Source organism: Streptomyces antibioticus (assembly GCF_002019855.1).
Classification (GTDB): domain Bacteria; phylum Actinomycetota; class Actinomycetes; order Streptomycetales; family Streptomycetaceae; genus Streptomyces; species Streptomyces antibioticus_B.
The window spans coordinates 2105198-2160859 of record NZ_CM007717.1 but is presented as its reverse complement, the minus strand read 5'-3'; the positions used below and the strand labels follow the sequence as shown (position 1 = coordinate 2160859).

57 protein-coding genes and 1 rRNA gene are annotated in these 55662 nt (G+C 71.9%); 34 read left to right on the top strand and 24 right to left on the bottom strand.

The features are described from left to right. Positions 1-70: 70 nt before the first annotated feature. From AFM16_RS09635 to AFM16_RS09625, 3 genes are all read left to right on the top strand, one after another. The gene (locus tag AFM16_RS09635; protein ID WP_107419053.1) at positions 71-754 is read left to right on the top strand and encodes a class II aldolase/adducin family protein; all 684 of its coding nucleotides are present in this window, start codon (positions 71-73) and stop codon (positions 752-754) included. 59 nt (positions 755-813) lie between these two features. After that, positions 814-1962 carry an alpha/beta hydrolase gene (locus AFM16_RS09630; RefSeq protein ID WP_030791055.1) on the top strand — a complete coding sequence of 383 codons (1149 nt, stop codon included), beginning with the start codon at positions 814-816 and terminating at the stop codon, positions 1960-1962. 159 nt (positions 1963-2121) lie between these two features. Further along, positions 2122-3555, top strand: a complete 1434-nt coding sequence (locus AFM16_RS09625; RefSeq protein ID WP_167797170.1) for a hypothetical protein — start codon at positions 2122-2124, stop codon at positions 3553-3555. Between the two features lie 28 nt (positions 3556-3583). Here AFM16_RS09625 and AFM16_RS09620 read toward each other — a convergent pair whose 3' ends face one another. After that, positions 3584-3997, bottom strand: coding sequence for a VOC family protein (locus AFM16_RS09620; RefSeq protein ID WP_030791049.1), 414 nt, complete (start codon positions 3995-3997; stop codon positions 3584-3586). 257 nt (positions 3998-4254) lie between these two features. Between AFM16_RS09620 and AFM16_RS09615 the strand changes: the two genes are divergently transcribed. From AFM16_RS09615 to AFM16_RS09605, 3 genes are all read left to right on the top strand, one after another. Next, a complete protein-coding gene (locus AFM16_RS09615) occupies positions 4255-5853 on the top strand; it encodes an ABC-F family ATP-binding cassette domain-containing protein (RefSeq protein ID WP_030791046.1) in 1599 nt (532 codons plus the stop codon). Positions 5854-6188: 335 nt separating this feature from the next. Further along, on the top strand, positions 6189-6410 hold the full coding sequence (locus tag AFM16_RS09610) for a helix-turn-helix domain-containing protein (protein WP_004002281.1): 222 nt from the start codon (positions 6189-6191) through the stop codon (positions 6408-6410). Positions 6411-6544: 134 nt separating this feature from the next. Continuing rightward, a complete protein-coding gene (locus AFM16_RS09605; RefSeq protein ID WP_030791043.1) occupies positions 6545-7348 on the top strand; it encodes an enoyl-CoA hydratase/isomerase family protein in 804 nt (267 codons plus the stop codon). 21 nt (positions 7349-7369) lie between these two features. On the opposite strand, the gene AFM16_RS09600 is transcribed toward AFM16_RS09605, so the two are convergent. Continuing rightward, positions 7370-8086, bottom strand: a complete 717-nt coding sequence (locus AFM16_RS09600) for a hypothetical protein (protein ID WP_030791040.1) — start codon at positions 8084-8086, stop codon at positions 7370-7372. Between the two features lie 90 nt (positions 8087-8176). Here AFM16_RS09600 and AFM16_RS09595 point away from each other — a divergent pair, with 90 nt between their 5' ends. Genes AFM16_RS09595 through amaP form a run of 5 tightly spaced genes read left to right on the top strand, consistent with a single transcriptional unit; the run spans position 8177 to position 10534 of the window. After that, positions 8177-8662: an Asp23/Gls24 family envelope stress response protein gene (locus tag AFM16_RS09595; protein ID WP_030791038.1), complete on the top strand. Its 486-nt coding sequence runs from the start codon at positions 8177-8179 to the stop codon at positions 8660-8662. Between the two features lie 30 nt (positions 8663-8692). Then, positions 8693-8875, top strand: coding sequence for a hypothetical protein (locus AFM16_RS09590; RefSeq protein WP_030791036.1), 183 nt, complete (start codon positions 8693-8695; stop codon positions 8873-8875). Next, positions 8872-9288 (top strand): Asp23/Gls24 family envelope stress response protein, encoded by a 417-nt coding sequence (locus AFM16_RS09585; protein WP_030791034.1) that lies wholly within the window; start codon positions 8872-8874, stop codon positions 9286-9288. The genes AFM16_RS09590 and AFM16_RS09585 overlap by 4 nt, the downstream gene beginning before the upstream one ends. Then, positions 9285-9950: a DUF6286 domain-containing protein gene (locus tag AFM16_RS09580; protein WP_078633040.1), complete on the top strand. Its 666-nt coding sequence runs from the start codon at positions 9285-9287 to the stop codon at positions 9948-9950. Before AFM16_RS09585 ends, AFM16_RS09580 begins: the two co-directional genes overlap by 4 nt. Next, the gene (amaP, locus tag AFM16_RS09575) at positions 9947-10534 is read left to right on the top strand and encodes an alkaline shock response membrane anchor protein AmaP (RefSeq protein WP_179123261.1); all 588 of its coding nucleotides are present in this window, start codon (positions 9947-9949) and stop codon (positions 10532-10534) included. Before AFM16_RS09580 ends, amaP begins: the two co-directional genes overlap by 4 nt. Before the next feature lie 30 nt (positions 10535-10564). On the opposite strand, the gene AFM16_RS09570 is transcribed toward amaP, so the two are convergent. The 5 genes from AFM16_RS09570 to AFM16_RS09550 all read right to left on the bottom strand — a co-directional run bounded on the left by AFM16_RS09570 (position 10565) and on the right by AFM16_RS09550 (position 15447). Then, a complete protein-coding gene (locus AFM16_RS09570; RefSeq protein WP_030791028.1) occupies positions 10565-11320 on the bottom strand; it encodes an SDR family oxidoreductase in 756 nt (251 codons plus the stop codon). A gap of 4 nt (positions 11321-11324) precedes the next feature. Continuing rightward, complete coding sequence (locus tag AFM16_RS09565; RefSeq protein WP_030791026.1) at positions 11325-13112, bottom strand: glycoside hydrolase family 15 protein; 1788 nt, start codon at positions 13110-13112, stop codon at positions 11325-11327. An 81-nt stretch (positions 13113-13193) separates the two neighbouring features. Further along, positions 13194-13988: an SURF1 family cytochrome oxidase biogenesis protein gene (locus AFM16_RS09560; RefSeq protein WP_030791024.1), complete on the bottom strand. Its 795-nt coding sequence runs from the start codon at positions 13986-13988 to the stop codon at positions 13194-13196. Positions 13989-14059: 71 nt separating this feature from the next. Further along, entirely contained in the window at positions 14060-14293 is a 234-nt protein-coding gene (locus AFM16_RS09555) for a metallothionein (RefSeq protein WP_078633039.1), read from the bottom strand. A gap of 80 nt (positions 14294-14373) precedes the next feature. Further along, on the bottom strand, positions 14374-15447 hold the full coding sequence (locus tag AFM16_RS09550) for a DEDDh family exonuclease (protein WP_107419052.1): 1074 nt from the start codon (positions 15445-15447) through the stop codon (positions 14374-14376). Positions 15448-15599: 152 nt separating this feature from the next. On the opposite strand from AFM16_RS09550, the gene AFM16_RS09545 reads away from it, so the two are divergent. Beyond that, positions 15600-16337 carry a VIT1/CCC1 transporter family protein gene (locus tag AFM16_RS09545; protein ID WP_030791017.1) on the top strand — a complete coding sequence of 246 codons (738 nt, stop codon included), beginning with the start codon at positions 15600-15602 and terminating at the stop codon, positions 16335-16337. A 106-nt stretch (positions 16338-16443) separates the two neighbouring features. Then, positions 16444-17487, top strand: a complete 1044-nt coding sequence (locus tag AFM16_RS09540; RefSeq protein WP_078633038.1) for a zinc-dependent alcohol dehydrogenase family protein — start codon at positions 16444-16446, stop codon at positions 17485-17487. On the opposite strand, the gene AFM16_RS09535 is transcribed toward AFM16_RS09540, so the two are convergent. Together AFM16_RS09535 and AFM16_RS09530 are read right to left on the bottom strand one after the other, a co-directional pair. Beyond that, positions 17477-18871, bottom strand: a complete 1395-nt coding sequence (locus tag AFM16_RS09535; RefSeq protein ID WP_078633037.1) for a CoA transferase — start codon at positions 18869-18871, stop codon at positions 17477-17479. The genes AFM16_RS09540 and AFM16_RS09535 overlap by 11 nt on opposite strands. Positions 18872-18991: 120 nt before the next feature. Continuing rightward, positions 18992-20536 carry a S8 family serine peptidase gene (locus AFM16_RS09530; protein ID WP_030791008.1) on the bottom strand — a complete coding sequence of 515 codons (1545 nt, stop codon included), beginning with the start codon at positions 20534-20536 and terminating at the stop codon, positions 18992-18994. Between the two features lie 331 nt (positions 20537-20867). Between AFM16_RS09530 and AFM16_RS09525 the strand changes: the two genes are divergently transcribed. The 3 genes from AFM16_RS09525 to moaA all read left to right on the top strand — a co-directional run bounded on the left by AFM16_RS09525 (position 20868) and on the right by moaA (position 24001). Further along, entirely contained in the window at positions 20868-21224 is a 357-nt protein-coding gene (locus tag AFM16_RS09525; RefSeq protein ID WP_030791006.1) for a DUF485 domain-containing protein, read from the top strand. Next, a complete protein-coding gene (locus AFM16_RS09520) occupies positions 21221-22849 on the top strand; it encodes a monocarboxylic acid transporter (protein WP_030791002.1) in 1629 nt (542 codons plus the stop codon). The genes AFM16_RS09525 and AFM16_RS09520 overlap by 4 nt, the downstream gene beginning before the upstream one ends. Before the next feature lie 162 nt (positions 22850-23011). Further along, positions 23012-24001, top strand: a complete 990-nt coding sequence (gene moaA, locus AFM16_RS09515) for a GTP 3',8-cyclase MoaA (RefSeq protein ID WP_078633036.1) — start codon at positions 23012-23014, stop codon at positions 23999-24001. 35 nt (positions 24002-24036) lie between these two features. Here the strand turns inward: moaA and AFM16_RS09510 are convergent, their stop codons facing one another. Next, positions 24037-24252 carry a hypothetical protein gene (locus tag AFM16_RS09510; protein ID WP_030790989.1) on the bottom strand — a complete coding sequence of 72 codons (216 nt, stop codon included), beginning with the start codon at positions 24250-24252 and terminating at the stop codon, positions 24037-24039. Positions 24253-24439: 187 nt separating this feature from the next. Next, positions 24440-24793: a DUF3099 domain-containing protein gene (locus tag AFM16_RS09505; RefSeq protein WP_030790986.1), complete on the bottom strand. Its 354-nt coding sequence runs from the start codon at positions 24791-24793 to the stop codon at positions 24440-24442. Positions 24794-24995: 202 nt separating this feature from the next. Here AFM16_RS09505 and AFM16_RS09500 point away from each other — a divergent pair, with 202 nt between their 5' ends. Then, entirely contained in the window at positions 24996-25274 is a 279-nt protein-coding gene (locus tag AFM16_RS09500; RefSeq protein ID WP_030790984.1) for a GlsB/YeaQ/YmgE family stress response membrane protein, read from the top strand. A 48-nt stretch (positions 25275-25322) separates the two neighbouring features. On the opposite strand, the gene tyrS is transcribed toward AFM16_RS09500, so the two are convergent. The 3 genes from tyrS to AFM16_RS09485 all read right to left on the bottom strand — a co-directional run bounded on the left by tyrS (position 25323) and on the right by AFM16_RS09485 (position 29568). Beyond that, a complete protein-coding gene (gene tyrS, locus AFM16_RS09495) occupies positions 25323-26591 on the bottom strand; it encodes a tyrosine--tRNA ligase (RefSeq protein WP_078633035.1) in 1269 nt (422 codons plus the stop codon). 62 nt (positions 26592-26653) lie between these two features. Beyond that, a complete protein-coding gene (locus AFM16_RS09490; protein WP_030790980.1) occupies positions 26654-28048 on the bottom strand; it encodes a metallopeptidase TldD-related protein in 1395 nt (464 codons plus the stop codon). Further along, the gene (locus AFM16_RS09485) at positions 28045-29568 is read right to left on the bottom strand and encodes a TldD/PmbA family protein (RefSeq protein WP_030790978.1); all 1524 of its coding nucleotides are present in this window, start codon (positions 29566-29568) and stop codon (positions 28045-28047) included. The genes AFM16_RS09490 and AFM16_RS09485 overlap by 4 nt, the downstream gene beginning before the upstream one ends. A 269-nt stretch (positions 29569-29837) precedes the next feature. On the opposite strand from AFM16_RS09485, the gene fabG reads away from it, so the two are divergent. The 3 genes from fabG to AFM16_RS09470 all read left to right on the top strand — a co-directional run bounded on the left by fabG (position 29838) and on the right by AFM16_RS09470 (position 31795). Next, entirely contained in the window at positions 29838-30542 is a 705-nt protein-coding gene (gene fabG / locus AFM16_RS09480) for a 3-oxoacyl-[acyl-carrier-protein] reductase (RefSeq protein ID WP_030790975.1), read from the top strand. Positions 30543-30547: 5 nt separating this feature from the next. Continuing rightward, positions 30548-31315 carry an enoyl-ACP reductase FabI gene (gene fabI / locus AFM16_RS09475; protein ID WP_030790972.1) on the top strand — a complete coding sequence of 256 codons (768 nt, stop codon included), beginning with the start codon at positions 30548-30550 and terminating at the stop codon, positions 31313-31315. 126 nt (positions 31316-31441) lie between these two features. Further along, positions 31442-31795 (top strand): hypothetical protein, encoded by a 354-nt coding sequence (locus AFM16_RS09470; protein ID WP_078633034.1) that lies wholly within the window; start codon positions 31442-31444, stop codon positions 31793-31795. Here the strand turns inward: AFM16_RS09470 and AFM16_RS09465 are convergent. Beyond that, on the bottom strand, positions 31776-32465 hold the full coding sequence (locus tag AFM16_RS09465) for a FadR/GntR family transcriptional regulator (protein ID WP_030790966.1): 690 nt from the start codon (positions 32463-32465) through the stop codon (positions 31776-31778). The genes AFM16_RS09470 and AFM16_RS09465 overlap by 20 nt on opposite strands. Positions 32466-32535: 70 nt before the next feature. Between AFM16_RS09465 and AFM16_RS09460 the strand changes: the two genes are divergently transcribed. The 4 genes from AFM16_RS09460 to AFM16_RS09450 all read left to right on the top strand — a co-directional run bounded on the left by AFM16_RS09460 (position 32536) and on the right by AFM16_RS09450 (position 35076). After that, the gene (locus AFM16_RS09460; protein ID WP_078633033.1) at positions 32536-33894 is read left to right on the top strand and encodes a CynX/NimT family MFS transporter; all 1359 of its coding nucleotides are present in this window, start codon (positions 32536-32538) and stop codon (positions 33892-33894) included. Positions 33895-33941: 47 nt separating this feature from the next. Continuing rightward, positions 33942-34052 carry an SGM_5486 family transporter-associated protein gene (locus tag AFM16_RS39920; RefSeq protein WP_254876575.1) on the top strand — a complete coding sequence of 37 codons (111 nt, stop codon included), beginning with the start codon at positions 33942-33944 and terminating at the stop codon, positions 34050-34052. A 180-nt stretch (positions 34053-34232) separates the two neighbouring features. Next, positions 34233-34442, top strand: coding sequence for a hypothetical protein (locus tag AFM16_RS09455; protein ID WP_078633032.1), 210 nt, complete (start codon positions 34233-34235; stop codon positions 34440-34442). 115 nt (positions 34443-34557) lie between these two features. Beyond that, positions 34558-35076 carry a SixA phosphatase family protein gene (locus tag AFM16_RS09450; RefSeq protein WP_030790957.1) on the top strand — a complete coding sequence of 173 codons (519 nt, stop codon included), beginning with the start codon at positions 34558-34560 and terminating at the stop codon, positions 35074-35076. A gap of 71 nt (positions 35077-35147) precedes the next feature. Here AFM16_RS09450 and serB read toward each other — a convergent pair whose 3' ends face one another. Further along, on the bottom strand, positions 35148-36359 hold the full coding sequence (serB, locus tag AFM16_RS09445; RefSeq protein WP_078633031.1) for a phosphoserine phosphatase SerB: 1212 nt from the start codon (positions 36357-36359) through the stop codon (positions 35148-35150). 94 nt (positions 36360-36453) lie between these two features. Then, the gene (locus AFM16_RS09440; protein WP_078636892.1) at positions 36454-38685 is read right to left on the bottom strand and encodes a streptophobe family protein; all 2232 of its coding nucleotides are present in this window, start codon (positions 38683-38685) and stop codon (positions 36454-36456) included. A 232-nt stretch (positions 38686-38917) separates the two neighbouring features. Here AFM16_RS09440 and AFM16_RS09435 point away from each other — a divergent pair, with 232 nt between their 5' ends. Then, a complete protein-coding gene (locus tag AFM16_RS09435; protein WP_078633030.1) occupies positions 38918-41428 on the top strand; it encodes an ABC transporter ATP-binding protein/permease in 2511 nt (836 codons plus the stop codon). 77 nt (positions 41429-41505) lie between these two features. Here AFM16_RS09435 and AFM16_RS09430 read toward each other — a convergent pair whose 3' ends face one another. From AFM16_RS09430 to AFM16_RS09420, 3 genes are all read right to left on the bottom strand, one after another. Continuing rightward, the gene (locus AFM16_RS09430) at positions 41506-42252 is read right to left on the bottom strand and encodes a transglycosylase SLT domain-containing protein (protein WP_078633029.1); all 747 of its coding nucleotides are present in this window, start codon (positions 42250-42252) and stop codon (positions 41506-41508) included. Positions 42253-42580: 328 nt separating this feature from the next. Further along, positions 42581-43666, bottom strand: a complete 1086-nt coding sequence (locus tag AFM16_RS09425; protein ID WP_078636891.1) for an S-adenosylmethionine:tRNA ribosyltransferase-isomerase — start codon at positions 43664-43666, stop codon at positions 42581-42583. A gap of 8 nt (positions 43667-43674) precedes the next feature. Continuing rightward, positions 43675-44373, bottom strand: coding sequence for an SDR family NAD(P)-dependent oxidoreductase (locus AFM16_RS09420; protein ID WP_078633028.1), 699 nt, complete (start codon positions 44371-44373; stop codon positions 43675-43677). A 238-nt stretch (positions 44374-44611) separates the two neighbouring features. Between AFM16_RS09420 and AFM16_RS09415 the strand changes: the two genes are divergently transcribed. The 4 genes from AFM16_RS09415 (at position 44612) to AFM16_RS09400 (ending at position 47225) form a co-directional block, all read left to right on the top strand. After that, positions 44612-45757, top strand: coding sequence for a GAF domain-containing sensor histidine kinase (locus tag AFM16_RS09415; RefSeq protein WP_030790936.1), 1146 nt, complete (start codon positions 44612-44614; stop codon positions 45755-45757). Then, on the top strand, positions 45750-46391 hold the full coding sequence (locus AFM16_RS09410) for a response regulator (protein WP_030790933.1): 642 nt from the start codon (positions 45750-45752) through the stop codon (positions 46389-46391). The genes AFM16_RS09415 and AFM16_RS09410 overlap by 8 nt, the downstream gene beginning before the upstream one ends. A 171-nt stretch (positions 46392-46562) precedes the next feature. Next, entirely contained in the window at positions 46563-46808 is a 246-nt protein-coding gene (chpE, locus tag AFM16_RS09405; protein ID WP_030790930.1) for a chaplin ChpE, read from the top strand. 177 nt (positions 46809-46985) lie between these two features. Further along, on the top strand, positions 46986-47225 hold the full coding sequence (locus tag AFM16_RS09400; protein ID WP_030790928.1) for a chaplin: 240 nt from the start codon (positions 46986-46988) through the stop codon (positions 47223-47225). An 82-nt stretch (positions 47226-47307) separates the two neighbouring features. Here AFM16_RS09400 and AFM16_RS09395 read toward each other — a convergent pair whose 3' ends face one another. Then, positions 47308-48096 carry an Rv1486c family protein gene (locus tag AFM16_RS09395; RefSeq protein WP_078633027.1) on the bottom strand — a complete coding sequence of 263 codons (789 nt, stop codon included), beginning with the start codon at positions 48094-48096 and terminating at the stop codon, positions 47308-47310. A gap of 153 nt (positions 48097-48249) precedes the next feature. Between AFM16_RS09395 and AFM16_RS09390 the strand changes: the two genes are divergently transcribed. From AFM16_RS09390 to AFM16_RS09380, 3 genes are all read left to right on the top strand, one after another. Next, complete coding sequence (locus AFM16_RS09390) at positions 48250-49047, top strand: ABC transporter ATP-binding protein (protein WP_078633026.1); 798 nt, start codon at positions 48250-48252, stop codon at positions 49045-49047. A 73-nt stretch (positions 49048-49120) separates the two neighbouring features. Further along, positions 49121-49552: an NfeD family protein gene (locus tag AFM16_RS09385; protein ID WP_078633025.1), complete on the top strand. Its 432-nt coding sequence runs from the start codon at positions 49121-49123 to the stop codon at positions 49550-49552. 127 nt (positions 49553-49679) lie between these two features. Beyond that, positions 49680-50636: an SPFH domain-containing protein gene (locus tag AFM16_RS09380; protein WP_078633024.1), complete on the top strand. Its 957-nt coding sequence runs from the start codon at positions 49680-49682 to the stop codon at positions 50634-50636. Between the two features lie 65 nt (positions 50637-50701). Here the strand turns inward: AFM16_RS09380 and AFM16_RS09375 are convergent, their stop codons facing one another. From AFM16_RS09375 to AFM16_RS09365, 3 genes are all read right to left on the bottom strand, one after another. Continuing rightward, positions 50702-51208, bottom strand: coding sequence for an HNH endonuclease (locus tag AFM16_RS09375; protein ID WP_030790917.1), 507 nt, complete (start codon positions 51206-51208; stop codon positions 50702-50704). Between the two features lie 154 nt (positions 51209-51362). After that, on the bottom strand, positions 51363-51902 hold the full coding sequence (locus AFM16_RS09370) for a YbhB/YbcL family Raf kinase inhibitor-like protein (RefSeq protein ID WP_030790912.1): 540 nt from the start codon (positions 51900-51902) through the stop codon (positions 51363-51365). A gap of 44 nt (positions 51903-51946) precedes the next feature. After that, on the bottom strand, positions 51947-52729 hold the full coding sequence (locus AFM16_RS09365; RefSeq protein ID WP_030790909.1) for a sporulation protein: 783 nt from the start codon (positions 52727-52729) through the stop codon (positions 51947-51949). Between the two features lie 150 nt (positions 52730-52879). Here AFM16_RS09365 and AFM16_RS09360 point away from each other — a divergent pair, with 150 nt between their 5' ends. Beyond that, on the top strand, positions 52880-53521 hold the full coding sequence (locus tag AFM16_RS09360; protein ID WP_030790906.1) for a DNA-3-methyladenine glycosylase: 642 nt from the start codon (positions 52880-52882) through the stop codon (positions 53519-53521). A 541-nt stretch (positions 53522-54062) separates the two neighbouring features. Further along, a 16S ribosomal RNA gene (locus AFM16_RS09350) occupies positions 54063-55588 on the top strand. Positions 55589-55662 lie beyond the last annotated feature (74 nt).

Here is a 55662-nt window from a genome sequence, read left to right as displayed (position 1 = left end):
GGTGGTCCACGATGCGTGATCCGGCCGCCGTTGTATGCGATGGGAGGCCGTGCGCTGGCAGGATCGGGGCATGGCTGAGCAGCGGTACGAACAGCGTCGGCGGGACCCGCTCCCCGAGGAGACGGACGCCTGGGAGGCCCTGGTGGCGGCGGCCCGCCGCACGGTCGCGGACGGCCTCGTCGTCGGCACCTCGGGCAACGTCTCCGTCCGAGTCGGCGACACCGTACTCGTCACCCCGTCGGGCGTGCCCTACGACCGGCTCACCCCGGACGACGTCACCGGCGTCGACCTCACCGGCCGGCAGGTGCTCGGCACCCTCGTCCCGACCAGCGAACTGCCCATGCACCTCGCCGTGTACGCCACCACCGACGCCCGCGCCGTCGTCCACACGCACGCCGTCCACGCCACCGCCGTCTCCACGCTCGTCCTCGAACTCCCGCCCGTCCACTACATGACGGGCGCCCTCGGCGGCCCGGTCCGCGTCGCCCCCTACGCGCCCTACGGCACCCCGGAGCTGGCCGAGAACGTCCTGCGCGCCCTCGAAGGACGCACCGGCTGCCTCCTCCGCAACCACGGCACCCTCACCCACGGCACCACCCTCGACCAGGCCTACGACCGCACCGCCCAGCTCGAATGGATGTGCAGCCTCTGGCTCAAGGCGTCCTCGGTCCCCCACCACACCCCGTCCCTCCTGACGGAGTCCCAGATCACGGAAGCGGGCACCCGCCTCCGCAACTACGGCCAGCCGGGCTGACCCGACCCCCTGGGGCCCCTCCACTGGCCGCCAAGAGGATTGGCCAGGACACTGGACGGGTGCGCACTGTCACCGCGACGGCCGCTGCCGTCACCGCAGCCCTGGCCGCCGGCGCCGTCAGTGTCGCCGCCGGGCGGCTCGCCAGCGACGCCGCGCTGAAGGCGCCGCCCGGGCGGCCCCTGCCCACCGAACCCCGGCTCACCGTGCACGGCACCGCCGCCGGCCAGATCGCCCTCACCCGCCATCTGGCCAGCCTGCGCCCCGGCACCTACGGGCTCGCGGGCGACGGCTCCCACGCGGTCGTCGGCCCCGTGCTGCCGCAGGCTGCCGGCTCCGCCGACACCGTCGTACGGCGGCTCGAAAGCGTCACGCACGGCAGCCTGAGCCCCGGGGACGCCGTGTGGCTCACCCCCAACCTGTACGTCGGCAACCCGAGCGCCGCCCTCGGCCTCGACCACGCCGACGTCGACGTGCCCGGCGAGCTGGGCCCGCTGCCCGCCTGGTTCGTGCCCGGCGACCGGCGCACCTGGGTGATCGCCGTGCACGGCCTCGCCGCCACCCGCGAGCACGCCCTGAACCTCATGGGCTTCCTGCACAGCCGCCGCTTCCCGGTCCTCGCCCTCTCCTACCGGGGCGACCTCGGCGCGCCCCGCCCGCCGGACGGCCTGAACCACCTCGGCCAGACCGAGTGGCGCGACCTGGACGCCGCGATGCGCTACGCCGTCCGCTACGGCGCCGAACGCGTCGTCCTGCTCGGCTGGTCCACCGGCGCCACCATGGCCCTGCGCGCGGCCGCCCACTCCGGACTGCGCGACCGGGTCTCCGGGCTCGTCCTGGACTCCCCGGTGCTGGACTGGCAGGCCACCCTGCGCGCCCTGGCCGCCGCCAGACACACCCCCGGCGTCCTGCTGCCGCTCGCCGTCCGCGCCGCCCAGGGCCGCACCGGACTGCACGACGGCCCCGGCGGATCCGGCGACCCGGGCGACGGCGCCGCCGACCCGGCCGCCGGACTGCGGGTGCCGACCCTCGTCTTCCACGGCCCCGACGACACCGTGGCCCCCTGGGAGGCGTCCCGCCGTCTCGCCGCCCGCCGCCCCGGCCTGGTCTCCCTGCACACCGTCGCCCGGGCCCCGCACGCCGCGATGTGGAACGTCGGCCCGAAGGACTACGAGGAGACCCTCCGCCGCTTCCTCATCCCCCTGAGCTGAGCCGCGGCGAGGACCGCCCCCGAAGGTTCCGTTTAAGGCCGTACCACTGGCCTGAACCGGTCCCGGCGGGCCCCCGCGCACGCCGTGCGTTGGCCAGTCCCGTCGCCCGCCGTGACATTCCGTTTGGGTTTTCGGACCGTCAACCGGAAGACTGCACCCGTGACGTCCCGTATCCCGCGCGACTCCAGGCTTCGACTCGTCCGCCCGCGACCCCTGGCCGCCGCCCCCACCGCTGTGAACGAGCGGCGCCCGCGCCGCCCCGCGCCCCGCCCCCCGGAAGGCACTCCGGCCCCGGCGGAGCTGGCCAGAATGGCACGCTCAGGTCTGGCCGCCGCGGCCCGTGTCGCCCGCTGGGCCGACAACGCCCTCGGCCCCGGCCGTGACGCCGCGACCGCCGACGGCAAGGCCACCCTGTCCGACCCGTCCGCCGAACGCGCGGCCCGCGATCTGGGCCTGACCCGGGACCAGGTCCGCCACGACTGGGACATCGCCCGCCTCGCCGGACTCATCGAGGTGCACGGCGACAGCGCCCGCCCCGGCTGGCGGCTGCGCGCCTGGAACCGCGACGACGGCGCCGTGCTCCGCGGCTGGGTCGCCCTCTTCGACGCCTGGTCGCTCGCCACCCCGGAACCCGCGGGGGAGGAGCCCGCCGCCGTCGCCGAGGTCGTCTCGGCCATGCCGCAGGTGCTCTCCTTCCTCCAGCTCTCCGCCGGCCCCGTGCCCGTGGAGCAGCTCCTCGACCTGCTGCGCCAGCGCGTCACCGAACTGCGCACCGAGCGCTGCGAGGTCCCCTACGCCGCCGACGCCGTCAGCCCGGCGGCGGCCGCCGCGCCCGCCGTCGACACCGACCCGGCGGAGCCCGCCCGCGACGCCGAACTCGCCCCCCTCCTCGACTGGGCCCTGCACGCCCTCGCCTCGGTGGGCGCGCTCACCTGCGGCGCCGGCCAGGCCACCCTCACCCCGCTCGGCAACTGGGCGGTCTGGGTCAAGCTGGAGCAGATCTGCGTCGCCGCGCAGAGCCCCGCGGGCAACATCGAGCAGGCGGCCGAGGACATGCTGCGCGGCTGCGCCCAGCTCCGCCCCAACGCCGCCCGCGCCGAGTACCGCGCCTGGCTCGCCGCCCGGACCGTCGGCGGCGCCGTCACCGAACTGCTGGCCGCCGCCCGCGGCGAGGACGCCCTGCTGCGCGGCCTGGCCTTCGAGGCGCTCCGCGTCGTCGGCGCCCCCGCCGAGGCCGAGGTCCGCGCCGCCGTCGACGAGCCCGCCCTGCGCCCCTACGCCCTGCTGTGGCTGGCGGAGCACGACGGCGTGGACGCCGAGGACGCGCACGAGGTGCTCACCCGCCAGGAGGCCACCTGGCTGTGGGTGGACACCGCCGCGGCCGTCGCCGACCACGGCGAGGCCCCGATGCTGGTACGGCATCTGGAGTCCGCGCTCCAGCCGACCGTGCCCGCGCTCCTGGACGAGGTGCGGGCCGTGGGACACCCGCGCACCGTGCAGGTCCTGGTCGCCCTCGCCGCCGCGCACCCCGACCCGGCGCTGGCCAAGGCCGTCCGCCGGGCCGCCTTCCAGGTGCACACCGGCGGAAGCTGAGCCGGGCCGCCCGGCCCCGCCCGGCGGCTCAGCCCTGGAGATCCGGCGCGTACGTGCCGAAGCTCCAGATGTTGCCCTCGGCGTCCCGCGCCATGTAGTCGCGGGAGCCGTAGTCCTGGTCCGTCGGGGGCATCAGGATCTCCGCGCCCTGCTCCACGGCCCGGCGGTGGTGCGCGTCCACGTCGTCCACCACCACGTACACCCCGGCGGGGCCCGCGTCCTTCATCGCCGCGTCGAAGACCCCGCCGCGGCCCTTCGAGCCCAGCATCACCACGCCGTTGCCCTGGGCCAGCTCGGCGTGCAGCACCGCGCCGTCCTCGCCCTCGTACACCGACAGCTCGGTGAAGCCGAGGGCCTCCGTGAGCTGCCGGATCGCCGCCTTCGCGTCGGCGTACAGCAGTGTCGGACAGATGCCCGGTCGTACTCCCTGCGTCCCTGTCATGCCGATCACTCCCCATGTGTGACCACCGAGGTCACCGCCGGAAATGTCATCCGCCGCCCAGTGTGACAGCCGCCACTGACAACGCCCCGGCATGACGGGCCCACGGCCCCGACCGGCCCTTGATCGAACACGCGAACGCAGAAAACTGCTTGCACGGTCCCGTTAGACTGGCCTCATGGCCATTCTCCTCGCGCATTAGACGGCGGGAACGTCCTCAGCCGCCCATCCCGCCACCGACCCCGCACAGGAGTCTGACCGTGATCTCCGCCTCCGGCATCGAGCTGCGCGCCGGTGCCCGCATCCTCATCGAAAGCGCCTCCTTCCGTGTCGCCAAGGGCGACCGCATCGGCCTGGTCGGCCGCAACGGCGCGGGCAAGACGACCCTGACCAAGGTCCTGGCCGGCGAGGGCATGCCCGCCGCGGGCCAGGTCACCCGCTCCGGCGAGGTCGGCTACCTCCCGCAGGACCCCCGCACCGGCGACCTCGACGTCCTCGCCCGCGACCGCATCCTGTCCGCGCGCGGCCTCGACCTCCTCATCCGCAAGATGCGCGAGAACGAACAGCGGATCGCCGTCGGCCAGGGCGCCACCCGCGAGAAGGCCCTGCGGCAGTACGAGCGCCAGGAGACCGAGTTCCTCACCAAGGGCGGGTACGCCGCCGAGGCCGAGGCCGCCACCATCGCCGCCGCGCTCAACCTGCCCGACCGTGTGCTCGGCCAGCCCCTGCACACGCTCTCCGGCGGTCAGCGCCGCCGCGTGGAACTGGCCCGCATCCTGTTCTCCGACGCGGACACGCTCCTGCTCGACGAGCCGACCAACCACCTGGACGCCGACTCGATCGTCTGGCTGCGCGACTACCTCAAGACCTACCGCGGCGGCTTCATCGTCATCAGCCACGACGTCGACCTGGTCGAGACGGTCGTCAACAAGGTGTTCTACCTGGACGCCAACCGCTCCCAGATCGACGTCTACAACATGGGCTGGAAGCTCTACCAGCAGCAGCGCGAGGCCGACGAGAAGCGCCGCAAGCGCGAGCGGCAGAACGCCGAGAAGAAGGCCGCCGCCCTGCACTCGCAGGCCGACAAGATGCGCGCCAAGGCCACCAAGACCGTCGCCGCGCAGAACATGGCCAAGCGCGCCGACCGGCTGCTCGCGGGGCTGGAGGCGGTCCGCGCCTCCGACAAGGTCGCCAAGCTGCGCTTCCCCGAGCCCGCGCCCTGCGGCAAGACCCCGCTGATGGCCGAGGGCCTGTCGAAGTCGTACGGCTCGCTGGAGATCTTCACCGACGTCGACCTGGCCATCGACAAGGGCTCCCGGGTCGTCATCCTGGGCCTCAACGGCGCCGGCAAGACCACCCTGCTGCGCCTGCTCGGCGGGGTGGAGCAGCCGGACACCGGCGAGGTGCGCCCCGGCCACGGCCTCAAGCTCGGCTACTACGCCCAGGAGCACGAGACGCTCGACCCGGAGCGCACCGTCCTGGAGAACATGCGCTCCGCCGCCCCCGACCTGGACCTCGTCGAGGTCCGCAAGGTGCTCGGCTCGTTCCTGTTCTCCGGCGACGACGTCGACAAGCCGGCCGGGGTCCTCTCCGGCGGTGAGAAGACCCGGCTCGCCCTGGCCACCCTGGTGGTCTCCTCCGCCAACGTCCTGCTGCTCGACGAGCCCACCAACAACCTCGACCCCGCCAGCCGCGAGGAGATCCTCGGCGCACTGCGCACCTACAAGGGCGCGGTGGTCCTCGTCACCCACGACGAGGGCGCCGTGGAGGCGCTCCAGCCCGAGCGGATCATCCTGCTCCCCGACGGCGTCGAGGACCTGTGGGGCTCCGACTACGCGGATCTCGTCGCCCTGGCGTGACCGAACGAGTGATCCACGGCGTATGGATCATTCGGCCTACCGGTGATCCACCATCTGTGTGAGATCTCCTCGTATCGAGGTGTGTCCTACATCGATTTCACGGCCGATCCCTTTGTCGACAAGGGGTCGGCCGTCGCGCGTCTCTGACCTGCTGTTTCGCGGAACAACCCGTTCGGCCGTACGAACGCCACCCGATGGAATCGGGGATTCCGCTTGTGGGGACGCGCTCCTGTCGTCAAAAGCCTGTCGCACGGACCTTGCCGAATGGGTGGCCATCACGCCCCGGAGGGGTGATCATGAGGAGACCAGAGCGCACTTCCCATGAGGAGGCACGGGTGGCCGAGACTCTGAAGAAGGGCAGCCGGGTGACCGGCGCCGCGCGCGACAAGCTCGCGGCAGACCTGAAGAAGAAGTACGACTCCGGTGCGAGCATCCGGGCGCTGGCCGAGGAGACCGGCCGCTCGTATGGCTTCGTACACCGGATGCTCAGCGAATCGGGCGTCACGCTCCGTGGGCGTGGCGGAGCGACCCGGGGCAAGAAGGCCGCCTCGTCCTGATCCGGGCGGCCCCTCGCCTTCGACGGTGGCCACCCGGTCGGTCGATCGACCGACCGACCGGGTGGTTACTGTGCAGTCACTTAGCTGTTCATCTGGCATGACCGCTGACTGACCGCACCCATCGGAGGCTTCCCATGGCCACGCCCGCCCAGGAACTCGTTCCCCTGCTCGACAAGGACGGCGTACGGCTCACCGTCGACGACGCGCTCGCCACGGTGACGCTGACCAACCCGGCCAAGCGCAACGCGCAGAGCCCCGCGATGTGGCGGGCGCTGGCCGAGGCCGGGCAGTTGCTGCCGGGCTCCGTCCGGGTGGTCGTGCTGCGCGGTGAGGGCGTGTCCTTCTCCGCGGGCCTCGACCGGCAGATGTTCACGCCCGAGGGGATCGAGGGCGAACCGTCCTTCATCGACCTCGCGCGCAGCGGCGACGCCGAACTCGACGCCGCCATCGCCGGGTTCCAGGAGGGCTTCACCTGGTGGCGACGGAGCGACGTCGTGTCCATCGCCGCCGTCCAGGGGTACGCCATCGGCGCGGGCTTCCAGCTCGCCCTCGCCTGCGACATCCGTGTCGTCGCCGAGGACGTGCAGTTCGCCATGCGCGAGACCAGCCTCGGACTGGTCCCCGACCTCACCGGCACGCACCCCCTCGTCTCCCTCGTCGGCTACGGCCGCGCGGTCGAGATCTGCCTGACCGGGCGGTTCGTCGGCGCCGAGGAGGCGGTCCAGTCCGGCCTCGCCAACGTCGCCGTACCGGCGAAGGATCTGGACGCCGCGACCGCGGACCTGGCCGCCGCGATCCTGGCGGCCCCGCGCGACGCGGTCATCGAGACCAAGACCCTCCTGCGCGGCGCGTCCGCCCGGGACTACGACGCCCAGCGCACCGCCGAACGCGCCGCCCAGGGCCGCCGCCTGCGCGACCTGGCCGGCCTGGGTGAATGAGTCCTGGCCGCCGCTGAACGGCTAGCCCACCGCCGTCACCAGGACCGTCACCGTCGGATGATCCGGAAGGGCGGCTCCCACGGCCGCGCGGACCTCCCGGGCCACGTCCAGGGCCCGGAGGTCCGCCGCGACCGCGATCTCCACGCGCGCGTGGCCGCGCGGCAGGGCCGCCGACTCCGCGGGGTGCTCCTCCAGACGGACCGCACGGCCCAGCACGTCCGTCAGAGCCGTCACGCCCGGTACCGCCAGGGCCGCCGTGGCGGCCAGCGCCTCCGCGCCGGTGGGCGCCGACCCGGCCGGGACCGGCTCCACCGGCGCGGCGGGCTCCGGTTCCGGGTCCTCGTCCAGCAGGGCCGTGACCCTCAGGTCCACCTCCGCCACCACCAGGCCCAGCCGCTCCGCCGCCGCCTCGGCCAGCGCGTCCCGCACCCGGCCCGCCACCAGCGGCAGCGGCCCGCTCGCCACCGCCGCGAAATCCGCCGTCAGCCGCAACGGCCCCGGCGGCAGCCCGCTCGGCGGCGCCGGTACGACCGGCTCGACGGCGTCCGGGGGACCCGCGGGATCCGCCGGACCGATCCGCAGCACCCCCAGCCGCACTCCCGGCAGCCCCCGCACCGCCTCCCGCAGCGCCGTCCGCGCCGCGCTCTCCGCGATCCATACGCCGTCCCCGGGACCCCCGAGGGGAAGCAGTCGCCCGAGGCCCAGTTGGTTCCGTACCGCACTCGTCCACCCGTTCATTCCTCCAGACTGCCGTATCCCCGGGGCGCGGCGGAGCAACCGCGCTTACCGTGGTCGAAGGGACGACGACCGAAAAAAGGACGTACGGCCATGACTGAGTCAACGGACCAGCTCCGGACGCAGAACACCGAGGGCGGCGCGGAGAACGTGTCGACCCGCAAGGGGGCCACCCGGCGCGGCGGCGGCGACCCGGGAACCCGGGGGCGGACCACCATCGCCGACGGCGTGGTGGAGAAGATCGCGGGTCTCGCGGCCCGGGACGTCCTCGGCGTCCACGCCATGGGCAGCGGCATCAGCCGCACCTTCGGAGCCGTACGGGACCGGGTGCCCGGTGGCTCCAAGTCGGTGACCCGCGGTGTGAAGGCCGAGGTCGGCGAGGTGCAGACCGCCCTCGACCTGGAGATCGTCGTCGACTACGGCGTCTCCATCTCCGACGTGGCCCGCGACGTCCGGGAGAACGTGATCGCGGCCGTGGAGCGGATGACCGGCCTCCAGGTGGTCGAGGTCAACATCGCGGTCAGCGACGTGAAGCTGCCCGACGAGGAGGACGACGAACCCGAGCCCCGGATCCAGTGACGCGTCGACCCGACAGCGGAGGAACGCAGCATGAGCATGGCCGTGGCCGGCATGATCGCCGGCATGGCACTGGGCTTCGCCGGATACTTCGGCGGGTTCGGGGCCTTCCTGCTGGTGGCGGCACTGGGCGCCATCGGGTTCGTCGTCGGCCGGTTCCTCGAAGGGGACCTGGAGATCGGCGACTTCTTCCGCACGCGTGACCGGCGCAGGTGACGGCGGTGAGCGAGGGGGCGGAGGCCGTCGCCGCGCGCCGCGCCGTCGTACCGCCCGCCGACCGCGGCGCCACCCGGATCGCCGACCGGGTCGTCGCGAAGATCGCCGCACAGGCCGCCAGGGAGGCGGTCGGCCCGGCCGCGCCCGGCGCCAACCAACCGCACGCCACCGTCGTCGTGCACGCCCACGGCGCACCGGGGGCGAGCGGCGGCACCGTCGGCGCCGCGCACATCCGGGTCCACCTCGAACTGGACTACCCCACCGACATCGGCGCCCGCTGCCGGCAGGTGCGTCGACATGTCGCCGAGCGGGTAGGCGCGTTGGTGGGAATGGACGTCCCCGAGGTCGCCGTCCAGGTCGAACGGCTGCACCGGACGGCGGCCCACGGCGAGGCACACGGGAGGACGCGATGAGCGAGCCCCGGGGCTCGGACAGCACACCGCCCGTCCTGGAGAAGACACCGGACAGCGAGACCGACAGCACGGACGAGAACACACCGCAGGAGCAACCGGACACCACCGCGGACCTCGGCAGGGGCGGCCGCTTCTGGTCCGCACGCCGCGTCCCGGCGGCCGTCGTCGCGGCGGCGCTGCTCGTGATCGCGGGCGCCTTCCTCTACGACGTCGTCGCGGTCCGCGCCGACCACGACGCCATGCCCTGGCGCAGCGGCCTGGCCCGCGAGCTGGCCGAACGCCCCCTGGACGACGTCTGGGTGCTGGTCGGCGCCGGTGTCGCGGCCGCCCTCGGCCTCTGGCTGATCCTGCTCGCCGTCACCCCGGGCCTGCGGTCCGTGCTGCCGATGCGGCGCACCCACCCCGACGTCCGCGCGGGCCTCCACCGGGACGCCGCCGCGCTCGCGCTGCGCGACCGCGCCATGGAGGTCGGCGGAGTGCAGTCCGTCCGGGTGAAGGCCGGCCGGCGCAGGGCCGACGTCCGCGCCGTCGCCCACTTCCGTGACCTGGACGCCGTACACACCGACCTCGACACCGTCCTGGCCGACGCGGTCCGCGGTCTGGGCCTGACCCGCCCGCTCGGCCTCACGGTGCGGGTGCGGCGGCCCGGGAAGAAGGGGTGAGGCCCGTGCTCAGGACCGTCGACCGCGTCCTGCTGGGCATCGTCGGACTGGTGCTGCTGGCCCTCGGCGGCTCGGTCCTCGCCGTCGGGCTCGGTGTGTCACCGCCGTCCTGGTGGATCCACGACGGCCCCCACGACGTGCTGCTCAGCACCGCCGAACGCACCCGCTGGCGCACCGAGGGATGGTGGTGGCCCACGGTCATCGCCGTCCTCGCGCTGCTGATGCTGCTCGCCCTGTGGTGGCTCACGGCGGTCCTGCGCCGCCGCCGGCTCGGCGAGGTCCTGGTGGACACCGGCGACGGCGCGGGCGCCGTGCTGCGCGGCCGCGCCCTGGAGGGCGTCCTGTCGGGCGAGGCCGCCGATCTGGAGGGCGTGGCCCACGCCCACGTCCGCCTGACCGGTCGCAGCGTCGCCCCGTCGACCCGGATCACCCTCCAGTTGGAGCCGCACGTCGACCCCGGCACGGCCCTGGACCACCTCACGTCACAGGCCCTGACCCACGCCAAGGACTCGGCCGCGCTCCGGGCGCTCCCGGCGGAGGTGCGCCTGAAGGCGGCCAAGCACAAGGCGGAACGGGTCAGTTGACCGTGTGAGGTCCCGGGTCCGCGCGGTCCCTCAGAACCCGTGCCGCATCCCGCCGTCCACCGGCAGCATCAGGCCCGTCAGGTAGGACGCGGCCGGGGAGAGCAGGAAGGCTGCCGTCCGCCCGAACTCCTCCGGGGTGCCGTAGCGGCGCAGGGGGATGCGGGACTCGTTGGCGACGCGGGTGGCCTCCGGGTCGGCGGACAGGGCGTCCAGTTCGCGCACCCGGTCGGTGTCGATGCGGGCCGGGAGCAGGCCGACCACCCGGATCCCGCGCGGGCCCAGCTCGTCCGCCAGTGATTTGGCGAAGCCCGCGAGGCCCGGCCGCAGGCCGTTGGAGATCGTCAGGCCGGGGATCGGCTCGTGCACCGAGCCCGACAGCACGAACCCGATGACCCCGCCCGCCTCCAGCTCGGCCGCGGCCGCCCGCGCCAGCCGCACCGCGCCGAGGAACACCGACTCGAACGACGCCTGCCACTGCTCGTCGGTGTTGTCCGCGACGAACCCGGGCGGCGGCCCGCCCACACTGATCAGCACCCCGTCGAAACCGCCGAAGGCATCCCGCGCCGTGGCGATCAGCCGCTCCGCCGCCAGCGGGTCGGCGTTGTCGACGGCCACACCGACCGCGTTCGGCCCCAGCGCGGCCGCCGCGTCCGCCACCCGCTGCTCGTCCCGTCCGCTCAGCACGACCCGCGCGCCGTCCGCGACCAGCTCGCGCGCACTGGCGTTGCCCAGCCCGCGGGTGGCTCCGGTGACGACGTACACCCGGTCCTTCAGTCCAAGATCCATGGCCCTATCCTGCCCGCTCGTCACCGAACAGGACGAGGGCGGTGTTCACCAGGCCGATATGGCTGAACGCCTGCGGGAAGTTGCCGAGATGCCTGCCGGTGGCCGGGTCGTACTCCTCCGGCAGCAGCCCCACGTCGTTGGCCAGCCCGACCAGACGTTCGAACAGCTCCCGCGCCTCCTTCGTCCGGCCGGACATGTGCAGGGCGTCGGCGAGCCAGAACGAGCAGGCGAGGAAGGTGCCCTCGTCGCCCGGCAGCCCGTCGACGGTCCGCCCGTCGGTGCTGTACCGGCGCACCAGACCGTGGTGGCCCAGCTCGGCGGCGATCGCCTCGATGGTGCCGATCACCCGCGGATCGTCCGCCGGCAGGAAACCCGCGCGCGGGATGAGCAGCAGGGAGGCGTCGAGTTCGAGCGACCCGTAGGACTGGGTGAAGGTGTTGCGTTCCCGGTCGAAGCCCTTCTCGCACACCTCCCGGTGCACCTCGTCGCGCAGCGCCCGCCATCCCTCCAGGTCGCCGGACAGGTCCGGGAACTCCTCCAGCGTGCGCACGGCCCGGTCGGCGGCCACCCACACCATCACCTTGGAGTGCACGAACTGACGGCGGCCGCCGCGCACCTCCCACAGCCCCTCGTCCGGCTCCCGCCAGTTCTCGGCCAGCCACTCCATCAGCGCGCACTGCACCGACCAGGCGTGCGGCTTGTCCGTCAGACCCGCCCCGCGGGCCAGCGACAGGGAGTCCATCACCTCGCCGTAGACGTCCAACTGGAGCTGGTTCACGGCCTCGTTGCCGATGCGTACGGGCACGGATCCGGCGTGGCCGGCCAGCCAGGACAGTTCGAGCTCGGGCAGCCGCCGCTCACCCGCCAGCCCGTACATGATCTGGAGGTCGGCGGGATCGCCCGCCACGGCCCGCAGCAGCCAGTCCCGCCAGTCCCTCGCCTCCTCCTGGTAGCCCGCGGCCAGCAGGGCGTTCAGGGTGAGGGTGGAGTCGCGCAGCCAGCAGTAGCGGTAGTCCCAGTTGCGCACCCCGCCCGGCTCCTCGGGCAGCGAGGTGGTGGGGGCGGCGACGATCCCGCCGGTGGGCCGGTAGGTGAGCGCCTTGAGGGTGATCAGGGAGCGTACGACGGCGTCCCGGTGGGGGCCGTCGTAACGGCACCGGGCGGCCCACGCCTGCCAGTCCTCGACGCTGACGCGCAGCGCCTCGCGCGGGTCGACCAGCGGCGGGCGGGGATGGTGCGAGGGGTGCCAGGTGAGCACGAACGCGACCGACTCGCCCGGCCCGACCGTGAACTCGGAGTGGGTCGCGAAGTCCTGGCCCCAGGTCCGGACGGCGGGTTCGCTGCGCAGCCAGACCGCGTCCGGCCCGGCGACGGCGACCCGATGGCCGTCGGAGCGCCGCATCCAGGGCACGACCGAGCCGTAGTCGAAGCGCAGCCGCAGCTCGCTGTGGACGGTGACCCGGCCGCGCAGGCCCTCGACGACCCGGACGACGTCGGGCGCGCGGTCGCGCTGCGGCATCAGGTCGGTGACCCGGACGGCGCCCTCCTCGGTCTCCCACTCGGTGTCCAGGACCAGGGAGTCGGGCCGGTAGGCGCGGCGGGTGCAGGGACCCTCCGCGCCTCTGGGGGCGATGCGCCAGTGGCCGTTCTCCTCGTCGCCGAGGAGCCGGGCGAAGCAGGCGGCGGAGTCGAAGCGGGGCAGACAGAGCCAGTCGACGGATCCGTCCATGCCGACGAGAGCGGCGGTCTGTTCGTCGCCGATGAGCGCGTAGTCCTCGATGCGGGGGTGCACGGGGTTGCGGGTTCCCGCCGGAGCGGGGGAGCAATCCAGGGCTGCGGCCGGGTGAGTGACGAACCCGTGCCCGGGGTGCCGTTACACCGCGGCCGGTGCCGTCTCCTGCGGCCGCGCCTGGGCGGCCGCCGCGGCGCGGTCCCGGCGCTCACGCCGCACCAGCACGAACCAGCCGACCGGGACGCCCGCGGCGAACAGCCACCACTGGATGGCGTAGGCGTAGTTCAGCGCGGCGTCCTCGTCGCCGGGGGCGCCGACCGGCTCCGGGGTGTCGCCCTTGGGCTCGGGCGCGGTCAGCGCGATGTACCCGCCGAGCACCTCGGCACCGAGCCGCTTCGCCTCGCGCGCGCTGTCGATCAGCATGATCTGCCGGTCCGGCAGCCCCTGGAGGTTCTTGATGCCGCTCGCCTCGGTCGTCTCGTCCGGCATCAGCCGGCCGGTGACGGTGACCTGCCCGGCGGGCGGCGCGGGCACCTTCGGGAACGCGGTCTGGCTGGGGGCGTCCGCCGGGATCCAGCCGCGGTTGACGAGCAGCACGTCGCCGTCGGTCAGCACGAGCGGGGTCAGGACGTGGAAGCCGACCTCCTCGTCGGAGTTGACGCGGCGCCGGACGACGACCTCGTGCGCGGTGTCGAAGGTGCCCGTCGCCGTCACACCGCGGTAACGCTCGCCGCGGGTGACGGTGTGGCCCGGGGAGGTCAGCCGCTCCACCGGCACCGGCTTCGCCTCCAGCGCCTCGGAGACCAGGCGGTTGCGGGCGGCGCGCTCGTCGTGGCGGTGCATCTGCCAGAAGCCCAGCCTGATCATCGTGGGGATGAGGAGGAGGGCGACCAGCGTGAGGATCACCCACTGCCGGGACAACAGGAAGCGGTACACCCCACGACCGTACCTCCCGGGTCATGGGGTGCTGTCGCAGGGGGTGGGCCGACACCCGGCTCCGACCCGGCTCATACGCGGTCGACGATGCCGGCCCTCCCCTCGGCGCGGGCGCAGTGGGCGCCGCAGTACCAGTGGCCCTCGACCTCGACGCCCTGGCCGATGATCTGGACCCGGCAGTGCTCGCAGATGGGGGCCATGCGATGGATCGCACAGGAGAAGCAGTCGAAGACGTGCACCGCGCCCTGCGCGTGCACCTCGAAGGTCATTCCGTAGTCATTGCCGCACACTTCGCATCTCGCCATGCGCCACAGGGTGAGCCGTCACCCCCGCGCGGGCGAGCGGCCGCCGGGCGAGTCGCCCGGCAATCACCCGGACGTACGGGTCACCGGTCTGCGGCCGCTTCCTCTCCGGCTGCGGGCGCGTCGTCACCCGTCGTGGGCGTGTCGTCCCCCGCCGCGGGCTCCACGTCCCGCAGGAGCTGGCCGAAGGCGGCCTCGTCGACGACCGGGGTGCCGAACTGGCGGGCCTTCACCACCTTGGAGGTGTGCGAGTCGGGGTCGTTGGTGACCAGCAGGCTGGTCAGCCGGGACAGGCTCGTCGCCACATGCAGCCCCGCCTCGGTCGCACGGTCCTCCAGCAGTTCGCGGTCGACCGAGGTGTCACCGGAGAACGCGATCCGCATGCCCTGTTTGAGTCTTTTGCCGTCTTCGTAACGCCCCGGGTTGGGGTGGGGGCAGGCGGGCCGCTTGCGGGACGGCCGCCAACTCGTCGGCCGGTACCCGCCGCCGTACCCCCCGTACCCGCCCCGGCCGCCGGCCTGCTGCCCGATCCGGGGCGCCGGCCGGTCCTGCCACTCCGTCAGCGGGCGGCACTCCAGCAGCGGCAGCCGGACCCCGCCCGCCGCCGCGGCCCGCAGGCTCGGCCGGAACGCCTCCGCGAGCACGCGCGCGTCGTCCAGCGCGTGGTGCGCCCGCTGCTGGACGACGCCGAAGTGGGCGGCCAGCGACTCCAGCTTGTGGTTGGGCAGCGGCAGCCGCAGCTCCTTGGAGAGCGCGATGGTGCACAGCCGCTGCCGCACCGGCGCCTCGCGCTCCGCGCGCGCGTACTCCCGCGCGATCATCTGCCAGTCGAAGACCGCGTTGTGCGCGACGAGCACCCGGCCCGCCAGCCGCTCCGCGAACTCCCCGGCCACCTCCCCGAACAGCGGCGCGCCCTCCAGCACGTCGCTCGTCAGACCGTGGATCCACACCGGTCCCGGATCGCGCTCCGGGTTGACCAGCGTGTACCAGTGGTCCTCGACCTCACCGCGCGCGTCCAGCCGGTAGACGGCGGCGGAGACGATCCGGTCGTCCCGCGCCAGGCCGGTGGTCTCCACGTCGACGACCGCGTACCCCTGGGGATACGCGGCCGGCCACTCCGTGGGGGAGGGCGCTGTGGTGGTGTGGTCTTCGAGCATGGTCCATGAGGATACGGGCCCGCACTGACACCCCGTCGCACACGCCCCCGCCCGAGGGCACGGGAAGCACCCCGGACCGTACGGGAGTTCGCGGCACGCGCGCGTGGCCGCGTGGACGGGGACGCGCGCCTCGGTGTGCGACGCTCCGTCCTGTGACGGAACGCGCGACGCCGACGACGGCCCCGGACGAGCCACACGACGAGGCCCACGAGGGCGCCCTGGGCACCCGTCTGAACTGGCTGCGCGCCGCCGTCCTCGGCGCCAACGACGGCATCGTCTCCACCGCGGGCCTGGTCGTCGGCGTGGCCGGGGCGACGGCCGACCGCGAGGCGCTGCTGACGGCCGGACTGGCCGGTCTGATGGCCGGCTCGATGTCCATGGCGGCGGGGGAGTACGTGTCCGTCTCCACCCAGCGCGACTCCGAGAGGGCCGCCCTCGCGCAGGAGCGGCGCGAGCTGCGGGAGCGGCCCGAGGCCGAACTCGCGGAGCTGGCCGGTCTGCTGGAGCGCCGGGGCCTGACCCCCGAGGTGGCCCGCGAGGCCGCCGTACAGCTCTCGGAACGCGACGCCCTGCGGGCCCACGCGCGCGTGGAGCTGGGCATCGACCCCGACCATCTCACCGACCCCTGGCACGCGGCGTGGGCGAGCTTCCTCGCGTTCACGGCGGGCGCCCTGCTGCCGCTCCTCGCCATCGTGCTGCCCCCGTCCGGCTGGCGCGTCCCGGTGACCGTCGCCTCGGTCCTCCTCGCCCTCACCTGCACGGGCTGGACCAGCGCCCGCCTGGGCGCGGCGGCACCGGGACGGGCGGTCCTGCGCAATGTGGCGGGCGGGGCGCTGGCGATGGCGGTGACCTACGCGGTGGGCAGCCTGCTCGGCGCGACGGGGGTGTGACCAGGGCTCATGGAGCGGAGGGCGTGGGGGACGGCGTACCGTGAAGTGCGCCCGACCACCCCCTGGGCGCACGCACCGACGCACCCGCACGAGAAGGACCCTCGCCATGCGCGCCACCACCATCCACGCCCCGTTCGACATGAGGGTGGAGGACGTCCCCGAGCCCGTGGTGCAGTTGCCCACCGACGCCGTGGTGCGGGTGCTGCGCGCCTGCATCTGCGGCAGCGACCTGTGGGCGTACCGCGGCGAGGCGGCCCGGCAGCCGGGGCAGCGGATCGGGCACGAGTTCCTCGGCGTGGTCGAGGAGACCGGCTCCGAGGTGAGCACGGTGCGCGCCGGCGATCTGGTTGTCGCGCCCTTCATGTGGTCCGACGGCGTGTGCGACTACTGCCGTGAGGGCCTGACCACGTCCTGCGAGCACGGCGGCTTCTGGGGCTCCGTCGGCTACGACGGCGGCCAGGGCGAGGCCGTCCGGGTGCCCTTCGCCGACGGCACCCTCGTCACGCTCCCCAAGGACGCCGTCTCCGACGAGCGCCTGCTGTCCGCGCTGCTCACCCTGTCCGACGTGATGGGCACCGGCCACCACGCCGCCCTCGGCGCGGGCGTCCGGCCGGGTGCCACCGTGGCCGTCGTCGGGGACGGCGCCGTCGGCCTGTGCGCGGTCCTCGCCGCCCGCCGGCTGGGCGCCGAGCGGATCATCGCCCTCGGCCGCCACCAGGTCCGCACCGACATCGCCCGGCGCTTCGGCGCCACCGACGTCGTCGCCGAACGCGGCGAGGCCGCCGTCGCCGCCGTCCGGGACCTCACCCGCGGCCAGGGCGCGCACGCCGTCGTCGAGGCCGTCGGCACCGAGCAGTCCATGCGGACCGCCGTCGACATCACCCGCGACGGCGGCGCCATCGGCTTCGTGGGCGTCCCGCACGGCAGCGGCACCGGCCTCGACCTCGACGTCATGTTCGACCGCAACATCGCCCTGCGCGGCGGAGTCGCCCCGGTCCGCGCCTACATCCCCGACCTGCTGCCCGACATCCTCGACGGCACCATCGACCCGTCCCCGGTCTTCGACCTCACCATCGACCTCGAAGGCGTCCCGGCCGGCTACAAGGCCATGGACGAACGCACGGCCCTGAAGGTCCTGATCACCAACTGACCCACCGCACCGGGTCCGTCCCCCACGGGCCCGGCGGGTGCGTCCAGTTCTCCGGGCCGCCCTCGAAAGATACCGGCGGCCGTGCGTGCCGCAGGCGTCCGAGGGGGCTGGTGGTCTCGGTGAGCCAGGGGGCCGGCGCGTCACCTTCGGCGAAGTCCCCGGTGGCCCCGCCGTCGCCGTCGGACAGGAGCCATGCCGCCGTGCGTGCCAGCGCCACCCGCACGAACCGGCCGCCGCCGCCCCCGTCGTCGTACGACCGCTCCGTCAGGGCGCGGAGTACGGCCGCCGCCAGCAGGTAGCCGCTGCCGTGGTCGAGGGCCTGTGCGGGGAGCGCGCCGGGGTGTTCCGGTGATCCCTCGACCGCGGCGATGCCGGTGGCCACCTGGACCAGGCTGTCGAAGCCACGCCGTCCGCCCCACGGCCCGTACGCGCCCCAGGCCGACACCTGCGCCACCACCAGCCCGGGCCGGCGCTCGGCCAGCGCCTCGGGGGAGAGGCCGAAGCGGTCCAGGGCACCCGGCCGGTAGCCGGTGACGACGACGTCCGCCGCCGCCAGCAGCTCCTCGAAGGCGCGCCGGTCCGCCGTCAGGTCCAGCACCGCCGACCGCTTCCCGAAGCCGGTGTCGGCGTGCTGGTCGGGCAGTTCCGCCAGCCAGGGCGCGTCGAGCCGCAGGACGTCCGCGCCGAGCAGCGCGAGGGTACGGGTGGCGACCGGACCGGCCAGGACCCGCGTCAGATCCAGCACCCGCAGCCCGGCGGCGGGCAGCAGGGGAGCACCGGCGTCCCGGCGGGGGAGCGGGGGCAGCGCACGCGCGGGTGCCCCGTCCAGCGGGATCCGCTCGATCAGCGGGCGTTCCGCGACGGCCACCGCCTGCGGGTGCGCCGCCCACTGCCCCGGGGTGCGCAGGGCGACGGCCAGACCGCCGGCCGCGGTCACCGTCTCCTCCACGTCGAGCGCGGACCGCCCGGCGAGCACCGCCTCGACGGCCGCCGGGTCCTCCGGTACGTCCAGCGCCCTGAGCAGCCGCTCCCGGTGGTGCGGATAGTTGGCGTGGGTGCGCACCCAGCCGTCGGCCGTCCGCCAGAACCGCGACAGCGGCGCGAACAGCGTGGGCGCCCGCCCGTCGATCCGCAGATGCCGCTCACTGGTGAACGCGGCGGCCACCGCCCCGTCGTCCACCCGCACCGCGGGCACCCGCGCCAGCCCGGCCCGGCGCGCCCCCAGCTCCGCGGCGGCGAGCGCGCACACGCCCACACACGCGCGTGCCAGCTCCCCCACGGGCAGCCGGGCGGACAACGGCCCCTTCCCCACGACGGTCGACACGCGCGTGAGGAGGGCGGGATCGCCGCCCAGCTCCGACCAGGCGAACTTGATTTCCGTCATGACCGCATCATGCAGTATTGATTCAAGACCCCGATCAATCAACATATGGGGGTCCCCGGCACGGGAAAGGGCCGGACGGATGTCCCCGCCCGGCCCCTTTGACCTCGTCCCCGCGCGCCCCTACTTCACCGCACGCAGCGCGTTCACGATGCCCCAGCCGTAGAAGCCGTTGACCCGCGCGTTGCCGGCGCAGGTCGCGTCCTGGGTGCCGTTGCCGTCCTGGTCGTACGACTCCGGGCAGCCCGGGTTGTCCGCCTGGGCCTTGAGCAGTGCCTGGAGCTGCGCCGGGGTCGCCCACGGGTGCTCGGACTTCAGCAGCGCGGCGACGCCCGCGGCGTGCGGCGAGGCCATCGAGGTGCCCTGGAGGAAGCCGTAGGAGTTGTTGGGCATCGTCGACAGGATGCGGCCGTTCTTCGACGGCGTGTCCGGGATCTGGTAGCGCCCGTCACCGCCCGGCGCGGCGATGTCGACGACACCCTTGCCGTACGTCGAGTAGTACGACTTGAGCTTGTTCACGCCCGTCGCGCTCACCGTGACGACGCCCGGGAGCTGCGTGGGTATGTCGAAGCACGCGTGCGGGTCGATGGTCCGCTCGTACGGCGTGGTGTCGTTGGGGCTGCTCGCGTCCACGATGGCGTCGGAGTCCAGGTCGTGGTTGGAGTTGCCCGCCGAGGCCAGGTTGAGCGTGCCCTTCTTCTGGGCGTAGAGCTGGGCCCGGTTGACCGCGTCGACGATGGCCTTCTGGTCCGGGTCGTCCAGGCAGTTGTAGAGCCACGGGTCCACGTAGTAGCTGTTGTTGGTGATCTCGACACCGTGGTCGGCGGCGAACACGAACGCGCAGACGACGTTCTCCGGGTAGAACAACCCGGTGTCCGGGTCGCTGACCTTGATGCCGGACACCTTGACGCCCGGCGCGACACCGGCGACACCGACGCCGTTGCGGGCCGCGGCGATCTCACCGGCGACATGCGTGCCGTGGTAGTCGTCCGCGGTGTACGGCCGCCAGGCGCCCGGCGTGGTGTCCGCGACCCCGCCGACGCAGTTCGCCGACTGGGACGCGGAGAAGTTCGGCGCGAGGTCCGGGTGGGTGTCGTCCACGCCGGTGTCGATCACGGCGACGGTCACCTTGCGGCTGCCCGGGTTGATCTTGGCGGCCTTGTCGGCGCCGATCGCCCGCAGGTCCCACTGGTCGGCCTCGAGGGGCTCGCTCTCGGGGGTCGCGGCGGACGCGGCGCGGATCTTCTCGGCCTGCGCCTTCGACAGCACCTGCACGGCACCCTCGTCGGTGGTGCCGGCGGCGGTCAGCGCCCCGGTGCGGGTGGCACCGGCCGACTGCACACCGCGCACCGCGCGGATCTTCGGCCCGAAGTCCGCGGCGGCCGAGTGCGCGACGATGACACCGATGCGGTCGTACGTCGCGACGACCGTGCCGCCGGCCTTGGCGATCGCCTTCCGCACCGACGCGATGGTGCGGTGGTCCACCTTCGTGTTGACGACGTACGCCAGGTTCACGCCGTCGGCCGTGGAGGTGGCGGACGCCGAGCCGGCGGTCGTCGTGGCCGGCGCCGCCGTGGCCGCCGTCGGCAGGAAGCCGAGGGAGGCGGTCAGCGAGAGCACGACGGGCACCGCGAGCACGAGGCGGCGTCTGGAAGGCAGATGAGCCATGGGGTCTCCACATCATCCGGAAACGGGACCGTGCCCGGGACGCAGGTGACGTCTGGGCAGGTACATGACGGGTGTTGCTCCGCCCGAAGCTATCTCCCCGACTCACCGGCCAGCAACGGCCTTTGACGACGAGTTAGGACGCGTTACGGCGTGAAGTCGACGCAACCCCTCGAAACGTCCCCTCACGACGGGCGTTCGGCGACATCCGACGACTTTCGAAACAACCCGATCGTGTTGAACCGGTCCTTGCGCGCCGCCGTGACCTTGGACAGGGAGCCCGAGGACGATCGAGCCTCCCCGTCCACCGCCACCCGCAACGCGAGGAGACTCCGTGGCCACCGAGACACCGCCCCCCTCGAAAACCCCAGCGCGGCTGCCCTCCACGGAGGAGTTCGTCGCGGTACAGGAGAGCGCGGAGTTCGGTGAACTGCGCCGCTCCTACCGGGGCTTCGCCTTCCCGCTGACCGTCGCCTTCATCGCCTGGTACCTGCTGTACGTCCTGCTCTCCAACTACGCGGGCGACTTCATGGGCACCAAGCTCTTCGGCAACATCAACGTGGCCCTCGCCCTCGGCCTCGCCCAGTTCCTCACCACGTTCCTCATCGCCTGGTGGTACGCGCGGACCGCCGCCGCGAAGTTCGACCCCAAGGCCGAGGCCATCAAGTCCCGGATGGAGGGCGGCGCATGAGCCCCGTACAGCACACCACCCTGCTCGCCGCGGGCGAGGCCGGCGAGCACCGGCCCCTGATCATCACCCTGTTCGCGGTGTTCGTCGCCGCGACCCTCGTCATCACCGTGTGGGCCGGCCGCCAGACCAAGGACGCCGCCGACTTCTACGCCGGCGGACGCCAGTTCACCGGATTCCAGAACGGCCTCGCGGTCTCCGGCGACTACATGTCCGCCGCGTCCTTCCTCGGCATCGCGGGTGCCATCGCCCTCTTCGGCTACGACGGCTTCCTCTACTCCATCGGCTTCCTGGTCGCCTGGCTCGTCGCCCTGCTGCTGGTCGCCGAACCGCTGCGCAACTCCGGCCGCTACACGATGGGTGACGTGCTGGCGTACCGGATGCGCCAGCGCCCGGTCCGTACCGCGGCCGGCACCTCCACCATCGTGGTCTCGATCTTCTATCTGCTGGCCCAGATGGCGGGCGCGGGCGTCCTGGTCTCCCTGCTCCTCGGCATCACCAGCGACGCCGGCAAGATCGGCATCGTCGCCCTGGTAGGCGTCCTGATGATCGTCTACGTGACCATCGGCGGCATGAAGGGCACCACCTGGGTGCAGATGGTCAAGGCGGTCCTGCTGATCGCGGGCGCCCTGCTGCTCACCTTCCTGGTCCTGCTGAAGTTCGACTTCAACATCTCCGACCTGCTCGGCAGCGCCGCAGACAACGCCGGCAAGGGCTCGGCGTTCCTGGAGCCCGGCCTCAAGTACGGCGCCAGCGGCACCACCAAGCTGGACTTCATCTCGCTCGGCATCGCCCTGGTCCTGGGCACCGCCGGCCTGCCGCACATCCTGATCCGCTTCTACACCGTCCCCACCGCGCAGGCCGCCCGTAAGTCGGTCATCTGGGCCATCGGCCTGATCGGCGCCTTCTACCTGATGACCCTCGCCCTCGGCTTCGGCGCCGCCGCGCTGATCAAGCCGGACGAGATCATCGCCTCCAACAAGGCCGGCAACACCGCCGCACCCCTGCTGGCCCTGCATCTGGGCGGCGTGGACTCCAACTGGGGCGCGATCCTGCTGGCCACCATCTCCGCCGTCGCCTTCGCCACCATCCTCGCGGTCGTCGCGGGCCTCACCCTGGCCTCGTCCTCCTCCTTCGCCCACGACATCTACGCCAACGTGATCAAGAAGGGGCAGGCCAGCGAGAAGCAGGAGATCAACGCGGCCCGCTGGGCCACCGTCGGCATCGGCGCCGTCTCGATCCTGCTGGGCGCCCTCGCCCGCGACCTGAACGTCGCCGGCCTCGTCGCCCTCGCCTTCGCGGTCGCCGCCTCCGCCAACCTCCCGACGATCCTCTACAGCCTCTTCTGGAAGCGCTTCACCACCTCCGGAGCCCTGTGGTCGATCTACGGCGGCCTGGTCACGGCGGTCGGCCTGGTGCTGTTCTCACCGGTCGTCTCCGGCAAGCCCAGCTCGATGTTCCCGGACGTCGACTTCCACTGGTTCCCGCTGGAGAACCCCGGCATCATCTCGATCCCGGTCGGCTTCCTGCTGGGCATCGTCGGCACCCTCCTGTCGAAGGAACAGCCCGACAAGGACAAGTACGCCGAACTGGAGGTCCGCTCCCTGACGGGCACCGGAGCCCACTGACCCCCCACCCCTCCGGGGGGCGCGGCCGCGTCGTCGGGATCGTAGAGATCTACGACGCGGCCGCGTCTTGCCTCGTGGGATCGGGAACTGTCGTTGTCGGTGGCGTCACGTAGGCTCGCAGGGGACGGAGAAAGCGATCCACCGCGCGGGAGGGGGCCCCACGTGCTCATCGACACCTATGGCCGAGTGGCCACCGACCTGAGGGTCTCGCTGACCGACCGCTGCAACCTGCGGTGCACGTACTGCATGCCCGAAGAGGGCCTGACGTGGCTGGCCAAGCCCGACCTCCTCACGGACGACGAGATCGTCCGGCTGATCGGCATAGCCGTCTCCCGGCTCGGCATCGAGGAGGTCCGCTTCACCGGCGGCGAACCCCTGCTGCGCCCCGGCCTGGTCGGCATCGTCGAGCGGGTCGCCGCCCTGACCCCCCGCCCCCAGATGTCCCTGACGACCAACGGCATCGGCCTCAAGCGCACCGCCGCCGCCCTCAAGGCCGCGGGCCTGGACCGGGTCAACGTCTCCCTCGACACCCTCCGCCCGGACGTCTTCAAGGCCCTCACCCGCCGCGACCGCCACCGGGACGTCCTCGACGGCCTCGAAGCCGCCCGCGCCGCGGACCTGACCCCCGTGAAGGTCAACTCCGTCCTGATGCCGGGGCTCAACGCCGACGAGGCCCCCGACCTCCTGGCCTGGGCCGTCGCGAACCACTACGAGCTGCGTTTCATCGAGCAGATGCCCCTCGACGCCCAGCACGGCTGGAAGCGCGAGGGCATGGTCACCGCGGGCGACATCCTCGCCTCGCTGCGCACCCGCTTCGACCTCACCCCCGAGGACCAGGACGAGCGCGGCTCGGCCCCGGCCGAACGCTGGCTGGTCGACGGCGGCCCGCACCGCGTCGGCGTCATCGCCTCCGTCACCCGCCCGTTCTGCGCCGCCTGCGACCGCACCCGCCTCACCGCCGACGGCCAGATCCGCACCTGTCTCTTCGCCCGCGAGGAGTCCGACCTGCGCACCGCCCTGCGCTCCGACGCCTCCGACGAGGAGATCGCCCGCCTGTGGCGCCTCGCCATGTGGGGAAAGAAGGCCGGTTCAGGTCTGGACGACCCGGGCTTCCTCCAGCCGGACCGCCCGATGTCGGCGATCGGCGGCTAGGAGAGATCGGCGGCCAGAAGGCGATCGGCGGGCGGCTAGGAGCCGGCCTGCTCCCACTCCGCGAGCGGGACGACGTCCTTCAGGAAGCCGCGCACACCCAGGAACTGCGACAGATGCTCGCGATGCTCCTCGCAGGCCAGCCACGTCTTGCGGCGCTCCGGCGTGTGGATCTTCGGGTTGTTCCAGGCGAGCACCCAGACGGCGTCGACACGGCAGCCCTTGGCGGAGCAGATCGGGGTCTCGTCAGTCACAGGTCCGTCTCACAGATGCGCACACAAAGGCGACGCCGAGCAGCCACGGGGGGAGCTGCCCGGCGTCGGTCCGTCGCTCCGACGGGGGATGCGGAGCGCGTACGAAGTATGTCACGGCCGACCCTTCGCAGGGGACCTCATCAGCATGATTGATCTGAGCTTTTATTGAGGTTCGCGCACGGTCCGTTCACGGCCCCGGGGATTCCGCGACGCGCTCCTCTTCCCCGTCCGCCCGCGGCGGCGAGATCACCGGCCTGACCGGCGTACTCATGAACGTCGACGGCAGCCCCGGCGCGTTCTCCCGGCCCGCGTTGGCGATCACCACCGCGACATAGGGGAGCAGCATCCCCAGGACGAGCGCCACGAACGCCACATGCCGTTCCACGTTCCACAGCACCGCCGCCAGGATCACCGCCAGCGTGCGGATCGACATCGAGATCACATACCGGCGCTGCCGGCCCCGCACATCGTCCTGGAGCCCCTGGCGGGCACCGGTGATCCGGAACACCTGGACGTCGCCGCCGCCACCCTGCTTCCGCATCGCATTCCACCGTCCGCCCACAGCACGTTCACCCCGGTCCTCCACCGTACGCCGCGCCTGCGCCGCGTTCGAGACCGGGTCGCCTCCCGGCCGGGCGAACCTTCTGCGCCGTACCGCGTACGGCCGCACCCGACATGCGCCGTACGGCCCACGGTCCGAGACTGAGGGCAATGCTCACGTCGAGCCGTACAAGGAGGCAGCCATGGGCTGGTTGTGGGCCATCATCGTGGGATTCGTGCTCGGTCTGATCGCCAAGGCGATCCTGCCCGGCAAGCAGCACAGCCCCCTCTGGCTGACCACCATCTTCGGCATCCTGGGCGCCATCATCGGCAACGCCGTCGCCCGCGGCTTCGGCGTCGAGGAGACCTCCGGCATCGACTGGTGGCGCCATCTGTTCCAGATCGTCGCCGCGGTCGTGGTCGTGGCCCTGGGCGACATGGCGTACATGGCGACCCTGGGCAAGAACAAAGAGCGCGCCTGACACGGGTGAGGGGCGCGGGAATCCCGCGCCCCTCACCCATGTCCACGCTCAGGCCCCGGTGACCTCGACGGCCGCCAGGTTCTTCTTGCCCCGCCGCAGCACCAGCCACCGCCCGTGCAGCAGATCCGCGGTGTCCGGCACCGCGTCCTCGGCGGTCACCTTCGCGTTGTTCACGTAGGCGCCGCCCTCCTTCACGGTGCGGCGTGCGGCGGACTTGCTCGCCACCAGACCGACCTCGGCGAACAGGTCCACGACCGGCGCCGGCTCGGCGACCCGGATGTGCGGCACCTCGGACAGCGCCGCGGCCAGCGTCCGCTCGTCCAGGTCGGCCAGCTCGCCCTGCCCGAACAGGGCACGGCTCGCGGCGATCACCGCGGCCGTCTGGTCCGCGCCGTGCACCAGCGTCGTCAGCTCCTCGGCCAGCGCCCGCTGCGCCGCCCGCGCCTGCGGCCGCTCACGCGTCTGCTCCTCCAGCTCCTCCAGCTCCGCGCGGGAGCGGAAGGACAGGATGCGCAGGTACGTCGAGATGTCCCGGTCGTCCACGTTCAGCCAGAACTGGTAGAACGCGTACGGCGTCGTCATCTCCGGGTCGAGCCAGACGGCGCCGCCCTCGGTCTTGCCGAACTTGGTGCCGTCCGCCTTGGTCATCAGCGGGGTCGCCAGCGCGTGCACGTTCGCGTGCGGCTCCAGCTTGTGGATCAGGTCCAGACCGGCCGTGAGGTTGCCCCACTGGTCGCTGCCGCCCTGCTGGAGCGTGCAGTTGTAGCGCCGGAAGAGCTGGAGGAAGTCCATGCCCTGGAGGATCTGGTAGCTGAACTCGGTGTAGCTGATGCCCTGGTCGGACTCCAGGCGGCGGGCCACGGAGTCCTTCGTCAGCATCTTGTTGACGCGGAAGTGCTTGCCGATGTCCCGCAGGAACTCGATCGCGGACAGCCCGGCCGTCCAGTCGAGGTTGTTCACCATCACGGCCGCGTTCTCGCCCTCGAAGGACAGGAACGGCTCGATCTGGCCGCGCAGCTTGTCGACCCAGCCCGCCACCGTCTCCGGCGCGTTCAGTGTGCGCTCGGCGGTCGGGCGCGGGTCGCCGATCAGACCCGTGGCCCCGCCGACCAGCGCCAGCGGCCGGTGCCCGGCCTGCTGGAGCCGGCGCACGGTGAGCACCTGCACCAGATGCCCCACGTGCAGGGACGGCGCGGTCGGGTCGAAGCCGCAATAGAACGTGACGGGACCGTCCGCGAGCGCCTTGCGCAAGGCGTCCTCGTCGGTGGACAGGGCGAACAGGCCCCGCCACTTCAGCTCGTCGACGATGTCCGTCACGGTTCTCGTATCTCCTCGATGGTCTGCTTGCTCGTGGGCGGCCCAAGGCCGCGGGTACGAGGTTATACGCCCTGACTGACAGAGCTCATATTGAAGTCCGGCACCCGCAGCGCGGGCATCGCGGCCCGGGTGAACCAGTCGCTCCACTCCCGCGGCAGCGTCTTCTCGGTGCGCCCCGCCTCCGTGGCCCGGCCCAGCAGCCCGACCGGCGACTCGTTGAACCGGAAGTTGTTCACCTCGCCCACCACCTCGCCGTCCTCGACCAGGTACACGCCGTCCCGGGTCAGGCCGGTGAGCAGCAGGGTCGCCGGGTCCACCTCGCGGATGTACCACAGGCAGGTCAGCAGCAGCCCGCGCCCGGTGCCCGCCACCATCTCCTCCAGCGAACGGTCCGCGCCGCCCTCCAGGATCAGGTTGTCCCCGGCCGGCGCCACCGGCAGACCGGTCAGCCCCGCGCTGTGCCGGCTGGTCGCGAGGTGCCTCAGCTCGCCCTCGCCGATCCACTCCGTGGCCCGCAGCGGCAGCCCGTTGTCGAACACGGACTGGTCCCCGCCCGAGGAGTGCGCGATGACGAACGGCGCCGACTCGAGGCCGGGCTCGTGCGGATCGCTGCGCAGGGTCAGCGGCAGCTCGGACAGCTTCTCGCCCAGACGCGTGCCGCCGCCCGGCTTGGAGAACACCGTGCGGCCCTCGGCGGCGTCCCGGCCGGACGCCGACCAGAACAGATAGATCAGCAGGTCCGCGACGGCCGTCGGCGGCAGCAGCGTCTCGTACCGCCCGGCGGGCAGCGCCACCTTCCGCTCGGCCCAGCCCAGGCGTACGGCCAGTTCGGCGTCGAGCGCCCCCGGGTCGACGTCCTTGAAGTCCCGGGTGGAGCGGCCCGCCCACGCCGAACGCGTCCGGTCCGGCGACTTGGCGTTCAGCTCCAGCGTCCCGTTCGGCTGGTCGTGCCGCAGCCGCAGTCCCGTCGAGGTGCCCACGTACGACGTCACCAGCTCGTGGTTGGCGAAGCCGTACAGTTCCCGGCCGCCCGCACGCGCGCGTGCGAACGCCTCGCCGAGCGCCGGGGCGAAGTCCACGAACACCGCCGACGACGTCTCGGCCGGGCCCTCCGTGAAGTCGGGGGACTCCGGCACCGCGGTGACCAGCGGCTGCGCGTCCTCCGCCGGGGCGGCGCCGCGCGCGGCGGCCTCCGCGGCCCGCACCAGGGGCTCCAGGTCGTCCGCCGTCACCGCGGACCGCGAGACGACCCCGGAGGCGGTGCCCTCCTTGCCGTCGACGGTCGCGATCACGGTGAGGGTGCGCCCGCGCGTGACGCCGTTGGTGGTGAGGGCGTTGCCCGCCCAGCGCAGGTTCGCCGTGGACTGCTCGTCGGCGATCACGACACAGCCGTCGGCGCGGGACAGTTCGAGGGCGCGCTCGACGACCTCGTGCGGCTTGCTGGTACGCGCGCTCATCGACCGGCCTCCTGCGTGGTGTTGAGGATGTTGACTCCCTTGAACAGCGCCGACGGGCAGCCGTGCGACACGGCCGCCACCTGTCCCGGCTGGGCCTTGCCGCAGTTGAACGCGCCCCCGAGGACATACGTCTGTGGCCCGCCCACGGCCGCCATGGACCCCCAGAAGTCGGTGGTCGTCGCCTGGTAGGCCACGTCCCGCAACTGCCCGGTGATCCGCCCGTTCTCGATCCGGAAGAACCGCTGCCCGGTGAACTGGAAGTTGTACCGCTGCATGTCGATGGACCACGACCGGTCCCCGACGACATAGATCCCGCGGTCGACACTGCCGATGAGGTCCTCGGTCGACATGCCCGCCGGATCCGGCCGCAGTGACACATTGGCCATGCGCTGCACCGGCACATGGCCGGGGGAGTCGGCGAAGGCACAGCCGTTGGACCGGCCGAGGCCGGTGAGGCGCGCGATCCGCCGGTCGAGCTGGTAGCCGACGAGCGTGCCGTCCTTCACCAGGTCCCAGGACTGGCCCTCGACGCCCTCGTCGTCGTAGCCGACGGTGGCCAGGCCGTGCTCGGCGGTGCGGTCACCGGTGACGTTCATCAGCTCCGAGCCGTACTTCAGCTTGCCGAGCTGGTCGAAGGTGGCGAAGGAGGTGCCGGCGTAGGCGGCCTCGTAGCCGAGCGCCCGGTCCAGCTCGGTGGCGTGCCCGATGGACTCGTGGATCGTCAGCCACAGGTTGGACGGGTCGACGACCAGGTCGTACAGCCCCGGGTCCACGCTCGGCGCGCGCATCTTCTCGGCGAGCAGCTCCGGCATCCGCGCCAGTTCCTCGTCCCAGTCCCAGCCGGTCCCGGTGAGGTACTCCCAGCCGCGCCCGACCGGCGGTGCGATGGTGCGCATCGAGTCGAACTCACCGCTGGACTCGTCCACCGACACCGCCGTCAGCGCCGGGTGCAGCCGTACCCGCTGCTGCGTGGTGACCGTCCCGGCCGTGTCGGCGTAGAACTTGTTCTCGTGCACGGTGAGCAGCGAGGCGTCGACATGGTTGATCCCGTCGGCCGCCAGCAGCCGCGCGCTCCACTCCGCGAGCAGCGCCGACTTCTCCTCGTCGGGCACGGTGAACGGGTCGATCTCGTACGACGACACCCAGGTCTTCTCGGCGTGCACCGGCTCGTCCGCCAGCTCCACCCGCTCGTCCGACCCCGCCGCCTGGATCACCTGCGCGGACAGCTTGGCCATCGCCACCGCCTGCGAGGCGACCCGGGCCGCCGCGTCCATCGTCAGATCGACACCCGAGGCGAACCCCCAGGTCCCGCCGTGCACCACCCGCACCGCGTACCCCAGGTCCGTGGTGTCCGACGACCCGGACGGCTTGGCGTCCCGCAACCGCCACGAGGCACTGCGCACCCGCTCGAACCGGAAGTCCGCGTGCTGCGCCCCGAGCGCCCGCGCCCGTGCGAGCGCGGCATCGGCGAGGGCCCTCAGCGGTAGTGCCAGAAATGACTGATCGACCTCATGGGCCACGAGGGCCTCCCCTTGTCACGGTTGCAAGAGACGGATGTGTGTCGCAGTGAATCATGCAGGGCCGACACACCGTCATCCAACGAATTCGGTCGTCCCCGCGACGCGGCACCGACTGTAGGAATCCGACAGCCAGCTCTACGAGCCACTGTCGGTGCCCGAATGTCCGCGTGCCGGAGCGGACCGATAGGTTTCGAGGTAAACCGCCTGCCGTCCGGATTCCGGGCGGATGTGTCGCGGATGTGTCTGACCCCTAGCGAAAGGGTGATCCGTTGAGCCGCTCGGTTCTCGTCACCGGAGGAAACCGGGGCATCGGCCTCGCCATCGCCCGAGCGTTCGCCGACGCCGGCGACAAGGTCGCGATCACGTACCGCTCGGGCGAGCCCCCGGCCGGTTACCTGGCCGTGAAGTGCGACATCACCGACCCGGAGCAGGTGGAGCAGGCGTACAAGGAGATCGAGGCCGCGCACGGCCCGGTCGAGGTCCTCGTCGCCAACGCGGGCGTGACCAAGGACCAGCTCCTCATGCGGATGTCCGAGGAGGACTTCACCTCCGTCATCGACACCAACCTCACCGGCACCTTCCGGGTGGTCAAGCGCGCCAACCGCGCGATGCTGCGCGCCAAGAAGGGCCGCGTCGTGCTGATCTCCTCGGTCGTGGGGCTGCTCGGCTCCGCCGGGCAGGCCAACTACGCCGCCTCCAAGGCCGCCCTCGTCGGCTTCGCGCGCTCCCTCGCCCGTGAGCTGGGGTCGCGCAACATCACCTTCAACGTCGTCGCACCCGGCTTTGTCGACACCGACATGACCAGGGCGCTCACCGACGAGCAGCGCGCGGGCATCGTCTCGCAGGTGCCGCTCGGCCGGTACGCGCAGCCGGAGGAGATCGCCGCGACGGTGCGGTTCCTCGCCTCGGACGACGCCTCGTACATCACTGGAGCCGTCATCCCCGTTGACGGCGGACTGGGAATGGGTCACTGATCACCATGAGCGGAATTCTCGAGGGCAAGCGCGTCCTGATCACCGGTGTGCTGATGGAGTCCTCCATCGCCTTCCACACCGCCAAGCTGGCCCAGGAGCAGGGTGCCGAGATCATCCTGACCGCGTTCCCGCGGCCCACCCTGACCGAGCGCATCGCCAAGAAGCTGCCGAAGCCCACCAAGGTCATCGAGCTGGACGTCACCAACGACGAGCACCTCGGCCGGCTCGCGGACATCGTCGGCGAGGAGCTGGGCGGCCTCGACGGCGTCGTCCACTCCATCGGCTTCGCCCCGCAGGACGCCCTCGGCGGCAACTTCCTCAACACGCCGTTCGAGTCGGTCGCCACGGCCATGCACGTCTCGGCGTACTCCCTGAAGTCGCTCACCATGGCCTGCCTGCCGCTGATGCAGAACGGCGGCTCGGTCGTCGGCCTCACCTTCGACGCGCAGTACGCCTGGCCGCAGTACGACTGGATGGGCCCGGCCAAGGCCGCCCTGGAGGCCACCAGCCGCTACATGGCCCGTGACCTGGGCAAGCAGAACATCCGCTGCAACCTCATCTCGGCGGGCCCGATCGGCTCCATGGCCGCCAAGTCCATCCCGGGCTTCGGCGAGCTGGCCTCCGTGTGGGACACCCGCGCCCCGCTGGAGTGGGACCTGAAGGACCCGGAGCCGGCCGGCAAGGGCGTCGTCGCCCTCCTGAGCGACTGGTTCCCGAAGACCACGGGCGAGATCATCCACGTGGACGGCGGTCTGCACGCCATCGGCGCCTGACGTCCCCCTGTCCGTGTCACCCGTCCGGCCTATCAGGCCGGGCGGGGCACGGCCCCGGACAGGCACGCTTGGAGTACGCGTTCACCCACATGCTCCCCTCCCCAGCTCTGCCGAGGAGGTTCCCTTGTGCGCCTGTTCCGTAGCCTCGCCCCAGCAGTCGGCATCGCTGTCGCCCTCGTCCTCTGTCTGCCGTACGAGGCGCTTCCCCACGCGCGTGTGGAGCCCGCCGGACCGGCCGCGCGGCCCGAACCGTTCGGCGCGGAGTGCCGTACGACCGTCCGCGGCTCCCAGGTCGTCGCCTACTGCCACAACGCCTACGCCGAGACCGACCGGGTCCGGCTGCACATCGAGTGCGACCGCTGGTGGGACCTCGACTCCGACGGGGCGCCCGCCGACGCCGGGCCCGCGGTGACCGTCCGGCTGACCGGCCGCTGCTGGAAAGAGGTCCGCTCGGCCTGGGTCAGCCACCAGAGGGGCTGAACCGTCCCGGGCGGCACAGGAACGGATAGCCGGCCGCCTCGGCCGCCGCCGTCTCCGTGTCGCCCGCGCGGATCGCGTCCACCAGCCGCGCGTGGTCCATGTGCGTCTCCGGCGTCAGCTCCTCGCCGACGTCCTCGCGCAGCCAGTCCCGCAGCACCTCGCCCAGATCGGCGTACATCGCCGTCATCACGTCGTTGTGGGAGGCGGCCACCACCGCCAGGTGGAAGGTCGCGTCGGCCGTCACGAACGCCTCCGCGTCCCCCGACTCCCACGCCTCCTCGCGCCGCACCAGCAGCGCGTCCAACTGCTTGAGGTCCTTCTCGGTACGGCGCTCGGCCGCCAGCCGCGCCGCGCTCGACTCCAGCGTGGCGCGCAGCTCGGCGATGTGCCGGGGGTCGGCGTCCGCGAAACGGCGGTGCATCACACCGGCCAGCTCACTCGTGGCGACGACATACGTCCCCGAACCCTGCCGGATGTCCAGCAGGCCGTTGTGCGCGAGCGCCCGGACGGCCTCACGGACCGTGTTGCGGGCCACGCCGAGCTGTTCGACCAGCTCGGGCTCGGTCGGGATGCGCGCGCCGACCGGCCACTCGCCCGAGGTGATCTGCTGGCGCAGCGCGGCGATGACCTGCTCGGACAGCGCCGAGCGGCGGGGGTGACTCAGGGCCATGGCACACCTTCGCACGGACGGGACGGATCGGGCGCGCCCGAGGATGGACAACCAATCATCCCATGATTCTATGATGGGCGGCATGGCGCGCGAGGAAACCCGGACCAGCATGTCCACCCCGATACGCCGGACCCCGCCCGGAGGCCCGGCCGCGGGTGACGGCCCGCATCCGTCCCCGCGCGCGTGGACGGCCCGGCTGCTCATGGCGGGCATCGTGCTGGCCGCCCTCAACCTCCGCCCCGCCATCACCAGCCTCGGCGCCCTCCTCGAAGAGGTCCGCGACGGGCTCGGCATGAGCGCCGGCCTGGCCGGACTGCTCACCTCCGTGCCGCCGCTCTGCTTCGCCGTCTTCGGCATCACCGCCCCGCGCCTCGCCCGCCGCTTCGGGCCCGCCGCCGTGGTGTGCGCCGGGATGGCCGCCATCGCCGCGGGCCTGGCCATCCGGCCGTACGCGGGCGGTACGGCGGGATTCGTGGCCGCCTCCGCCCTCGCGCTCATGGGCATCGCCGTCAGCAACGTCCTGATGCCGGTCATCGTCAAGCGCCACTTCCCCGACCGGGTCGGCTCCATGACCGGCCTGTACTCCATGGCCCTGGCCCTCGGCACCTCCACGGCCGCCGCGGTGACCGTCCCCATGACCGATGCCCTGGGCGGCAGTTGGCGCACCGGCCTCGCCGTCTGGGCGGGCCTGGCCGCGGCCGCCCTGCTGCCCTGGCTGCCGTTCGTCCGGCAGCGGCGGGAGCCGGGCACGCATGCGGGTGCGGGTGCGGAGAACCCTGCGCGCACCGCTTCCGCCGCGGCCGCGCCCGGCGGGACCGAGGAGCTCGCCGCCCGGCCCCCGCTGCCCATCACCCGCAGCCGTACCGCCTGGGCGCTCGCCGTGTTCTTCGGGCTCCAGGCCACCGCCGCCTACATCACCATGGGCTGGATGGCGCAGATCTTCCGGGACGCGGGCGTGCCCGCCGCCACCGCCGGACTGCTGCTCGCCGTCACCATGGTGATGGGCGTGCCGCTGTCCTTCGTCATCCCGCGCCTGGCCACCCGGCTGCCGCGCCAGGGCCCGATCGTCGTCGTGCTCGGCGTCTGCGGCCTCGCCGGGTACGCCGGCCTGTACCTCGCGCCCGCCGCGGGCGCCTGGGCCTGGGCCCTGCTGCTCGGCATCTCCAACTGCGCCTTCCCGCTGGCCCTCACCATGGTCGGCATGCGCGCCAGGACCGGGGCCGGAGTGGTCCGCCTTTCGGCGTTCGCCCAGAGCACCGGCTACCTCATCTCGATCCCCGGCCCGCTCCTGGTCGGCGTGCTCTACCAGCACAGCGGCGGCTGGGGACTGCCGCTGGCGCTGATGGCGGCCCTGATGATCCCGCAGACGGTCGTCGGCGTCCTCGCGGGCCGCGACCGTACGGTGGAGGACGAGACCGCGGCGCGCTGACGCCCCCCGCCGCGGGCGGTACGCGCGCGGAGTGGGACACTGGGGCCATGCTCGACCCGAACCCCCAGAACGGCCAGAAGAAGATGCTGCTCGTCTTCGGCTCGTTCCTCGCCATCTTCGTGATCATCGCCGTCATCGCGACGATCGCCTCGCCCTGACGACCGCCTTCCCCCGGGCCGATGTGACCCGGGGTGGGGTTAACCCCCCTGTCCCCTAGGGGGCGAGGGTCAGGGTCAAGTGGGTGGATCTCCGGATGGGCCCGGGGCCCCGCCGTCCGTACCTTCGAGATGTGACCGCACAAGGCGGCCACGGACCCTCGGAGACCCGCGGAGGCACCCATGGCGGCCCAGTCGCACACCCGGCCCCACCCGGCCGCCGCCCGGTGCGGCGCCGCCACCCGGCTGCCCTGGTGGGCCCTCGCCCTGCCCACCCTCGCCTTCGTCGCCCTGCTCGCGCTGATACTCAACCCGGCCGACGCCCACGCGGCCGGTGGCGACCCCGCGCTCACCCAGCTCGTCGAGCGGGTGCGCGAGCTGGTGGCGCGGTAGCCGCGCCGGCCGTGGCGATCACGCCCCGGCGCGCTCTGCTCGGCCCCGGGACGGCGCGAAAGCCGCATGTCAACTCCCTGCGCCCCATGGCCTGTTTCATGCGAAGCTGGGAGCCATGAGCGTCGCAGAACCCCGCAGGATCGTCATCTTCCGCCATGCGAAAGCCGACTGGTCACAGGAGACCGACCATGAGCGGCCGCTCGCCGAGCGGGGCCGCCTGGACGCGGCAGCCGCCGGCCGCAGGCTGGCCGAGACCGGAATCTCCTTCGACCTGGCCCTGTGCTCCACCGCGGTCCGGACCCGCGAGACCTGGAAGCTCGCTGTCCACGAGCTGCCGCACCGGCCGAGAACCGTCTACGAGGAGCGGATCTACGAGGCGTCCCCGGGCGAGCTGATCACCCTGCTCAACGAGACCCCGGAGGACGTCCGTGACCTCGTCCTGATCGGCCACAACCCCGGTGTCCACGGTCTCGCCGACATCCTGGCGGGCTCCGTCGAGGGCGACGCCGGCAGCCGGATGAACCGCCACGGCTTCCCGGCGGCCTCCTTCGCCGTCCTGACCTTCGACGGCTCATGGAAGTCCCTGGAACCGGCCGGGGGCACCCTGGTCGACTTCTGGGCGCCGTTCGAGTGAACCGGCGGGCCTGCTGAGCCCCGCACGCGCGAGGGCCCGGCGCCGCGTCCGGCGCCGGGCCCTCGCCTCGCTCAGCCCTCGTCGTGGGTGTCCGCCGCCTCGACCTCTTCGCGGGTGACGCCCAGCAGATACAGCACGGTGTCCAGGAACGGCACGTTCACCGCCGTGTGCGCCGCCTCCCGTACGACGGGCTTGGCGTTGAAGGCGACACCGAGACCGGCCGCGTTCAGCATGTCCAGGTCGTTGGCGCCGTCGCCGATCGCCACGGTCTGCGAGAGCGGTACGCCCGCCTCGGCGGCGAACCTGCGCAGCAGCCGCGCCTTGCCCGCGCGGTCCACGATCTCGCCGGTCACCCGCCCGGTCAGCTTGCCGTCGACGATCTCCAGCGTGTTGGCCTGGGCGAAGTCCAGCCCCAGCCGCTCCTTCAGATCGTCGGTGACCTGCGTGAACCCGCCCGATACGACCCCGACCTGGTAGCCGAGCCGCTTCAGTGTCCGGATCAGGGTGCGGGCGCCAGGCGTCAGCCGCACCTCGGTGCGCACCTTCTCCACGACCGAGGCGTCCAGCCCTTCCAGCAGCGCCACCCGCGCGTGCAGCGACTGCTCGAAGTCCAGCTCGCCGCGCATCGCGGCCGCGGTCACCTCGGCGACCTTGTCCTCGCAGCCGGCGTGCGCGGCGAAGAGCTCGATCACCTCGTCCTGGATCAGCGTGGAGTCCACGTCCATCACGACGAGCCGCTGGGCCCGCCGGTGCAGGCCCGCGTCCACCACGGCGACGTCCACGCCGAGCGCGGCCGCGTCCGTGACGAGGGCGGGGCGCAGTTGTGAGGTCTCCACACCGGAGATCGCGAACTCGACGGCCGTCACGGGGTACTTGGCGAGCCGGAAGATACGGTCGATGTTGCCGCCGGCCTTGGTGATCCGGGCGGCGATCGCGGCGGTGGCCTCCGCGGTCAGCGGATGCCCGAGCACGGTCACCAGGGAGCGGCCCAGGCCACGCGGGCGGTTGTCGCCGCGGCCCGAGATGATCTCCGCCTGCATCTTCATCGACTCGGCCCAACTGTGGACCGTCGACCGCAGGTCACCCTCCAGCCCGTGCGGCGGCTCGGTCACGAGCGCGCACAGCACCATACGGCCACGGGTGACGACCTGCTCGATGTCGACCACGTCGACGGAGAAGGCCGCGAGGGTGTCGAAGAGACCGGCCGTGATGCCCGGCCTGTCCTTGCCGAAGATCTTGACGAGGAGAGTAGGGACGTCTGAGGACGAAGTCTGCGCGCTCATGATGTACCCCACCGTATCCGGCACCCAGTGCCGCGCGCCGCCCAGGTCCGCCTGCCGGACAGGGAACAGTGGGCGACACCCGGGTGAAGCGCCCTCACCGAGCCCTCTTCGGCCCCTCCGCCCCCGGCGGCGTCGTCCCCGGCGGAAGCCCGACGGTCGGATCGTCGCCCGCCCCCCACACCCCCTCCCCGGGCCGAGCATCCTCCGGCTCCGGCTCCCCCTCCGGCACGGCGTCCCGCACATCGTCCGGCAACCGCAGATAGGGATTGGTCTCAGGATTGGGCGCCCGATAGGAGACATTCGGCGAGTAGGGCCCGACCTCGACACCCGCGCCCGCTCCGGGTCCCGCGCCCGCTCCGGCTCCGCCGCCCACACCCGCCCCGGCCCCAGTGCTGTTGCCGACCTCGGAACCGGCCCCGGAGCCCGCCCCGCTCCCGGCGCCCGCGTCCACCCCAGTCCCAGCCGCGGATCCGTCACCCCCGCCCGACCTGCGCCCTGCGCCGGGGCTGACCGGCCCGCCCGCACCAGCACCGGGCCGGGCTCCTTGCCCGGGACCCGCACCGACACCCGCTCCCGGCTCAGACCTGTGGCCCGCCTCGGGCCCAGCCCCTGGCCCCGCGCCCGCCCCGGATCCAGCACCCGCCCCCGACCTGCGCCCAGCCCCAGGCCCGGCCTGCCCGCCCGCTCCAAGTCCGGTCCCCGCCCCAGATCCCGCACCCCACCCCGATCCCGCTCCTGCCCCCGCGCCCGCAGGCCCCCCGAGGTCCACGCCACCGCCGCCCCGCAAGTCACCCAGTGCCAACCCCGCCGCCCATCGCCCCGCCGCCCCCGTTGCATGCGCCAGCACCGCACCCAGCGCCCCCGCTCCCGCGCCCCATGTCGCGCCGAGAAGGACCGCCATGCCGGCGTTTCCGTGCAGGCTGATCCCGGCGCCGAACGCGTCGAAGCCGAGGACGGACAGGGAGGCGTCCGCCGACACCGCCGCGAGCCACCCCAGCAGGGGCAGGGCCACCGCGGTCACGATGCCCAGCCGCAACGCACACCGCCCCACGAACCCACCGACACCGGCCGTGCCCCCTACGAACCCACCGGCATCGATGCCACCCCCCGCGCCCCGACCGACACCGCCCGCGCTCCCCACGAACCCGTCGGCCCCGGCCCCGGCCCCGCCGCCCGTGAACCCACCGGCACCCGCCTGCCCACCCCCCACCGGCGTCCGCGCCGCGGTCAGTACCCCCGCCAGGAGCATCAGCACGGCCGTGGCCACGGACAGAAGCCACACCCGGCCGTCCAGTTCGGCCAGTCGTCCCACCGTCACCGAGCGGTCCCCGCCCGAGCCGAGCAGGTCGTCCAGCGGGGCCGGGAGGACCTGGGTGAGGAGGCCCGTGGCGCGGCCGTCCCAGGGCACGAACAGGCCGATCGAGAGCCCCAGCCACACCCCATTCGGCGCGCCGAGCAGCGCCGCTCCCGCGATCCGCCGCGGATGGGCGTCGCCGATCGCCGCGTACGCCGCGGCCGCGAGCCCGGCCGCCACGGCCACCAGCACCACCGTGACCAGGGCCGACACCGCCGGCCGTACCACCCGGTGCACCGGTTCCCAGCCGCGCGGCAGCGGGGTGCGGCGCGAGGCCAGCAGGGCGATCAGCAGGATCCCGGCGGACCAGAAGAACCCCCCGAGCAGCGTCGGCACGGTGTCGACCGTGAACCCGACCGCCGCCTTCGTGTCGATCAGATCGCCGATCCGGTCGGGGAGCAGCCCCCCGATGTCACCGATGTCGCCGAGCCCCGGTATCTCCAGCCCGCCGCCGCTCCCGCCCGCCCCGGGCATGTCGTCCAGCCCCAGCGCACCCCCGTCCAGCGTGACGACGTCGTGCCCCGCCCAGGCCAGCCCGCCCAGCATCGCCACGAACAGCGCCACCACCGTGCCCGCGCGGGCGAGCAGTTCGGCCGGCGCGACCACGACTCCGGCCGTGCGCAAGGACCGTAGGAAGAACCACGACAGCAACAGCGCCCCGACCAGGCTCACCCCCAGTGGCGTGATCTCGATGGCCGTGTTCGCCTCGGCGCCGCCCAGTCCGAACGCCGAGACATCGCCCGAGGGCGTGACCGAACCGCCCGCCCCGAGGGCCACGACGGCCGCCGTCATCGGCCCCAACGACGCCGAGGCGTCCGCCTCCAGCAGATGCAGACCGAGCGCCGCCGTCCCGGCCATCCCGATCAGGGCCCAGCTCACCGCGGCGATCGCGGACAGCAGGACGTCCAGCCACGGCACGCGCGTGCCGTGCGCCGCGCCCTTGTCGTCGTACGCCCCTGTGCCGGCACTCATGCAGACCCCCCGATCCACGCGTGCGGCGCGCGCGTCGCCGCTTCCGTCCCCCTCGCGTGCCTTTACCACTCTCCGGGCCGTTTTCAACCCCGTCAACGGGCCCGGCCGATGAGCCGGAGCACGCATTTCACAAGGCCCGACTTTCGGTCAGGGGGCCGCGCCTGAAATAGTTCCCGACGATGTTCGCCATCCCTAGACTCCCTGTGATGGGGGTAACTCGGGGGACTACTCAGTGGGGCATGGAGTGCCGGAACTCGTACTGGAATTGAACGGACGTACCTGGACGCTCGATCCGTCCAGGCCATACACCCTCGGACGCGATCCGCAGGGGGACCTCGTGTTCGAGGACGCCAGGGTCTCCTGGCGCCACGCCACGGTCAGCTTCGACGGCCGCAGTTGGGTCGTCGAGGACCACGGCAGCACCAACGGCACGTTCGTGCGGGGCGGCCGGATCCAGCGGCTGGAGATCGGCCCCGGCACGGCGCTGCACCTGGGCAACGCCACCGACGGCCCGCGGGTCAACGTGTCGGCGGCGCAGGCGCCGGTCGCGCAGCCGCAGCAGCAGCCGTACGCCGCGCAGGGCGCGAACCAGGCGTGGGGCCCGCCGCAGGCCGCGAACCCGCCGCAGCCCGGCTGGCAGCAGCCGCAGGCCGCCGCGCCGCAGATCCCGCAGCAGGGTCAGGGCCCCGGCGTCGGCGCGGGGGCGCCGCCGGTCTACGGCGACCGCAGCCCCACCACGTTCCACCAGTTCTCGCTGGGCCGGGTGATGCGCATCGGCCGTGCGCTGGAGAACGACCTGGTCGTCTCCGACCTCCAGGTCTCCCGCAACCACGCCGAGTTCCACTCGACGCCCGACGGCCGCATGGAGATCCGCGACCTCGGCTCGCACAACGGCACGTACGTCAACGGCCAGCCGATCGCCAAGGGCGGCACCCAGCTCCTCGGCCCCACCGACATCGTCGGCGTCGGTCACTCGACGTTCCGGATCGTCGGCGACCGGCTGGAGGAGTTCGTCGACACCGGTGAGGTGTCCTTCTCCGCCCGCCATCTGACCGTCACGGTCGACGGCGGCAAGCAGATCCTGAAGGACGTCTCCTTCGGGGTCCCCGAGAAGTCGCTGATCGCGGTCATCGGACCGTCCGGTTCCGGCAAGTCGACGCTGCTCAAGGCACTGACGGGCTACCGTCCCGCCAACCAGGGCGACGTCCTCTACGACAACCGCAACCTGTACAAGCAGTTCGCCGAGCTGCGCCAGCGCATCGGTCTGGTCCCGCAGGACGACATCCTGCACAAGGAACTGACCGTCAACAAGGCGCTCAAGTACGCGGCCAAGCTCCGCTTCCCGGCCGACACCACGGCCGCCGAGCGCGACGCCCGGATCGACGAGGTGCTGCGCGAACTCAAGCTGGACATCCACCGGGGCAAGAAGGTCACCTCGCTCTCCGGCGGCCAGCGCAAGCGCGTCTCGGTGGCGCTGGAGCTGCTCACCAAGCCGTCGCTGATCTTCCTGGACGAGCCGACCTCGGGCCTCGACCCGGGCATGGACCGCGATGTCATGCAGTTGCTGCGCGGCCTCGCCGACGACGGCCGTACGGTCCTCGTCGTCACCCACTCCGTCGCCGAACTCGCCATCTGCGACAAGCTGCTGGTGATGGCGCCGGGCGGGGCGGTCGCCTACTTCGGTCCGCCGGAGGAGGCGCTGAACTTCTTCGGCTACGACACCTGGGCCGATGTGTTCTCCGCCTTCGAGAACTACCGCGACTACGACTGGGCGGGCCGCTGGAAGGGTTCGCAGCACTACCAGATGTACGCCGCGGACATCGACGCCATCGCGCCGCAGTCCGTACAGATGCCGCCGATGCAGGCGATGAGACCGCCCAAGCCGCAGGGCTGGATGTCGCAGTTCGTCACGCTGGTGCGCCGCTACACGTCGGTGATCGCGTCGGACAAGGGCTTCCTCGCCCTGTCGGTGATCCTTCCGGTCGTGCTCGGCTCGGTGAGCCTGCTGATCGACTCCGGCAACGACCTGCTGCCCAACCCGGTCAATCCGAAGACCGGCCGGATCATCCCGAACGGCACGGCCACCACCGTCCTGCTGATCCTCGCGGTCGGCGCCTGCTTCGCGGGCGCGGCGAACTCCGTCCGTGAGCTGATCAAGGAACGGGTCATCTACGAGCGGGAGCGCGCCACCGGTCTGTCGCGCTCGGCGTATCTGATGTCCAAGGTGTTCGTGCTCGGTCTGGTCACCCTGTTCCAGGGGCTGCTGGTCGGTGTCATCGGCTTCTCCAGCCGGGAGATCCCGGCGGAGGGCCTGGTCCTCAAGAGCGCGCCGCTGATCGAGCTGTGCCTGCCGATCATGGCGCTCGGCTTCACCTCGATGATGTTCGGCCTGATCATCTCCTCGCTGGTGAAGACGGCCGAGAAGACCATGCCGCTGCTGGTGATGTTCGCGATCATCCAGGTGGTGTTCACGGGCTGCCTGTTCGCCCTGAACGGTTCGATCGGCGTCAACCAGTTCTCGTACCTGATGCCGTCGCGCTGGGCCGTCGCGGCCGCCGGTACGACGCTGGACTTCAACAGGATCAGCCCGCCGGCGGACGGCGGCGACAACGACCCGCTGTGGGAGCACACCGTCGGTGCCTGGGGCATGGACATGTTCGCCCTGATCGTCCTCGGTGTGATCTGCGGCTTCTTCGTGGCCCGCTTCCTGCGCCGCCACGAGCCCGAGGTCATGCGCAAGTAGCCGGTTCCCGGTCCCGTACGACGCCGAAGGGCGGCACCCCGACCACGGGGTGCCGCCCTTCGGCGTGTGCGGGCGCGTCAGTACGCGCTGTTGACGTTGTCGATCGAGCCGTACCGGTGGGCGGCGTAGTTGGCCGCGGCGGTGATGTTGGCGACCGGGTCGTAGATGTTCCAGGAGGTGCCGGGCACGTGGTACGCGTTGAACGTCGGCTGGATCACCTGGAGCAGGCCCTTGGAGGGCACGCCGTTGATGGCGTTGATGTCCCAGTTGTTGATGGCGTTCGGGTTGCCCGAGGACTCGCGCATGATGTTCTTGTGCAGCCCGTGGTAGGAGCCCGGGATGTTCTTGGCGTCCATGATCGCCAGGGCCTGGCGGATCCAGCCGTCCAGGTTGTTGGCGTAGGTCTTGACGGCGACCTGGCGGACGGCGACGCGGTGCGTGGAGCGGCTCGCGGCCTCCTTGGCGCTGCGCTCGGCGGCGGCCTTCTTGACGGCGGCCCGGATCGCGGCCTTCTTCGCGGCCGCCTTCTTCTTCGCGACGGCGGCGTCGGCGGCCCGTGCGGCCGCCTTCTTCTTGGCCACCGCGGCGGCGGCGGCCTTCTTCTTGGCGTCGATGGCGTCGACCTTGACGCTGGCGCCGGCGAGCTGGTCGGTCACGCTGGCCTTGACGTCACGGACGGGCTCGGAGCTGTAGGCCACGCGGGCCGAGGGGGCGGCGTCCGTCGTGGTCGTCTGCGCGTCGGCCGGCACCACGGAGAAGGCCACGGCGGCGGCGCCGAGGGTGGCGACGCCGGCGATCGCGATCTTCTGAGTGTTCTTGGGCATGGCGGAAGGACCTCTTCGAATAGCGCGGAGGTCGCTCTCTTCGTCCGACTGCGGACAGCGGGTGCTTGAGGCACGAGCGCCGCGGGGGTGAACCCGCGGTGCTGAGCGACGAGAGCAATTCTTAGCGGCCGCAAAATGCCCAGGCAAAGATATGATCCACTATCGCCCATAGTGGATCAGGGAAGGGCAAAACGGGACAGACCATGCCGTCTGTCCCGTTCATTGAGGATGCCTTTACCTCCTATGTCCCTTCGTAGGTGATGTAAGCCCTATGCGCGGGCTCACACCGGCCCACCCCCGCTCTCACTCATGGTTGCCAGAGCAACTCTCAGCGTGAGCGTTCCTCCGCCGGCAGGAGGAGATGCGCGTCCCCGAACTCGTGCCACAGATAGCGCCCCCGCAGCGCCTCCTCGTACCCCCGGTCGATCGCCGCCCGCCCCGCCACCGCCTCCAGCATCAGCAGATGCGACGCCTGCGGCTCGTGCAGCCCGGTCAGCAGCCCGTCCACCACCCGCACCCCGCGCTCCGGCGTCACCACGAGATCCGTCCACCCCGCACGCGCGCGTACGACCCCGTCCGCGCCGGCCGCCGACTCCACCGCCCGCACCGCCGTCGTCCCCACCGCGATCACCCGCCCCCGCCCGGCCCGCGTCGCCTCGATCAGCCGGGCCGACGCCTCCGGCACCGCGAACCGCTCCGGATACGGCGGCTCGTGCGCCTCCGCCGAGGCCACCCCGGTGTGCAGGACCACGGGCGCGAACCGCACCCCCCGGCTCACCAGCTCCGCCACCAGCCCCGCCGTGAACGGCCGCGCCGCGCTCGGCATCTCCGCACTGCCCGCCCCGTCCGCCGACGGCAGCGCGAACACCGTCCGGTACGCCGACAGCGGCTGGTCCCGCTCGGTGTACGCGTACCGGATCGGCCGCCCGTGCTCCCGCAGCAGCTCCGGCACCTCCCCGCCCGACACCCGCGCCCACCACAGCCGCCCGCTGCCCGGACTCAGCGCCTCCGCCGGCACCAGCCGCACACCCCCGGGCAGCCGCACCCGCGCCCCCGCCGGACCACCGGCCCGCGCGCGGGTGGTGCCCTTCCCGTCCGGGTCCCGCAGCTCGACCGCCCACCGGCCGTCGTCCCCGCGCGTGGAGAAGTGCACCACCACGCGCGCGTGCCCGATCCACCCGTCCACCGCCGCCGCCAGCGTCATGGAGGTGTTCACCACCAGTACGTCCCCGGCCCGCAGCAGCTCCGGCAGCTCCCGGAACCCGCGATGCGCCACCTCCGTCCCCCACGACACCAGCAGCCGTACGTCGTCCCGGCCCCGCCCCGGCCCGCGCTGCTCGGCCGGCACCCGCGCCGACAGCTCCTCCGGCACACTCCCCCACGCTCGAACAGGCTCGCGCGGGGGGACCCCCATCGCCAGCGTCACCGCAGGCCCTCCAGCAGCGCCGGGGCCGCGTACCGCCCGCTCGCCGGCCGCTCGTCCAGCAACCGCAGGAACCCCGGCACCACCGAGCCCGGCGCCGGCCGCTCCCCGTCGTCGTCCGGTACGGCCGCCGCGTACAGGTCCGTCGCCATGTCCCCGGGGTCCACCGCCCACACCCGCAGCCCCGGCTCCTCCACCCCCAGCACCGCCGCGAGCTGGTCCAGCGCCGCCTTCGAGGCGCCGTAGCCGCCCCACGTCCCGTACGCCTCAGCCGCCGCGTCCGAACTGACCGTGACCACCGCCCCGGCCGGCGCCGCCCGCAGCAGCGGCAGCGCCTCCTGCACCAGGCCCAGCGCCGCCACCACGTTCACCTCCAGCGCCCGCCGCAGCCCCTCCAGCGGCAGCGCCTCCAGGCGCACCAGCGGCTCGGCGCCCAGCGCGCTCGCGTTGCTCACCACCAGATCGCAGCCCCCGAGCCCCCGGGCCGCCGCCACCAGCGCCGCCCGGTGCGCCGCGTCCGTGACGTTCCCCGCGACCGCCCGGACCACGCCCCCCTGCCCCGCGACCGCGTCCGCCGCCTCCTTCAGCGCGCCCTCCGTCCTGGCGTCCAGCACCAGATCCCAGCCCCGCCCGGCCAGCGCCTCGGCCAGCGCCCGCCCGAGCCCCTTCGACGCCCCCGTGATGATCGCTACCGGCATGACAACCGTCCCCTCGTCCGACCGCCCGTGTCGGCGGTGACCCCAACCTAGGAACCGGCCCACCGCGACCGCCTCGGACGCGGGACCGGGCCCGCCGGGGCCCTTCGACGTACGCCCCGGCACCCGGACCAGCGCCCTACACCGCCGTACCGAGGACCTCCGGCCTAGGACCGCGGCCCCACTCCCGGCCGCCATCGGCCCGATCCGCGCTGTCGGACCCCGCCGGTACCGTGAGGACATGAGCCACCGTCCCCGGTCCGGCCTCGCCGCGGTCAGCGCCGCGCTGCTGGCCATGAGCAGGCATCTGGAGGTGCGCGACGTCCTGAAGACGATCGTCGCCTCCGCCCGCGAGCTGCTCGACGCCCAGTACGCCGCGCTCGGCGTCCCGGACGACCACGGAGGCTTCGCCCAGTTCGTCGTCGACGGCGTCAGCGACCAGCAGTGGAAGGCCATCGGCCCGCTGCCCCGCCAGCACGGCATCCTCGCCGCGATGCTCCACCAGGCCCGCCCCGAACGCCTCGCCGACGTCCGCAAGGACCCCCGCTTCGAGGGCTGGCCCGCCGCGCACCCCGAGATGTCCGACTTCCTCGGCCTGCCCATCCGCGACGGCGACGAGATCCTCGGCGCCCTCTTCCTGGCCAACAAGAACTGCCCCAAGCCGGAAGGAAGCTGCGGCTTCACCGAGGACGACGAGGAACTCCTCGCCACCCTCGCCCAGCACGCCGCGATCGCCCTGACCAACGCCCGCCTCTACGAGCGCAGCCGCGAACTCACCATCGCCGAGGAGCGCTCCCGGCTCGCCCACGAACTCCACGACGCCGTCGCCCAGAAGCTGTTCTCGCTGCGCCTGACCGCCCAGGCCGCCGCCGCCCTGGTCGACCGCGACCCCTCCCGCGCCAAGGGCGAGCTCCAGCAGGTCGCCGCGCTCGCCGCCGAGGCCGCCGACGAACTGCGCGCCGCCGTCGTGGAACTGCGCCCCGCCGCCCTCGACGAGGACGGCCTCGTCGCCACCCTGCGCACCCAGATCCAGGTCCTCGACCGCGCCCACACCGCGCGCGTGACGTTCACCAGCCGCGGCGTCCGCGCCCTGCCCGCCGCCCAGGAGGAGGCCCTGCTGCGCGTCGCCCAGGAGGCCCTGCACAACGCGCTGCGCCACTCCGGCGCCGCCCATGTCGACGTCACCCTCCACAAGCGCGGCACGGCCACGGTCCTGCGCGTCACCGACGACGGCGGCGGCTTCGAACCCGCCGCCACCCGCCGGGCCGGCCGCCACCTCGGCCTGGTGTCGATGCGGGACCGCGCCGGCGGCGTCGGCGGCACGCTCACGGTGGAATCGGCGCCCGGCAAGGGCACCACGATCGAGATGGAGGCCCCCGGTGGCTGACGCAATCAAGGTGCTCCTCGTGGACGACCACCAGGTCGTCCGCCGCGGCCTGCGCACCTTCCTGGAGGTCCAGGACGACATCGAGGTGGTCGGTGAGGCCGCCGACGGTGCCGAGGGCGTCGAGCGCGCCGAGGAACTACGGCCCGACGTCGTCCTGATGGACGTCAAGATGCCCGGCATGGACGGCGTCGAGGCCCTGCGCAAGCTCCGTGAACTGGCGAACCCCGCGCGCGTGCTGATCGTCACCAGCTTCACCGAGCAGCGCACCGTGGTCCCGGCCCTGCGAGCGGGCGCCGCCGGATACGTCTACAAGGACGTGGACCCCGACGCCCTCGCCGGCGCCATCCGCTCCGTCCACGCCGGACACATCCTGCTCCAGCCCGAGGTGGCCGGCGCCCTCCTCTCCCAGGAGGAGACCGGCACCGGCCAGGGCCGCGGCGGCTCCCTCACCGAACGCGAGCGCGAGGTGCTCGGCCTGATCGCGGACGGCCGCTCCAACCGCGAGATCGCCCGCGCCCTCGTCCTCTCCGAGAAGACCGTCAAGACCCACGTCTCGAACATCCTGATGAAGCTCGACCTCTCCGACCGCACCCAGGCCGCCCTGTGGGCCGTCCGGCACGGCGTGACCGGCTGAAACGCGCCCCGCGCGACGCGTCCCGCACGGCAGTACGGAGGGTTCCGCTCCGGACTGAGATTCATACCGTCGTGGGAATGTCCCTCGAATGGCGCAACCTCCGTGAGGCCCGCCCGTTCTCCAGTGCGTGCCGCGGCGACTGCCGCGGTCATCGCTAGGAGGACTCGAGAAGTGAAGAACCTGAAGAAGGCGGCGGCCGTGACGATGGTGGCCGGCGGTCTGATGGCCGCGAGCGCCGGCATGGCCTCCGCCACCGACGGTGCCGGGGCCCACGGCCAGGCCAAGGGCTCGCCGGGCGTCGTCTCGGGCAACGTCGTCCAGGCCCCCGTGCACATCCCGGTCAACGCCGTCGGCAACACCGTCAACGTGATCGGTCTGCTGAACCCGGCCTTCGGCAACCTCGGCCTCAACCACTGACAGGGCGACCGCCCCGTCAGTCACCCCATCACGTCATCGCACTGTCGCTCTGTCGCTTCAATGATCCGAACGGGCTGTTCTGCGGTACCGCCCCGCACCGTTCCCGAGCGACGACGCGTTGATCAGCGCACGACCCGCGGCCGGGTCGGACACGCACACGCAGGAGGAACACTTCCCATGAACATCGCCAAGAAGGCTGCCGTGGCCCTCACCGTCGCCGGCATCGCCGCCGGCGCTTCGGCCGGCGCCGCTGTCGCCGACTCGGGTGCCGAGGGTGCGGCCGTGAAGTCGCCGGGCGTCGCCTCGGGCAACCTGATCCAGGCCCCCGTCCACGTCCCCGTCAACGTCGTCGGCAACAGCGTCAACGTGATCGGCCTGCTGAACCCGGCGTTCGGCAACACCGGCGTGAACGACTGACGTCGACACCACGCTCGACACCACGAAGGGGCCCCGCGTCAGCACGACGTGGGGCCCCTTCGCACGCACGGCGAGCCGTCCGTCACCCCCGGCCCCGCTCCCGCTCCTCCACATACGCGTTGTACGCCGCCACCTGCGCCCGCCGGGCCGTCCGCTCCACCGGCCGCAACGCCTCCGCACGCGCCGCCATCTCCCCGGAGCTGACCGCGGCCCCGTGCCCGCTCTCCCGCGCCAGCGCCACCAGCAGCCCCACCCGCCGCGCCAGCTCCAGGACCCGCACCGCGCGCGGCGGATACCCCGGCGCCAGCACCTCCCCGTCCCGCTCGGCCCGCGCCCGGTACGCGTCGATCGCCGCCTCCGCCACCGGCCCCGACCCGGCCACGTCCAGCCGCGCCAGCACCGCCGTCGCCTCCCGCAGCGCCTCCGCCAGCTCCCGCTCGGCCTCACCCAGCGACGGCACATCGGCCGGCGGAGCCTCCCGCACCGGCAGACAGTGCCACACCACCTCGACATGCACATCACCGTCGGGCCCGGCCTCGGACACCTCCGGCACCAGCCCCAGCGCCGCCCCGTGACAGACCACCGCCTCCCCGGCCTCCAGCGCCCGCGCGTTGAACTCCGGCGGACCGCTCAGCCCCAGCGGATGCCCCGGCGCCGGCAGCGCCACCCGCAGACCGGCCACCCCGAGCGCCCGCAGCCGCCCGAGCGCCAGCGTCAGCCCGACCGCCGCCGACTCGCCGGGCAGCCCCCGCACCCGGTGCACGGCGTCCTCACCCACGACGGCGAGAACGGCGTCGTCCGGCGAGACAAGTCCGGCCAACAGGGCATTTCCCCAAGCGGCGAGGCGACCAGAGCGCGATTCGGAGAGCATGGCACCACCCTAAGGACCGGACCGATGGAACGGCCCACCCGGCCGGTGGCGTAGATTTTCCCGAGGGGCCGCGCCACCCGAGCGCGGCGGGCCGAGCCACCGGCGCCCGCGCCACCCGAGACCGGCCACACTGCAAGGGGAGACAACGCGCCAATGAGCGATGTGCTGGAGCTTCAGGACGTAACCGTGGTCCGCGACGGCCGGGCTCTGGTGGACCAGGTCTCCTGGTCGGTCAAGGAGGGCGAGCGCTGGGTCATCCTCGGCCCCAACGGCGCCGGCAAGACGACCCTCCTGAACATCGCCTCCACCTACCTCTACCCCAGCTCCGGCACCGTCACCGTCCTGGAGGAGACCCTCGGCCGCCCCGGCACCGACGTCTTCGAGCTGCGCCCCCGCATCGGCATGGCCGGCATCGCCCTCGCCGACAAGCTCCCCAAGCGCCAGACCGTCCTCCAGACCGTCCTCACGGCCGCCTACGGCATGACCGCCGCCTGGCAGGAGGAGTACGAGGACATCGACGAGCAGCGCGCCCGCGCCTTCCTCGACCGCCTCGGCATGAGCGAGTACCTCGACCGCAAGTTCGGCACCCTCTCCGAGGGCGAGCGCAAGCGCACCCTGATCGCCCGCGCCCTGATGACCGACCCCGAACTGCTCCTCCTCGACGAGCCCGCCGCCGGCCTCGACCTCGGCGGCCGCGAGGACCTCGTACGCCGGCTCGGACGCCTCGCCCGCGACCCGATCGCCCCCTCCATGATCATGGTCACCCACCATGTCGAGGAGATCGCCCCCGGCTTCACCCACGTCCTGATGATCCGCCAGGGCAAGGTCCTCGCCGCCGGCCCCGTCGAACTGGAACTCACCTCCCGCAACCTCTCCCGCTGCTTCGGCCTCCCGCTCGTCGTGGAACAGGTCGGCGAACGCTGGACGGCCCAGGGCCTCCCCCTGTCCTGACCGCGGTCCGCCGCCCCGGCCACTGCGCATCGCACCCTGTCGGCGGCACCGCACTCCGACCTACCATGACCGTGTGAACGACATCGACGCATGGGTGTGGTGGCTCGTCGGCGCGGCAGCGCTCGGAATCCCGCTCGTGGTGACCGCGATGCCGGAATTCGGCATGTTCGCGGTCGGCGCGGTGGCCGGCGCGATCGTGGCCGGCCTCGGCTTCGGAGCCGTGGCCCAGGTTCTCGTCTTCATCGTCGTCTCGGTCGCCCTGATCGCCGTCGTACGGCCCATCGCGGCCCGCCACAGCGCACAGCGCCCCCAACTCGCCACCGGAGTGGACGCGTTGAGAGGGAAGCAGGCCGTCGTGCTGGAACGCGTCGACGGCTCGGGCGGCCGTATCAAGCTCGCCGGGGAGATCTGGTCGGCCCGGGCACTCGACTCCGACCGCACGTACGAGGTCGGTCAGGCCGTCGACGTCGTGGAGATCGAGGGGGCCACGGCGATCGTCATCTGACCTCGCACAACTCCCGTACCGCGCAAGTGAACGGAACACCTCCCGAGGTGTGCGACGGTCTGTCAGACTCGACCGGAAAGATCGTTCGGCAGCCGAAGAAGCAGGAAAGAAGGGGACGGGGCGCACGATGGAACCAGTCATCATCGTCTTGATCATTCTGGTGGTGTTGGTCTTCATCGCCCTGATCAAGACGATCCAGGTCATCCCACAGGCCAGCGCCGCCATCGTCGAGCGCTTCGGCCGCTACACGCGGACGCTCAACGCCGGCCTCAACATCGTCGTCCCGTTCATCGACACCATCCGCAACCGCATCGACCTGCGCGAACAGGTCGTCCCCTTCCCGCCGCAGCCGGTGATCACCCAGGACAACCTGGTCGTCAACATCGACACCGTCATCTACTACCAGGTGACCGACGCCCGCGCCGCCACCTACGAGGTCGCCAGCTACATCCAGGCCATCGAGCAGCTCACCGTCACCACCCTGCGCAACATCATCGGCGGCATGGACCTGGAGCGCACCCTCACCTCCCGCGAGGAGATCAACGCGGCCCTGCGCGGCGTCCTCGACGAGGCCACCGGCAAGTGGGGCATCCGCGTCAACCGCGTGGAACTGAAGGCGATCGAGCCCCCGACCTCCATCCAGGACTCGATGGAGAAGCAGATGCGCGCCGACCGTGACAAGCGCGCCGCCATCCTCACCGCCGAAGGCACCCGGCAGGCCGCCATCCTCACCGCCGAGGGCGAGAAGCAGTCCCAGATCCTGCGCGCCGAGGGCGAGGCCAAGGCGGCCGCACTGCGCGCCGAGGGCGAGGCCCAGGCCGTCCGTACGGTCTTCGAGGCCATCCACGCCGGCGACCCGGACCAGAAGCTGCTGTCCTACCAGTACCTCCAGATGCTCCCGAAGATCGCCGAGGGCGACGCCAACAAGCTCTGGATCGTCCCCAGCGAGATCGGCGACGCCCTCAAGGGCCTCTCCGGTGCCATGGGCAACTTCGGTGGCCTGGGCGGCAATTCGGGCTCCAACGCCCCGCGCGGCACCGAGGGGAAGATCCCGGAGCGCCGCGAGAAGCCCTCGATCGACTGACACCGCGTCCACACACGTGGGGCCCGCCTCCCGGCAGGAGGCGGGCCCCACGTCGTGTCACCGGCTCACGCCGCGTCCAGCGACAGCCACTCCGGCAGCGAGGCCAGGTCGTCCTGCCCCAGCGCCAACAGCATTGCGTCCTGCGGAGTCGGCTCGAACGGCTGCCGCAGCAACGGCATCCCCGCCTGCTCCGGAGTCCGGTCCGCCTTGCGGTGATTGTCCTCCGCGCACGAGGCCACCGTGTTCAGCCAGGAGTCCTGACCGCCGTGCGACCGCGGCACCACGTGGTCCACCGTGGTCGCCCGGCGCCCGCAGTACGCGCACCGGTGCCGGTCCCTGACCAGCACACCCCTGCGCGACCACGGCGCTTGTCTTCGGAACGGCACCCGTACGTATCTGCACAGCCTGATCACCCGGGGCGCCGGGATGTCCACATCGGCACCCCGCATACGCAGTTCGGGGTGGGCCTGCTCGACGACGGCCTTGTCCTGGAGCACCAGAACGACAGCTCGGTTCAACGTCACCGTAGACAGCGGCTCGAAGCTCGCGTTCAGGACCAACGTGTCACGCATCCAGCCCACCTCCCTCGCGCACCTGCCCGCCCCCCGGCGGACTCGGGTCAACTCTGGACGGGCGCGCCGAGATGGACAACGCAATAAAAAATGCCCGCCCCTGATCACTTCCATGACCAGGGGCGGGCAAACGTTCAATGAACGATGAGCTGACTCATCCCACCGCGGGATTCTCGTACTCACCGATCAACTGAGCGCGCGCGAGCGTGTGGAACCGCAGATTGAACCCCACCACGGCGGGCGAGGCGTCCGAGTCCGGACCGAGCTTCTCCTGGTCCACGGCGTACACCGTGAACACGTACCGGTGCGGTCCGTCCCCCGGCGGCGGCGCGGCCCCGCCGAAGTCCTTGCTGCCGTAGTCGTTGCGCGCCTGGACGGCACCCTCCGGCAGCCCCTCGGACTTCCCGCCGCCGGCACCGGCCGGCAGCTCGGTCACCGAGGCCGGGATGTCGAACAGCACCCAGTGCCAGAACCCGCTGCCCGTCGGGGCGTCGGGGTCGTAGCACGTCACGGCGAAGCTCTTCGTCCCGGCCGGGAAGCCCTCCCAGCGCAACTGCGGCGAGGTGTTTCCCTCCGCGTACACCTGAGCGTCCTTGAGCGTGCCACCCGCCTCGACGTCCTCGCTCGTCACCGTGAACGACGGCACGGGCGGATGGAAGTCATGGGGGAGCGGCCGCCGCTTGAGCTCGGTCACCTCGGTACCTCCTGAAGGCTCTTCGGGGGTGTGCGGTTCCGAGCCTAGAACCAGTTGCGCCTGCTGCCGACCTCGGACAGCCACTGGTTGAGGTACGCCGCCCAGTCGGTCCCCTGGTAGTCGTTCAGCCCCACCTGGAAGGAACGGAAGGTGTCGCTGCCCTCGCTGAACAGACCCGGCTTCTTGTCCATCTCCAGCACGACGTCCATCGTGTGCTCGTCGGCCACGAAGCTCAGCTCGACCTGGTTCAGACCGCGGTACTGCGACGGCGGGAAGAACTCGATCTCCTGGTAGAACGGCAGCTTCTGCCGCGTGCCGCGGATGTGACCGCGCTCCATGTCCGCGTTCTTGAAGCGGAAGCCGAGCTGGATGAACGCGTCCAGGATCGCCTTCTGCGCCGGCAGCGGGTGGACGTTGACCGGGTCCAGGTCGCCCGAGTCCACGGCCCGCGCGATCGCCAGCTCGGTGGACACACCGATGTGCATCCCGCGCAGCGGCTGGCCGTCGATCGTCGTGATCGGCGTCTCCCACGGGATCTCCAGCCCGAACGGCACCGCGTGCACGGCACCCGCCTGGAGCTCGAAGGCACCGCCCAGCCGCAGCTTGGTGAACTCGATGTCCTGCTTGTACTCCTGGTCGCCGCTCTCCACCTCGACCTTGGCCTGGAGCCCGACGGACAGACCCTCGATGTTCTGGGCCACGGACCCGCCCTGGATCCGCACCTCGCCCTGGACGACTCCGCCCGGAACGACGTTGACCTCCGTCAGTACCGTCTCGACCGAGGCCCCGCCGGCCCCCAGACTCGCGAGCAGCTTCTTGAACGCCATGACTCTCCCTCTACGACTACTACTGACGGGATCCCTTGATCCCTACAACGCGAATCCGGTCGTGGCCGGTTCCGCGTCCCTCACCCTGACAACCCGAGTGCCCGCTGACCACCCCGACGCACCAACGGGTCTCCACTAGGCTCCGACGGCATGTTCGCGACCTCCGACCGTACGCCCCTGCCCAGGGCCTTCTTCGACCGCCCTGTCCTGGAGGTGGCCCCCGACCTGCTCGGCCGCCTCCTGGTGCGCACCACCCCCGAGGGCCCGATCACCCTCCGCATCACGGAGGTGGAGGCGTACGACGGTCCGAACGACCCCGGCTCCCACGCCTATCGCGGTCGCACCCCCCGCAACGACGTGATGTTCGGTCCGCCCGGACATGTGTACGTCTATTTCACCTACGGCATGTGGCACTGCATGAACCTCGTCTGCGGTCCCGAGGGCAGGGCGAGCGCGGTGCTGCTCCGGGCCGGCGAGGTGATCGAGGGCGCGGATCTCGCGCGCAAACGTCGACTCTCGGCCCGTCATGACAGAGAACTGGCCAAAGGCCCGGCCCGCCTGGCCACCGCCCTGGGCGTCGACCGGGCCCTCGACGGCACGGACGCCTGCACCTCCGGCGACACCCCGCTGAAGATGCTGACCGGCAGCGCGGTCCCCTCCGACCAGGTACGTAACGGCCCGCGCACCGGGGTCTCCGGCGACGGCGCCGTCCACCCCTGGCGCTACTGGGTCGCCGACGACCCCACGGTGAGCCCCTACCGGGCCCATGTCCCCAGGCGCCGCCGAAGTTGACTCGCCCTTGGCAGGCGCGTAACGTAGCCCGAGCCGCTTGAACCGGGTACGGCATTCGCCAGCAGCCGGAAGCGGCCAACCCACTACCAACGAACACCCCTCAGCGAGGGTCAATTCGGCGTGCCTGCATGCCTGAATTCGAACTCGCAGTGACTCGATTATGAGTTGCCGAGGGAATCGGCTAACGTAGTGAATGTCGAAAGGGCGACGGGCGAAAGCCGGAAACCTTCAAGACAATCCCGCCGACCGGGAATCGGGCCGAGAAAAGGTCTGATAGAGTCGGAGACGCAAGACCGAAGGGAAACTGCCCGGAGGAAAGCCTGAGAGAGTCTCTTAGGTGAGTACAAAGGAAGCGTCCGTTCCTTGAGAACTCAACAGCGTGCCAAAAATCAACGCCAGATATGTTGATACCCCGTCCATGGCAGTGATAGCCGTGGATGAGGTTCCTTTGAAACAAAACACAGCGAGGACGCTGGATGCGAGGGGATCATTCCTCCTCTCGTTCCGCTCTCGTGCGTGTTGTCCCGATCACGGGAAAACATTCACGGAGAGTTTGATCCTGGCTCAGGACGAACGCTGGCGGCGTGCTTAACACATGCAAGTCGAACGATGAAGCCCTTCGGGGTGGATTAGTGGCGAACGGGTGAGTAACACGTGGGCAATCTGCCCTGCACTCTGGGACAAGCCCTGGAAACGGGGTCTAATACCGGATATCACTCTTGCAGGCATCTGTGAGGGTCGAAAGCTCCGGCGGTGCAGGATGAGCCCGCGGCCTATCAGCTTGTTGGTGAGGTAATGGCTCACCAAGGCGACGACGGGTAGCCGGCCTGAGAGGGCGACCGGCCACACTGGGACTGAGACACGGCCCAGACTCCTACGGGAGGCAGCAGTGGGGAATATTGCACAATGGGCGAAAGCCTGATGCAGCGACGCCGCGTGAGGGATGACGGCCTTCGGGTTGTAAACCTCTTTCAGCAGGGAAGAAGCGAAAGTGACGGTACCTGCAGAAGAAGCGCCGGCTAACTACGTGCCAGCAGCCGCGGTAATACGTAGGGCGCAAGCGTTGTCCGGAATTATTGGGCGTAAAGAGCTCGTAGGCGGCTTGTCACGTCGGGTGTGAAAGCCCGGGGCTTAACCCCGGGTCTGCATTCGATACGGGCTAGCTAGAGTGTGGTAGGGGAGATCGGAATTCCTGGTGTAGCGGTGAAATGCGCAGATATCAGGAGGAACACCGGTGGCGAAGGCGGATCTCTGGGCCATTACTGACGCTGAGGAGCGAAAGCGTGGGGAGCGAACAGGATTAGATACCCTGGTAGTCCACGCCGTAAACGGTGGGAACTAGGTGTTGGCGACATTCCACGTCGTCGGTGCCGCAGCTAACGCATTAAGTTCCCCGCCTGGGGAGTACGGCCGCAAGGCTAAAACTCAAAGGAATTGACGGGGGCCCGCACAAGCAGCGGAGCATGTGGCTTAATTCGACGCAACGCGAAGAACCTTACCAAGGCTTGACATACACCGGAAACGGCCAGAGATGGTCGCCCCCTTGTGGTCGGTGTACAGGTGGTGCATGGCTGTCGTCAGCTCGTGTCGTGAGATGTTGGGTTAAGTCCCGCAACGAGCGCAACCCTTGTTCTGTGTTGCCAGCATGTCCTTCGGGATGATGGGGACTCACAGGAGACCGCCGGGGTCAACTCGGAGGAAGGTGGGGACGACGTCAAGTCATCATGCCCCTTATGTCTTGGGCTGCACACGTGCTACAATGGCCGGTACAAAGAGCAGCGATACCGTGAGGTGGAGCGAATCTCAAAAAGCCGGTCTCAGTTCGGATTGGGGTCTGCAACTCGACCCCATGAAGTCGGAGTTGCTAGTAATCGCAGATCAGCATTGCTGCGGTGAATACGTTCCCGGGCCTTGTACACACCGCCCGTCACGTCACGAAAGTCGGTAACACCCGAAGCCGGTGGCCCAACCCCTTGTGGGAGGGAGCTGTCGAAGGTGGGACTGGCGATTGGGACGAAGTCGTAACAAGGTAGCCGTACCGGAAGGTGCGGCTGGATCACCTCCTTTCTAAGGAGCACAGTACCGATTGCAGGCAAATGTTCTGCACGGTCAGCTCATGGGTGGAACGTTGATTATTCGGT

Coding starts and splice junctions, on each gene's coding strand:
- serB (WP_078633031.1), bottom strand. CDS start 36,359: ATGAGCGCGCAGACTTCGTCCTCAGACGTCCCTACTCTCCTCGTCAAG.
- AFM16_RS09590 (WP_030791036.1), top strand. CDS start 8,693: ATGAGCATGGCCGTGGCCGGCATGATCGCCGGCATGGCACTGGGCTTC.
- AFM16_RS09360 (WP_030790906.1), top strand. CDS start 52,880: ATGTTCGCGACCTCCGACCGTACGCCCCTGCCCAGGGCCTTCTTCGAC.
- AFM16_RS09415 (WP_030790936.1), top strand. CDS start 44,612: ATGAGCCACCGTCCCCGGTCCGGCCTCGCCGCGGTCAGCGCCGCGCTG.
- AFM16_RS09430 (WP_078633029.1), bottom strand. CDS start 42,252: ATGCCCAAGAACACTCAGAAGATCGCGATCGCCGGCGTCGCCACCCTC.
- AFM16_RS09375 (WP_030790917.1), bottom strand. CDS start 51,208: ATGCGTGACACGTTGGTCCTGAACGCGAGCTTCGAGCCGCTGTCTACG.
- AFM16_RS09365 (WP_030790909.1), bottom strand. CDS start 52,729: ATGGCGTTCAAGAAGCTGCTCGCGAGTCTGGGGGCCGGCGGGGCCTCG.
- AFM16_RS09460 (WP_078633033.1), top strand. CDS start 32,536: ATGATGGGCGGCATGGCGCGCGAGGAAACCCGGACCAGCATGTCCACC.
- AFM16_RS09440 (WP_078636892.1), bottom strand. CDS start 38,685: ATGAGTGCCGGCACAGGGGCGTACGACGACAAGGGCGCGGCGCACGGC.
- AFM16_RS09570 (WP_030791028.1), bottom strand. CDS start 11,320: ATGGATCTTGGACTGAAGGACCGGGTGTACGTCGTCACCGGAGCCACC.
- AFM16_RS09535 (WP_078633037.1), bottom strand. CDS start 18,871: ATGACGGAAATCAAGTTCGCCTGGTCGGAGCTGGGCGGCGATCCCGCC.
- AFM16_RS09520 (WP_030791002.1), top strand. CDS start 21,221: ATGAGCCCCGTACAGCACACCACCCTGCTCGCCGCGGGCGAGGCCGGC.
- AFM16_RS09455 (WP_078633032.1), top strand. CDS start 34,233: ATGGCGGCCCAGTCGCACACCCGGCCCCACCCGGCCGCCGCCCGGTGC.
- AFM16_RS09425 (WP_078636891.1), bottom strand. CDS start 43,666: ATGGGGGTCCCCCCGCGCGAGCCTGTTCGAGCGTGGGGGAGTGTGCCG.
- AFM16_RS09595 (WP_030791038.1), top strand. CDS start 8,177: ATGACTGAGTCAACGGACCAGCTCCGGACGCAGAACACCGAGGGCGGC.
- AFM16_RS09465 (WP_030790966.1), bottom strand. CDS start 32,465: ATGGCCCTGAGTCACCCCCGCCGCTCGGCGCTGTCCGAGCAGGTCATC.
- AFM16_RS09600 (WP_030791040.1), bottom strand. CDS start 8,086: ATGAACGGGTGGACGAGTGCGGTACGGAACCAACTGGGCCTCGGGCGA.
- AFM16_RS09380 (WP_078633024.1), top strand. CDS start 49,680: ATGGAACCAGTCATCATCGTCTTGATCATTCTGGTGGTGTTGGTCTTC.
- AFM16_RS39920 (WP_254876575.1), top strand. CDS start 33,942: ATGCTCGACCCGAACCCCCAGAACGGCCAGAAGAAGATGCTGCTCGTC.
- AFM16_RS09390 (WP_078633026.1), top strand. CDS start 48,250: ATGAGCGATGTGCTGGAGCTTCAGGACGTAACCGTGGTCCGCGACGGC.
- fabI (WP_030790972.1), top strand. CDS start 30,548: ATGAGCGGAATTCTCGAGGGCAAGCGCGTCCTGATCACCGGTGTGCTG.
- AFM16_RS09500 (WP_030790984.1), top strand. CDS start 24,996: ATGGGCTGGTTGTGGGCCATCATCGTGGGATTCGTGCTCGGTCTGATC.
- AFM16_RS09635 (WP_107419053.1), top strand. CDS start 71: ATGGCTGAGCAGCGGTACGAACAGCGTCGGCGGGACCCGCTCCCCGAG.
- AFM16_RS09605 (WP_030791043.1), top strand. CDS start 6,545: ATGGCCACGCCCGCCCAGGAACTCGTTCCCCTGCTCGACAAGGACGGC.
- AFM16_RS09400 (WP_030790928.1), top strand. CDS start 46,986: ATGAACATCGCCAAGAAGGCTGCCGTGGCCCTCACCGTCGCCGGCATC.
- AFM16_RS09620 (WP_030791049.1), bottom strand. CDS start 3,997: ATGACAGGGACGCAGGGAGTACGACCGGGCATCTGTCCGACACTGCTG.
- AFM16_RS09490 (WP_030790980.1), bottom strand. CDS start 28,048: ATGAGCGCGCGTACCAGCAAGCCGCACGAGGTCGTCGAGCGCGCCCTC.
- AFM16_RS09505 (WP_030790986.1), bottom strand. CDS start 24,793: ATGCGGAAGCAGGGTGGCGGCGGCGACGTCCAGGTGTTCCGGATCACC.
- AFM16_RS09450 (WP_030790957.1), top strand. CDS start 34,558: ATGAGCGTCGCAGAACCCCGCAGGATCGTCATCTTCCGCCATGCGAAA.
- AFM16_RS09420 (WP_078633028.1), bottom strand. CDS start 44,373: ATGCCGGTAGCGATCATCACGGGGGCGTCGAAGGGGCTCGGGCGGGCG.
- AFM16_RS09530 (WP_030791008.1), bottom strand. CDS start 20,536: ATGGCTCATCTGCCTTCCAGACGCCGCCTCGTGCTCGCGGTGCCCGTC.
- AFM16_RS09580 (WP_078633040.1), top strand. CDS start 9,285: ATGAGCGAGCCCCGGGGCTCGGACAGCACACCGCCCGTCCTGGAGAAG.
- AFM16_RS09540 (WP_078633038.1), top strand. CDS start 16,444: ATGCGCGCCACCACCATCCACGCCCCGTTCGACATGAGGGTGGAGGAC.
- AFM16_RS09550 (WP_107419052.1), bottom strand. CDS start 15,447: ATGCTCGAAGACCACACCACCACAGCGCCCTCCCCCACGGAGTGGCCG.
- AFM16_RS09395 (WP_078633027.1), bottom strand. CDS start 48,096: ATGCTCTCCGAATCGCGCTCTGGTCGCCTCGCCGCTTGGGGAAATGCC.
- AFM16_RS09555 (WP_078633039.1), bottom strand. CDS start 14,293: ATGGCGAGATGCGAAGTGTGCGGCAATGACTACGGAATGACCTTCGAG.